Genomic DNA, 54028 nt, shown 5'->3' on the forward strand with positions numbered 1-54028 from the left:
CGTCGTTGGTGATCGTGGGGACGCCCCACTTCTTCTCCAGCACGACGTTGCGACCCTTGGGGCCGAGCGTGACCTTGACCGCGTCGGCCAGCTGGTTCATGCCGCGCTCCAGGCCGCGCCGTGCCTCCTCGTCGAAGGCAATGATCTTCGGCATGGTGTCTGGGTCCTCCCAGGGGGATGGCAGTTCGATGGCCTGGCCACAACGACGCCCGCGACGGACGGCTCCGACCCGGCCCCCGTGCGAACGGAAGGATGACCAGGAAGCCTCGTCGTTTCAGCCCTTGGCACTCCCATGGGGAGAGTGCCAAGTCCTGTTTAGCACTCGGCATGGGTGAGTGCAAGCTCGCCCCCCGTGTCCCATCGGCGTGGCGGCAGGCCGCCGAGGCCTCCCCGCCTGCGGCGACATCCACGGGAAATCGGTGTGGCCCCAGGCGGAATCGGTGTCGAACAACGCCATCCTGACCAGCCGCGCACAACTCCCCGCCCGGCTACGCGCACACGACGCCGACCGACCACCACCGGGCTCGGTTCGGCCCGCGACCGGCCCACCACCGGTTCGGGCTGGTCCACCGCTGGGTTCGGCCGGGCCATCGCCCGGTGCGCCCGGGCCCCACCGGCCCGTTCCGCGGGAGGCCCCGCCACCGCTGCGCGAGAGCCCCGGGCGCTGCCGCTCCGTGGGCCCGGGTGTCACCGTTCTGCGGGCGCCCGGGAGCCGCGGTTTCGCGCGGGTCCGGGCGCCGACGCTTCGTCGGGGAGAGCGGGAGGCTAGTCGTCGCCGAGGCCGGCGGCCTCGAACGCGGAGAGCGAGGGCGGGATCGTGGCGGTGGGGCCACCTGTGGAGACCAGGGGGTCGAGGGTCTTCAGCCCGTCGCCGGTGTTGTAGATCACCGTCTCGACGTCCGGGTCGAGGAGGCCCTCGTTCAGCAGGCGGCGCAGGCAGGCGACGGTGACGCCGCCGGCGGTCTCCCCGAAGATCCCCTCGGTGCGGGCCAGGAGGCGGATGCCGTCCACGATCTCGTCGTCGGTGACGTCGGTGATGGCGCCGCCGGTGCGGCGGGCGACGTCGAGGGCGTAGGGGCCGTCCGCCGGGTTGCCGATCGACAGCGACTTGGCGATCGTCGACGGCTTCACCGGGGCGACCGTGTCGGCGCCGCGGGCGTAGGCGGCGGCGACGGGGTTGCAGCCGGCGGCCTGGGCGCCGAAGACCTTGTACGGGGTGGGCTCGACGAGCCCGAGGCGGCCGAGCTCGCCGAACGCCTTGTCGACCTTGGTCAGCAGGGAGCCGGAGGCGATCGGCACCACGACCTGGCCGGGGATGCGCCAGCCGAGCTGCTCGGCGACCTCGTAGCCGAGGGTCTTCGAGCCCTCCGCGTAGAACGGCCGGACGTTGACGTTGACGAACGCCCACTCGTACTCGCCGGCCAGCTCGCTGCACAGCCGGTTGACGTCGTCGTAGTTGCCCTTGATCGCGACGAGGGTGCCGCCGTACACGGCCGTCGACACGGTCTTGCCGGCTTCCAGGTCGTGCGGGACGAGCACGACCGAGCGCAGGCCGGCGGACGCGGCGTGGGCGGCGACGGACTGGGCGAGGTTCCCGGTGGACGCGCAGGCGACGGTGTGGAAGCCGAGCTCGCGGGCGGCGGTGAGGGCCACCGAGACGACCCGGTCCTTGAACGAGTGGGTCGGGTTCGCGCTGTCGTCCTTGACCCACAGGGTGCGCATGCCGAGCTCGGCGGCGAGGCGCTGGGCGGGTCGCAGCGGGGTCCAGCCGGCGTCGAGGGAGACGCGCCGTTCGGCGACGTGCCCGGCGGGCAGCAGGCCGACGTACCGCCACAGGTTGGACGGCCCGGCCTCGATCGACGCCCGGGTGACCTTGCGCAGCCGGTCCTCGTCGTAGGCGATCTCGAGCGGCGCGAAACACTCGACACAGACGTGGGTGGCCGACAGCGGGTAGGTGGCACCGCAGTGACGACAGGACAGCGAGACGGCGGGGTTGGCGGCGTCCGGGCTCGGGAGAGTGGCGCGCTCGGGCGCGAGAGTCATGCGGAACTCCTCATCTTTCCCGGGAGCCGGCTGCGTCCCGGGTCGGAATTAGCACCTGCCGCGCATGGATGCGACGGTGGTTGCCGGGGCTTCGCTGGGCCGTTCCCTCTGCCCCTCTGGATGAGCCAGATGAAGTTGTCTGTCCGTACTGTAGACCGCGTGCGGACAGGCGTGCACCGGAGTTCCGGCGGTTTGCCGTGTGCCACAGGTGCTTCGATGACACGTCCTGAGGTGGGCCGCGGTCGGGTCGAGGGGCCGTGTGCCCGCGTCACCTGGGCCGCTTGCCGCCGGCCGCGATCTCGCCGGACCGACACCAGGGAGCCCGAAGCGTGAGCGTTCGTGTGGTCTACACCGATCTCGACGGAACGATGGTCGGCCCGCGGGGCTGCTTCTTCCGGGCCGAGGGCGGCGACACCACCCTTGACCCCGCCCGCGCACTCGTCGACCTGCACGACGCGGACATCGCGCTGGTGCTGGTCTCCGGGCGGACGAGGCCGCAGCTCGTGGAGGCCGCCGGGATCTTCGGCGCCGACGGGTTCATCGGCGAGCTGGGCGCGATCATCGGATGGAACACCGGGCTCGACACCGAGATCCTGCGCGGCGCGATGCCCGACTCGTTCGAGCGGGTGCCGGAGAGCCTGCTCGACGAGCTGATCAAGCTGCACCCCGGCCGCCTGGAGCTGCACACCCCCTGGCACACCGGCCGCGAGGTGGACGTCATGCTGCGTGGCCGGATCGACGTCGCCGAGGTGGACGGCTGGCTGGCCGAGTCCGGTTTCGGCTGGCTGAGCATGCGCGACAACGGGCTCATCTCACCGGCGCACATGCCCGATCTAGGCGTGCACCCGCACGTCTACCACCTGGTGCCGGACGGCGTCAGCAAGGGCGACGCCGTCGCGCACGACCTCAAGCGGCGCGGGGTGGACCCGGCCGAGGCGATCGCCATCGGCGACTCCGCCAGTGATCTCGCGATGGCCCGTTCGGTGGGGCGGATGCACCTGGTGGCCAACGCGGTGCGCCACCCGGACATCGCCGCGCTGCTCCCGGCCTACGACAACGTGGTGGTCGAGGACGGCCCGCTCGGTGCAGGTTGGGCCACCGCGGTGCGCGCCGCGCTCGGCGCCGGCTGACCGCGGGCCCCGTCGCGGCGGCCCTGCCGGGCGGCATTCCGGCGGCGCGCACCCGCGGTGCTTGCGGGTGGCGCCCCGACAGGGCACTCGATGGCCTACGCTCCGCTGTGTGCGTCACATGCCGGGCATCGGGGAGTTCACGGCGCCCGGGAGCGAGTACCCGGCCCAGGCCGATCTGCTGATCGCGTCGAACCGGGGGCCGGTGTCGTTCGTCGTCGGCGACGACGGCCTGCTGCATCCCCGGCGCGGCGGCGGCGGTCTGGTCAGCGGCCTGGCCCAGGTCGTCCAGGACACGCCCGAGGACGGCCGGGAGATCGTCTGGGTCTGCGCGGCCCTCAGTGACGCCGACCGGCGGGCCGCCCGCTCCGCTCCGGGCGGCCGCATCGACCGCAGCGGCTACGACACCGGCGGCGCCTCGGTGCGGATGCTGGACCTCGACCGCGTGCTGTTCGACCGCGCCTACAACGCGGTCGCCAACCGGACGCTCTGGTTCGTCCTGCACCTGTTGCATGCGCCGGCGACGGAGCCGAGCTTCGGCGCGTCCTTCCGCAAGGACTGGGCCGCCTACGAGGCGTACAACGCGGCGTTCGCGGACGCGCTGGCCGAGCTGGCGGCGCCGGGGGCGTGCGTGCTCGTCCAGGACTACCACCTGACGCTGGTCCCCGCCCGGCTGCGCCAGATGCGGCCGGACCTGCGGATAGCCCATTTCAGCCATACGCCGTGGTCCCCGCCGGAGTACTTCCGGATGCTGCCCGACGACGTGTCCGCGGCGATCCTGCACGGCATGCTCGGGGCGGACCGGCTCGGCTTCCTCGCCCCGGCGTGGGCGGCGGCCTTCCGCGACTGCTGCGCCGAGATCCTCGGCGCCGAGGTGGTGGGCGACACCGTCACCGCCGGCGGGCGCACCGTGCGCACCAGCCTGTACCCCCTTGGAGTGGACGCCGCCGAGCTGCGGGACCGCGCCGCCCGCCCCGACGTCCGTGCCCGCGCGGCCGAGCTGCGCGAGCTGGCGGGGGGCTGCCGCCTGGTGGTCCGGGTCGACCGCACCGAGCTGTCCAAGAACATCGTCCGCGGCCTGGACGCCTACCGCGAGCTGCTCCGCTCGCACCCGGAGTGGCACGGTCGGGTCATGCACCTGGTGTGCGCCTACCCGTCCCGCCACGACCTGCCCGAGTACCGCGAGTACACGGCGGCCGTCCAGCGCCTCGCCGCCGAGATCGAGGACGAGTTCGGGACGGACACCTGGCTGCCGGTGCACCTGGAGATCAACGACGACTTCCCGCGCTCGCTGGCCGCCATGACGCTCGCGGACGTCCTCGTGGTGAACCCGATCCGGGACGGGATGAACCTCGTCGCCAAGGAGGGGATGGTGGTCTCGGCCGACGGCGGGGTCCTCGTCCTCTCCCGGGAGGCGGGGGCGTGCTCGCAGATGGGCGCCGACGCGGTCGTGGTGAACCCGTTCGACGTGACGGCCACCGCGGAGGCGATGCACACCGCGCTGGTCATGCCGGCGGCTGAGCGGCGCGAGCGGGCCCGGCGGCTGGCCGCCGTCGCCGGTGAGCTGCCGCCGCGGGCCTGGTTCCGGGCGCAGCTGGACGAGATCCGCGGCCACGCGCCGGCGGAACCGGACCGCGCCGGCTGATCCGGTTCCCCGGGCCGGGCCGGCCCCCGAGCCCGGTTCCCGGGTCAGGCCCCGAGCGGCCGTCCCGGGTCATGCCTCGAGTCGACGTCGCGGGTCAGGCGCCGAGGCGGTCGGCGAGTACCTCCAGCAGGGTGACCATGCCGGTCGGGCCGCTGACGACCAGATCCGCCCGCTCGCGCAGCACGTCGGGCACCTCCGGGCTGTCGCTGCACACGGTGATCGCGCCCAGGCCGCCGGCCCGCAGCTCGTCGACCGCCTCGAAGGCGGGGAGATCCCCGTAGTCGTCGCCGGCGACGAGGACGGACCGGGCCGCCCGCTCGGCGACGAGCCCGCGCAGGGCACGGCCCTTGTCGTGACCGGGCGGGCGCAGCTCCAGGACCCGCTTGCCCGGCGCCGCCTCGAGCCCGTGCTCCTCGGCGAGCCTGGTCAGCGCCGGGGTGAGCGCCGCCAGCGCGGCGTCGGGGTCGGCGGTCCGCCGCACGTGGACGACCAGCGCGTGCCGCTTGTCCTCGACCGACGTCCCGGCCGGGGCGTCGTGCAGTGCGTCTGGCAGGGCCGAGCGCAGCGCCTCCACCCCGGGCAGTGGTTCCGGGGCGGTGGTCTGCCGGGTCTCGGCGTCCCACCGCTGCAGCCCGTACTGGCCGAGGACGAGCAGGTGCCCGAGATCGGTGAACCGCTCCACCCCGGTGAGCTCGAGGACGGCGTCCACCGGCCGGCCGGTGATGATCGCGACGGTGCCGACGCGGCGGGAGATCCGCCCCAGCGCGGCCATCGCGCCGGGCGCGGGCACCGCGTCGGAGGGCCGGGAGACGATCGGGGCGAGGGTGCCGTCGTAGTCGAGGGCGACGAGCGCCTTGTCCGGCGTCGTCAGCAGGGCGGCCAGGCCGGCGCCGCCGGCCAGGGTGCGCGGGGCGGGGGCAGGCTCGGCGGTGGCGTGGGCACCCGCGGGAGCGGGCGGCGAGGGCGCGGAGGAGTCGGTCACGATCCCTTCCCGGTCACGTCGTTTGTGAGGGATGGTGGCTGCTGGTGGGCCGTTGTCAGGGCTGGTCGTCGGTCGGGAAGTCACGGGTGACGACCAGGATCAGGGTGTCGGTCTCGATGATCCTCGTTTCTGCGCGGGGCACCATGCGCTCGACGCCGGGAACCGTCTCGAGCAGGGTGCGCGCGGCGTCGGCGTCCTCGGGATCGTAGAAGACGGTCGAAACCGGCACGTTGTACTGGCCCAGGTAGTTGCCGACCCGTTCGACCCGGAAGCCGGCCGCCTCCACCCGGTTGGCGGCGCTGTCCGCGAGACCCGCGATCCGGGAGTTGTTCAGCACGACGACGGGCGCGAAGACCTTCGGCGCCCCGGTGGCCGGGGCCGCGGGTGGCTGCGCCGGGGCGGATTGCGGCGTCGGCGACGGCCGCGGGCCGGGTGTCGGGCTGGGCGACCGGCTCGGGGTCGCCCGCTCCGACGGCGTCGGGCTGGAGGAGTCCTCGGGGCGGTCTGCGCCCTGCGCCGGCTCGCCCGAGGGGGCGGCGGGCTCGCCGGTCACCGCCGGGGCGGCGCCGTCGTCGGAGTCGCCGGACCCGTTGAACAGGTTCACCAGCAGAATTCCGGCCAGTACGGCCAGCACGGCCACCAGGGCGGCACCTGCCATGCGCAGGCGGTCACCACCCGGGTGTCGGGAGAAGTCGTGGGAGCCTCTGGGCACGGGCTCTCCTCAGGCGTCGTCGGAACCGTCGTCGCCGGGCTCACCGGCGTCGTCCACATGACCGGCGCGGGCGCGCCGGCGTTGCTCGCGCAGCCGCCGCAGTCGGCGGACGAGCATCGGGTCGGCGGCCAGCGCGGCCGGCGAGTCGATCAGAACGTTCAGGATCTGGTAGTAACGGGTTGACGACAGGCCGAACTCCGCCCGGATGGCGGCCTCCTTGGCGCCGGGATAGCGCCACCACTGGCTTTCGAAGGCGAGGACCCGGGCTTCCCGTTCCGTCAGCCCGTTGGCGCCGCGCCCGTTCTCGCCGGAGCCACCCTCGCCGCCGCCGGTCGCGCTCCCGCCTGCCGCCGCCTGGCTGGGCCCGGAGTTTTCCGGCCCTGAACCGGTTGGCCTGGAACCTGCGGGCCCTGGATCCGCGGGTCTGGATCCGGTGGGCCCGTGACCTACGGGTCCGGCGCTGGTGGGCCTGGAGTTCGCAGGCCCGGAACCCGCGGGCCTGGTGCCGGCGGGGCCGGAGCCGCCTGGGCCGGTGTGGCCGCCGGGGCCCGTGTCCGCGGAGCCGCTCCGCCCCGGGCGCGGCGACGAGGCCGGGCCCGGGACACTTCGGCGCCGGGCCTCGGCATGGGCGGCGTCCACGCTGGGACCTCCTTGTGGGCAGCCTCGCTACGGAGGCGCTCAAGCGGGCGTACGCGCACCACGGTCGCGTGGTCGCCGCCCACTATTTCACCCTGTGCGTCCGACATCCCCGTTCGTTCCCGGGACACACCCTGGCGCGTCGGTCACGCTGCCCCCGCACGGACCCGTCCGGTGGCACGGAGCCCGTCCGGTGGCGCCCGGGCCGGGCGGCCCGGGCGCGCCCTGCCCTACCGTTGAACTGTGCAACCGCCTGAGGACGGGCCCGGTGCCGCCCGGGGCGCCGACGACGGCCGCCGGTTCGCCCGGACGCCGGAGGACTTCGCGTGCCTGGTGTGCGGCGCCACCGTGCGCGGCGACGGGTACACGAACCACTGCCCGGCCTGCCTCTGGTCGCGGCATGTCGACGTCAACCCCGGCGACCGCGCGGCGCCGTGCCGCGGGCTGATGCGTCCTGTCGGGGTGGAGATGCGTGCGCGCGAGACCGTCCTGACTCACCGCTGCGAGAGCTGCGGGCACCTGCGGCGCAACCGGACCTCGCCCGCCGACGCCGAGTCCGCGCTGTTCGCGCTGGCCGCCCGGGTCGCGGACGAGGTGAGCCTGCGGGGCCCGGGCGACGCCGGCCTCAGGGGTGGGGCGGCCGTCAGGGGTACAGGCCGCGGGTCCGGTGCGCCTCGGCGACGCGGGCGACCCCGATGATGTGGGCGGCCGTCCGCAGGCTCACCCGCCGTTCGCGGGCCAGCGCCGACACCTCCTGGTAGGACCGCTGCATGAGAGCGCGCAGCCGGTCGTTGACCTGGTCCTCGGTCCAGAAGTACGCCTGGATGTCCTGCACCCACTCGAAGTAGGAGACGGCGACCCCGCCGCCGTTGGCGAGGATGTCGGGGACGATCACCGTCCCCTTGCCCGTCAGGACGTGGTCCGCCTCGGCGGTTACCGGCCCGTTCGCGCCCTCGACGATCAGCGGTGCCCGGACGCGGTCCGCGTTGCCGATGTTGATGACCCCCTCCAAGGCGGCGGGGACGAGCATGTCGACGTTCAGCTCGAGCAGCTCGGTGTTGGTGATCGTGTCGGTGCCCGGGTAGCCGACGACGGTGTCGGCCCCGCGGGCCAGGTGGCGGATCAGCGCGGACGGGTTCAGCCCCGCCCGGTTGTGGATGCCGCCCTTCACGTCCGACACCGCGACCAGCCGGCAGCCGGCGTCGTGCAGGTACTGGGCGGCCAGGGCGCCCACCTTGCCGAACCCCTGGACGGCGACCGTGGTCTCCCGAGGGTCCCGGCCGAGCTCGCGCAGCGCGGCGAACGCGGCGAGCTGGACCCCGCGGCTGGTCGCCCCGGCACGCCCGGCGGACCCCCCGATGGACAGCGGCTTGCCCGTGACGACTCCCGGGGCGGTGTGGCCGGTGTGCGTCGAGTAGGTGTCCATGATCCAGGCCATGGTCTGCTCGTCGGTGCCGACGTCCGGGGCCGGGATGTCCTTGTCCGGCCCGATCAGGGGGACGAGCTCGGCGGCGTACCGGCGGGTCATCCGCTCCCGCTCCTGCCGGGAGAGCAGCCCGGGCTCGACCGCGATGCCGCCCTTCGCGCCGCCGTAGGGGATCCCCATCAGCGCGCACTTCCACGTCATCCACATGGCCAGCGCCTTGACCTCGTCCAGGTCGCAGGCCGGGTGGTAGCGCAGCCCGCCCTTGGCCGGCCCGCGGGCGAGGTTGTGCTGAACGCGGTAGCCGGACAGGACGAGCAGCTGCCCGTCGTCCCGCAGCAGCGGGACGGAGACGGTGATCGACCGCCGCGGCGTGCGCAGCAGGTCGTGCATGCCGTCGTCGAGACCCAGGTGCTGGGCCGCGTCGGCGAGCTGCACGCACGCCGTGTCCCAGGCGGAGCCGGTCCCGAGGATCACAGAACACCTCCGCGGCGCGTCCGGCCACCCGTAACGCGCGGAGCGCGCCGTCGGGCTCCGCGCTCACGGGCGCAAATGCGCACCGTGGAGTGACTCCTGCTGTCGGTAGCAGGTACGTGGGCTCGAGGCACGTAACCGCTCGTGTGACGCTAGGTTGCGCAGCGTACTCGCATGGCTACGACTGTCCCACGTCGGTACCGCGCTCGCCGCCGCGACCGGTACCTTCCGGGGATCGTGAACAGCGCGGGAGTAGCAGGTCCGGCAGGACGGGCGCGCGGCCCGGCACGCTGGTACGCGGCCCTGCGAGGACGGCCGCTGGTCGTCCGGTGGGTCGTCAGCCGGGCCCTGCTGCTCACCCTGGCGCTGGCCGGCCAGGTGTTCGGCGCGCAGCAGAGCGTTCTCGGTGATGTCGATCTCTACCGGGAGTGGGGCCACACGCTCGTCGGTGACGGGACGGTGCCCGGGGACGAGAAATGGCAGTACCCGCCGGGCGCGGCGGTCGTCCTGGCGCTGCCCGCGGTGCCGCGCGAGCTGGCCGGCGTCCCGTATGAGGTGTCCTTCTACCTGCTGATGCTCGTCGTGGACGCGGTGCTCACCCGGGCGCTGGCCCGCCGCTCACCCGCGGCAGCCCGGTACTGGCTGCTGGCCACGCTCGCCCTCGGCCCGGTGATGCTGACCCGGTTCGACCTGGTGCCGGCGGCCGCGGCGCTGGCCGCGGTCCTCGCCCTGGACGGCTCCGCGCCCGGTGGCACCCATGGCTCCGGTGACGCTGAGCCTCCTGATGGCGCTGGTCGGCCGGGGCACTCCCGGCGCCTCCGCCCGTTCAGTTTTTTCGGTGCGCTTGGTTCACTCGGTCGTTTCGGTGGCTGGGTGGCGCTGGGCGTGGCGGTGAAGGTGTGGCCCGGGTTGCTCCTGGTGGCCCTGGGACGACGCGGGCTGACGCGCCCGGGCTCGCCGGTGCTGGGCCGGGTGGCGCGGATCGTGGCGGGTGCGGGTGTGACGGCGGCCGTCCTGGCCGCCGTCCTCGTGCTCGCCGGTTGGTGGCGGGGCGCGCTGGGGTTCCTGAACGCGCAGAGCGCCCGCGGCCTGCAGATCGAGGCGGTTCCGGCCACCCCGTTCGTCGTGGCGCGGATGCTCGGGATCGGCTCCGCCCCGGAGTACTCCTACGGGTCACTCCAGTTCGACGGCGGGCTCGCCAGGGCGGTGGCGACGGCCTGTTCGCTCGCCGAGGTGATCGTGATCGCCGCCGCGGTCCTGTGGTGGTGGGCGCGGCGGTCCCCTGGTCGGGCCGTGGACGCCTCCCCCCGGCCGGGCGGGGACGGTTCGATGGACGCGGAGGGCACATCGTCGGTTGCCGGGCGTGGCCTCGCGCTGGTCCTGCTGATTGTGATCACCTCGCGGGTGCTCAGCCCGCAGTACCTGGTCTGGCTGCTCGTCCTCGCCGCCGCCGCCGTCCGCCCGTCCACCGCCGGCGCCGAGCGTGTGCGGGCCGAGTCATCGGACCACTCCGAGAGCACAGGCGGCCGGCTCGGGTGGTCCGGGTGGCGTGGGTGGCGTGGGCGGAAGGTCGACGCGGCGGGGCTGCTCGCCGTCTGCGCCGTGCTGTCGCAGGTCGTCTACCCGTGGCGCTACAACGACGTCGTGCAGGGGCGGGTCGTCGGCGGGCTGCTGCTGGTCGCGCGCAACGCCGTGCTCGTCACCGCGGCCTGGTACGCGCTTCGGGCCGCGGCGCGGGAATCGTCCGGCGACGGACAGTCGTCCGGCGACGGACCGCCGGCACAGTCGCCGCCGACACCACTGCCGCCGACACCACCACCAGGGCAGCGCCGAGCAGCGGGTCGGCCCGGCCGAGCAGTCGCCAGGTGGCGGCGAGCGGCGACAGCGTCGCGAGGCACAGCCAAACCGACGTGACGGCGATCAGCCCGACGGCCGCGCGGGTCTGCCGTCCGGGCGGGGATGGGGCGAGTGCGACCAGCGCGGCCAGGAACGGCACGCTCAGAGCGAGATACCACGGGTAGACCACGGGGGAGCCGAGCACCAGGGCCATCCCCCCGAAACCCACGACAACCAGGTCGTCCCGGCGGCCGGGCTCCGGCCCGGTCGGCCTGACGGCGTCGGGCGTGAGCGGCCGGGTGGCCTGTGCCGCCGGTCGCGCCGTCGCTCGCGCCGGCCAGGTCCGCAGCGCGAGCCAGGCTACGGTCAGGCCGACAACGGCCAGCACGAGGGCGCGGGTGGCGCCGAGCACGGCGTCGGAGTCTCCGGGCCACTCGAGGCCGACGATCCGCGGCGCCAGGTCGACGAGGGTCGCGAAGACCGAGGCGGGCGCGATGCCGGTCTCGAGCTTGCCCGAGGTGGCCAACGCGCCTATCCAGGTCGGCCCGAATCCGCCTGCGGCCATCCCGGCCAGCAGCGCCAGGGCCGCCGCCACGGTGTCCGCGGCGAGCGCCGTCCCGATCGTCGCCGCGCGCCGGCCGGGCCGCCCGGTGGCCGCGGCCGGTCCGGAGTGCCAGGCATCGCGGACGTGGACGAAGACCAGCCAGCCGGCGCCGAGGAACGCGGTGGCCTTCACGCTGCCCGCCAGACACGCGAAGGCCACCGCGGTGGCGCCGAGAGCCCAGCTGGGAGCGCGACCGGTCCCGCGGCCACGGTCGATCACCAGCGCCGCGACGAGCAGCGCTGCGGCGAGGGCGTCCAGGTGCGCGCCGCCGACCAGATGAATGATCACAAACGGGTTCGCAGCCAGCAGCGCGAGCACGATCGCCACCGTTCGACCAGAACGGCACCGACCAGAACGGCCACCCTGGTCCGCTCGGCGCGGGCCGCCGGGCAGCCTCAGGGCCAGGGCGACCAGGAGCACGGTCGAGATCAGGGCGACCACCCGCAGCGCGGCGACCGTCCCGGCCGCGCCGGTCCCGAGCAGGTCACCGAGCGCCGCGCACGCGCGTTCGACACCCACCCCCAACCCCCCGTAGGGGGCGTGTGTGTCGCGCCACCGCGGATCGACCGCGGCGATGAACAGACCCCCGCCTGCCTCCCGCGAGAGCAGGCTGTTGATGCCGTGCGTCGCCGGGTCGAGACCGTGCCGGGCGAGCTCGCCCTGGGCGGCGTAGGCGTAGACGTCCCGGCTGAACAGCGGCGGTCCCACCGCGAACGGGACGGCCCACGCGAGCGCGGCGGCGCCGGCCGCCCGCGGCGAGATCGTCCCGCGGCGCGCGCGTGCCAGCAGGAGCAGCCAGCTCAGGCAGAGCCCGATCACGGCCAGCCCGGCTGTGGCGGCAAGCACGCCCCTGGCCGTGTCCGCGGGCTGTCCGGATGGGAGAATTCCCCACCAGGACGACGGGTCGGCCACTTCAGGATCTCGCGGCCCGAGCCGAGCCTCACTGATCATGGCGAGCGCGGCGGCGATCGCGCCGGCCAGGATCAGCCGCCACGCGGGCCGGTCGCCGGCCCCTCGGTCGACGCGGCCGTGCGGCTCGGGATGGGATGGTCCCACGAGCTCGGCGGGGCCGTCCGCCCGAACGGCCGCGCCCCGACGGGCGGCCCGTGGGTCGCCCTGGGTGGTCACGGCGCCGGACGGACCGGCGGCGGAAGGTGGGGAGGTGGCGGGTGGGTCTGCTCGCGACGCCCGAACCACCGGTCGGAACCACCGTGGACGCCCCGGCCGCGTCGGGGATCCCCCGGCCGGGCGGAACCGGGCGTCGCCACGACTCACTCGCACAGACCTCCTGCCTCGCCGTGGGACCCCGTCGCCGTAACAGGCTGGTCGAGGGGGCCGTGACCCTGGGTACGGCGGTGCGGCGGCGCCCCTGGCTGCTGACCGCCGTCCTGTGCCTGATCTGCGTGTGCCTCGATGTGACCGGCCCCGACACCCCTGCCCAGGAGTATCGGGTGTGGCTGTTCGAGCACGGCGGCGCGGTGCTGTGGGACGACGGCTGGTACGGCGGCCATACGATACCGGGCTACAGCGTCCTGTTCCCCCCACTGGGCGCCCTCCTGGGTGTGCAGGCGGTGGGGGCGCTCGCGTGCGTCGCGTCGACCGTCGCCGTCACCAGGCTGTTGCGCGGGCCGGGGGTGCGCCACGGTCAGGACCTGCCGCTGCTGTGGTTCGCGGTGGCCACCGTGGCCAATCTGGTGGTCGGCCGGATGCCCTTCGCGCTCGGGATGGCCTTCGGCGCGGTCGCGCTGGTCGGGGCACGCGAGCGCCGGGTGTGGCTGGTGTGGGCCGGGGCGGTGCTGGCCTCGCTGGCCTCGCCGTTGGCCGCCGGGTTCGTGCTCATGGTGGGGCTGGCGCTGGCGCTGACCGGGTCGCTGCCCCGCCGCGTGATCCTCGCCTTCGGCGGGGCCGGAGCCGGGATCATCGTCGCCCTCGCCTTCCCGGAGGAGGGCTACCAGCCCTTCCCGGCTGTGACCTTCCTGTCGTTGCTCGCCCTGATCGGTGGCGGGCTGCTCCTTGTTCCGAAGGAGCACCGGGCGGTCCGCAACGGGCTGTTGCTGTGGGCGGGCGCGGCGATCGTGTTCTTCTTCGTGCCCACCCAGGTCGGGGGGAACATCACCCGTCCGGCGACGCTTCTCGCCGGTCCCGCCGCCGCGGTGTTCCTGGCCACCCGGCCGCGGGCGCTCGCGCTGGTCGCCATCCCGTTGATCGGATGGCAGATCGGGCCCATCCACGGCGCGTTCGTGACTCATGGTGATCCGTCCGCCGCTCCTGGGTACTACACCGACCTGCTGGGCTACCTTGACAACGGCGGGCCGGTACCGGCCGGGCGGGTCGAGATCCCCTTCACCCAGGCGCACTGGGAGGCCCGGTACGTCGCCCCGAAGCTGCCCATGGCCCGGGGCTGGCTTCGCCAGCTCGACAGCAAGTACAACGCCCTGTTCTACGACGGGACGCTCACCGCCGAGACCTACCACGAGTGGCTGCTGGCCCGCGGCGTCACGTATGTCGCGCTGCCCAACGTCGACCTCGACCCGTCCGCGGTCGCCGAGGCCAAGCTGCTCCGGTCCGGCCTGCCCTACCTGGAGCTGGCCTGGCAGAACGCCGACTGGAAGGTCTGGCTGGTCCGGGATTCGTCCGGCCTCGTGCGGGGCCCGGCGACCCTCACCGAGCTGGGCGTCAGCTCCGTCGCGGTGTCGTTCGCCAGCCCGGGGGTCGCCACGGTCCTGGTGCACTACACGCCGTACTGGCAACTGACTGAGGGTGACGCCTGCGTGTTCCGGGCCGCTGGGGGCTGGACGGGCATCCTCACCCAGTCGGCCGGCGCCGTGCGCCTGTCCGCCCGGCTCTCCGTGGACGGCCTGACCCGGGCCAGCGCCCTTGACTGCCCGGCCGACCACCGCCTGCACTGACGCAGCGGGCCCAGCCAGGCGAGCGGTCAGCCGGGTGGGCGGTCGGGTGGGCGGTCAGTCGGGTGGGCGCGGTGTCATCCGCACGATGCGCAGGCCGGCTGTGGCCAGCACCTGGGGCATGTTGCGCACCACGTCGCGGTCGCGGTCCTGGTCCGCCGGGGAGAGCTGCTCCCAGTCGACGAGGGACGGGTGACGCGGATCGGAGCCGCCCCGCTCCACCGGCCCGTACCGCACCCCGCGGCTCTCCCGCTCGCGCCGCCAGCGGGCATGCTCCGCCTGGGCCAGCTCCTCCAGCTCCTCCGGCGTGAAGACGAACTCCGGGTCGTGCTCCCCGGCCGGCATCAGCATCCAGTTCCGCCGGCGCAGGACGTCGCTGTACCCGATCGCCTGCGCCAGGTTGGCGGCCCGCAGATCGTCGTCCAGCTCGTCCCAGGGGCGCAGGCTCCGCCGCGAACGCAGGACCGCGCCGCCGGTCATCTCCTTGAACAGGTACTTCTCGTGGATGATCCGCGCGAAGCGCTCGATGAGGTCGTTCGCCCCGGGATCGAGGGGCAGCGCCTCGTCGTTGACCGCGAAGAACCGCAACCCGCCCTGGACGTCGTCCAGCAGCGCACCGCCGCCACGCCGCCCCGGGCCGGGCGGCGGCGGGACGGGCGCGTCGGGGCCGTCCGGGTCGGGTGCCTCGCGCGGGCCGAAGACGTCCTCGAAGCTGCGCTGCCGGCCGGTGCGCACGACGACCCGGGTGCCATGCTCGCCGAGGCTGGCGGCGCCCAGCGTGCGCGCCACCTCCAGCCCGCGCAGCAGCGCCTCCTCCTCGTCGCCGTGGCAGACGTAGACGAACTCCGGCGGGACGGTCCGGGTGCCCTCGACCGGGTCGTCGAGCTCGAGGACCGCCACGGGCAGCTCCCCGGACGGACTGTCGTTGGCCAACAGCTCGACCCGGGCCAGCGCCGGCTCCCGCGAGCGCATGGCCGCGGCCTCGACGGTCGCGTTCCGCCCCGACAGGACGATCCGCAGCGGTGGCGAGCCGGGCGAGCTGTAGTCGCGCCAGCGCCGCGCCAGCTCCATCACCACGGCCTGGCCCAGGTCGGACATCCCGAGAACGACGACCGGCGCCGGGCGCGCCCGCAGGTCGGGAAACTCGTCCGGCCGGGCCCAGGCAGGCGCGTTGCCGTTCAGCATGGCGTGCGCGCCGAGCACCTCCACCGCGAAGAAGTCGAGGCGGAAGCCAGGGTCGTTCTCCAGGCCGATGCGGCGGGCCCGCAGGTGCGGCAGCAGCGAGAGGTCGCCCACCTGGGCCAGGCAGCGCAGCGGATGGTCCAGCCGGGCGGAGGAGATCCGGCGGCTGCCGGCCCGGCTGGTCCGCACGACGCCACGGGCGGTGAGCGCGACGGCGAGGTTGGAGGCGGTGTCGTCCAGGCAGCTGTAGACGACGTCGGCCCGCATGATCCCCGCGCTGGCCAGGACGAGCCGCTCCACCGGGTCACCGATGACCCGCAGCAGGTTCGGGGGCCGCTCCGCGTCGGGATACTCCCGCTCGGCGTCCTCGGCGACGAGCACGACCCGGCTGTTCCCGACGAGCTTGTCCACGAGCGCGGAGGCGGTCGGCCCGGTGCCGCAGACGATGACGTGCCGGTGCGCGTGCCGGGCGCGGAACCGTTCGAACCGGTGCGCGAACAGGGTGCTGGCGGCGTCGGCGACACCGACGGCCGTCGCCAGCGGGGCGAGGAAACGGGCGATCTCCAGCGCTGGGGGGAACTGCCCGCCGTTCTCGAACATCGTGCCGTCGGCGAGGAAGAGCGTCGAGGCGAAGAAGATCACGTTCGCCCAGGTGAACGTCTCGGGCTCCGCGGAGAAGTGCTGGTACGAGCCGATGAGGCTCAGCACGAGGGCGATCAGCCCGAGCACGAGGAACGTGCCGAGCAGGTGGCGGCGCAGCCATCGGCCGATCCGCCCCATCCGGCCGAACAGCAGCGTCGCGTAGAGCCGCGCCGCCCGCGCCACCACCCCCCCCAGCAGGTGGCGCGGGTCCAGTACCCGGGCGAGCCGGCCTAACCGGCCCGGTCTGCCGGACGGACCGGGAGGACCCGGACCGCCCGACGGACCTCGGGAACCGCCGGCGGTCACTCCGGGCGGTGAGCCGTCATCGCGCCGACGGCTCCGAGACCAGGTCGGCGACGACGATGGTCGTGTCGTCGCGGGCGCCGGCCAGCAGTGCCGCCTCGACCAGGGCGTCCGCGGCCCGCTCCGGTGGTTCCGGGCCGAGCTCGGTCATCAGCCCCAGCAGCTGCTCCGGGGTCATCACCTTCGTGATGCCGTCACTGGCGAGGATCACCCGGTCACCGGCCCGCACCGCCTCGCGCAGGATGTCGGCCTCGATCCGGTCGGCCAGGCCGATGGCGTTGAGCAGCGGGCCGTTCTTGATGGCGTGCGGCGTCGTGACCTGGCGCGGTCGGCCCTTCTGCGGCTGCAGCCAGACGGAGCTGTCGCCGACGTGGGCGATGAACAGCGTCTCGCCCGTCGACTGCTGGCGGCCGAGGATGACCACGTCGAGGGTGCAGGCCATACCTCGCCAGGACGGCTCCTGCCGGGGCTTCTCCCGCACGACCTGGTTCGCCCGGGCGACCGCCTGGCGCAGCCCGTCGGCCGGGTCCTCGGCGTACTGGGGACGGAACCCGGCCACCGTCGTGACCGTCAGCGTCGAGGCGATCTGGCCGGCGGCCTCCCCGCCCACGCCGTCGGCGACGGCGAGCAGGCCGTCGGACACGACGTAGGCGTCCTCGTTGGGGCCGCCGCGCTTGCCGCGCCGGGTGCGGCCGGCCGCGGCCAGCCGCAGGGCGGGAGCCGTGGTCTGGGCCGGCTCGGCCGCGACCAGGCCGGGCGCGGAGGGGTCGGGGGTGGGCACGGTCGGCGCGGTCATCGCAGGTGAGGCCGCCGCGGGCGGCGCGCCCCAGACCGTCTCGCCACCCACCGGGGCCGCCCCGTACCCGTCGGCGCCGGGCCCGGTCGGCGCGGTCGAGCCGATCCGCATCGTCTCGCCGGCCGTCGGGTCGGGGTAGGAGGCCGGTCCGGAGTACCCCGACGACCCCTGGTGCGGGAAGCCACCGGCGAGCGGGTCGTGGTCGTCGACCGCGAGCCGGTAGGCGGCGTCGTCCGTCTCGCCATGGTGCGGGCGCCCGCTGGGGGGCGGAGTCCACCCGGTGGCGTCCGGGTCTCGGCTGTCGTTCATGTAGGTGTCCCTGCCGCCTGAGTCGAGTCCACTCACGTCGATACCCCCCGTGCCGTGGGCACCGGCGTGGGGCCCGCCGGGCTGTGCGGCTCCGGCGAAGTACGCCCCCGCATGGGACGGATCCGCCGGCGCCGCGCCGGTATCGGCGCGTGACGTGTACGCGCCACCGATATTGTGACCTCCGGTCCCGCCGCTTTCCGTAGCGGACGCGACCGTGTCGGTGTCGTTCGCTGTACTTCCCGCCGTGCCGGGAGGCCCGTGGCCGGGATCGCGCAGACTGTCGATGCGGGTGGCGTCGGCGTCGCCCCACCCGCTGTCGTCCCAGGCGGAACCGTCACTCCAGGCGGAGCCGGTGTCCGGGCCAGGATCGGCCGCGCTGCCGGTGCCGCGACTCGTGCCGTCCGCGGCCTGCGCCACCTCCACCGCGGCGGGAGCGCTCGCGGGCGCGGTGAAGCCGGGCACGACGCCGTCTGGTGACTGCGGGTCCGGCGCGCGCGTGTCCGGCGCGGCCGGAGCCGACGGCTCCGGGGCGTCGCGCAGCGGGATGCTGCCGGGCCGCGAGCGTCTCGTCTCCAGCGAGCGCTTGCGCCCGGATCCGTAGCCGGTGCGTGGTGCGCGACTGGACAGGACGACGAAAACCACCGCGCCCACCAGAAGCACCACGATGAGCATGATCGGTACCAGTGAGCTACCCATGGCCTCCGTCCCCGCCACGACAACCCGATCACGCTATAGGACGTGTCGGCAGCCGTCTCCATACATAACCAAAGGCAACAACTCGGCGAAGACCGGGCCGGTGTCAGGACTGCGACAGAAAGCTGCTGATTCCACCGGTGCCGCGTCAGGGGCCTGCCGGTCACCGGCAGCAGGTGTCGGGTTCCCGTCCGTATCACCCAAAGGTCAGTATCGCCGGAAGTGCGGCGTCACCGGAAGGGCCTGTCGATCCCGAAAACGGGTCGGGATGTGGCGCCGAGCGGGCGCGGCGGATGAGGTCGCGTCGGCGGGCGGGTACGGGGAGGTCGCCTGGCGCGCGGCGGATCAGGTCGCGTCGGCGCGCGGGCGGGCGAGGGTGAAGGTGTCGAAGGGCACGGGCACGGCGTCCGCCGAGTCGTAGACGGTGACCTGGATGCGGGTCGTCCCGCCCGGCTCGCCCGGATCGACCGTGAGCGCGGCGAACGCGTACGGATGCTCGGGGAAGCGGGCCGCCAGCCACGGGGCCGGCTCGACCGCACGGATCGAGGAGCGCTGCCGCTGCCCGGGCTCCCGTTCCCGCACCCCGACGACCACCCGGCAGGCCGGCGGGTCGAACAGCTGCCCGGCCGACGGCGTGGACGAGCCGCCGGTGCCGATCAGCATGTGCACCGTCCCGGCGGACGTGTCGAGCGTGGCAGTACCGCCCCCGCCGCCCCCCGCGACGGACACCGAGCCCGGGACCGGCCGCGGGGTCAGCGTCGCGCTGCCGTCCACAACCCCCCGTAGCGGGTGTGTGCGCTCGTAGTGGTGTTCGTGCCCGGAGATCACCAGGTCGACGCCGTACTGGTCGAACAACGGCAGCCAGGCCTCGCGCAGGCCGAGGTCCGCGCCGTTGTGGAACTCCGCTGTGGAGACTGCTGCCTGGTGCAGGACCACGATGATCCAGTCGACCGCCTGGTCCGCCCGGGCCTCGGCCAACTGCCGCTCGAGCCAGGCGGTCTGCCGACCCGAGCTGTAGCCGTGCAGGTAGACGCGGCCGGCGTCCTGGTAGCAGACGTCGTCGCCGCTGAGCACGACGAACCGTACGCCACCCACTGTGAAGGCGTACCAGAGGCCGGCCAGGTACGGCTCCTCGCCGTTGTCCGGCGGCTGGAAGTAGGTCTGGTAGGCGGCGAGGCCCAGCGCTCCGTTTCCCCGCTCGGTCTCGTGATTGCCGACACTCGGCATCCACGGGCGGCGCGCGGCCGAGGTGCTGATCATCGCGAACCAGTCCGCCCAGGCCCGCGGCGGGACGTCGCTGACGTTCGAATAGGCCAGATCGCCGTCGACCAGGGTGAACAGCGGGTCCACCCGCTCGACGCCGGCGACGAGCGCGCTGGAGGCCGGCGTGCCGAACGGGTTGTCGGACGCGTCGGTGCCGTGATCGCCGAAGCAGGCGAAGGTGAAGGCGGCCCGGCCGCGGGGGGCCGTCCGGAACGACGCCCGGCCCACCTCGCGGACGACCCCGGCCGCCGTGGTCTGGTACGTGATCTCGTAGGTGTACTCGGTGTCCGGCGCCAGCTCGTCCAGCAGCGCGTGGTGCGCGTAGATCTCCCACCCGGTAACCGCGTCCGTGTACGACCTGGTGCCGGCCCCGACCTCGCGGACTGCCTCGGCGGTGCCCGTGACCACCCGGGCCAGCGGCCGGACGACGGGCTCCCTGGTGATCCAGGAGACCACCATCGACGTCGCCGGATCCGCGCCGAAGGCGAGGTGCACCCCGTGCTCGGCGTGCGACGGCCCTCCGCCGGGCCGCGGCGGGGCGTCGCGTGGTGCGGCGTCTAGTGGTGCGGCGTCTCGTGGTGCGGAGGCCGGCGACTCGGAGGATCGTGACCGGGAACGTCGTGGACCGCGAAGGCTGTGAGGCATGACTTCCGGTGGCTACGGCTGGCTACGGGGCTGGCTGCGAATGGCTACGGCTGGTTGCTGATGGCCGCTCACGCCGAAGGGCGGCTGCGCTGGCGCGCAACCGCCCTTCGGATGGGTCTGGCCCGGGTGGGCGACGGCCCGCTCCAAGGCGGAACCGGCCGTCACCTCACGCGCTGGGCGTCCTGCGGCCCGATGTCACTCGCTGGACTTGGCGAGGTCGATCGGCGGGGAGTCCGGCACCGAGTTCGGCTTCGGCTCGCCGCGGAAGACGAACTTCGCCTCCTCGCCCTCACCCTCGACGTCGCCGACCACGATCTCGCCGGGACGCAGCGTCCCGTACAGGATCTTCTCGGACAGGATGTCCTCGATCTCCCGCTGGATCGTCCGGCGCAGTGGCCGGGCGCCGAGCACCGGGTCGTAGCCACGCTTGGCGAGCAGCGCCTTGGCGGCCGGCGTGAGCTCCAGCGCCATGTCCTTGTTCTTCAGCTGGCTGTCGACCCGGGCGAGCATGAGATCCACGATCTGGATGATCTCGTTCTCGGAGAGCTGGTGGAAGACGATGATGTCGTCGATCCGGTTGAGGAACTCAGGCCGGAAGTGCTGCTTGAGCTCGTCCTGGACCTTCGCCTTCATCCGCTCGTAGTCGACCGCGCCCTGGCCGGTGGCGAACCCGATGCCGGGGCCCTTGGAGATGTCCCGGGTGCCCAGGTTCGACGTCATGATCAGGACGGTGTTCTTGAAGTCGACCAGCCGGCCCTGGGAGTCGGTCAGGCGACCGTCCTCCAGGATCTGCAGGAGCGTGTTGAAGACGTCCGGGTGGGCCTTCTCGACCTCGTCGAAGAGGACCACGGAGAACGGCTTGCGCCGCACCCGCTCGGTGAGCTGGCCACCCTCCTCGTACCCGACGTAGCCGGGCGGGGAGCCCACCAGCCGCGAGACGGTGTGCTTCTCCATGTACTCGGACATGTCGAGCTGGATGAGCGAGTCCTCGTCGCCGAAGAGGAACTCCGCCAGCGTCTTCGACAGCTCCGTCTTACCGACACCGGACGGGCCGGCGAAGATGAACGAGCCGCCGGGGCGCTTCGGGTCCTTCAGGCCGGCGCGGGTGCGCCGGATCGCCTGGGAGACGGCCTTGATGGCCTGCTCTTGGCCGATGACCCGGCGGTGGAGCTCGTCCTCCATGCGGAGTAGACGCGCGGTCTCCTCCTCGGTGAGCTTGAAGACCGGGATGCCGGTCCAGATCGCGAGGACCTCCGCGATTTCCTCGTCGCCGACCTCGGCGACGACGTCCATGTCGCCGGCCTTCCACTCCTTCTCCCGCTTGGCCTTCTCGGCCAGCAGGGTCTTCTCCTTGTCGCGCAGCGACGCGGCCTTCTCGAAGTCCTGCGCGTCGATCGCGGACTCCTTGTCCCGGCGGACGTTCGCGATGCGCTCGTCGAACTCCCGCAGGTCCGGCGGAGCGGTCATCCGGCGGATGCGCATCCGGGAGCCGGCCTCGTCGATCAGGTCGATGGCCTTGTCCGGCAGGAACCGGTCGGAGATGTAGCGGTCGGCCAGGGAGGCCGCGGCGACCAGGGCGGCGTCGGTGATCGAGACGCGGTGGTGCGCCTCGTACCGGTCGCGCAGACCCTTGAGGATCTCGATGGTGTGCGCCACCGACGGCTCCGCGACCTGGATCGGCTGGAACCGCCGCTCGAGAGCGGCGTCCTTCTCCAGGTGCTTGCGGTACTCGTCCAGTGTGGTCGCGCCGATCGTCTGCAGCTCCCCGCGCGCCAGCATCGGCTTGAGGATGGAGGCGGCGTCGATCGCGCCCTCGGCGGCACCCGCACCGACGAGCGTGTGGAGCTCGTCGATGAACAGGATGATGTCGCCGCGGGTGCGGATCTCCTTGAGGACCTTCTTCAGCCGCTCCTCGAAGTCACCGCGGTAGCGGGACCCGGCGACGAGCGCGCCGAGGTCGAGGGTGTAGAGCTGCTTGTCCTTCAGGGTCTCGGGGACCTCGCCCTTGACGATCGCCTGCGCGAGCCCCTCGACGACGGCGGTCTTGCCGACGCCGGGCTCGCCGATCAGGACGGGGTTGTTCTTCGTCCGGCGCGACAGCACCTGCATGACGCGCTCGATCTCCTTCTCGCGCCCGATGACCGGGTCGAGCTTGGACTCACGAGCGGCCGCGGTGAGGTTGCGGCCGAACTGGTCGAGGACCAGCGAGGTCGACGGCGTTCCCTCGGCCGGGGCGCCGGCGGTCGCCGGGTCGCCCTTGCCCTGGTAGCCGGACAGGAGCTGGATGACCTGCTGACGGACCCGGTTGAGGTCCGCGCCGAGCTTGACCAGCACCTGGGCGGCGACGCCCTCGCCCTCGCGGATCAGGCCGAGCAGGATGTGCTCGGTGCCGATGTAGTTGTGGCCGAGCTGGAGAGCCTCACGCAGGGACAGCTCGAGGACCTTCTTGGCCCGGGGCGTGAACGGGATGTGCCCGCTCGGCGCCTGCTGACCCTGCCCGATGATCTCCTCGACCTGTGACCGCACACCCTCGAGCGAGATCCCGAGCGACTCGAGGGCCTTAGCGGCGACGCCCTCGCCCTCGTGGATCAGGCCGAGCAGGATGTGCTCGGTCCCGATGTAGTTGTGGTTGAGCATCCTGGCCTCTTCTTGGGCCAGGACGACGACCCGACGTGCCCGGTCGGTGAACCTCTCGAACATGTGCGCTCCTTCGAGCTGCGACCGACCACACGACAGCCGGTATCCGCATGCTAGCTCCGCCGAGGCATGTCCTCACGCATCGAACAGAAACCTACCCGCCGGAACCGTCCCCCTCGTCGGGGACGGCGTCGCGGCCGGATTGCCGGCCGACCAGCGGAGACGTTCATCGCAACCGTGGCCGACCAGGCGTGATTCCGTCACGTGGTTCCGCCAAGAGCGGAACGACATGGTGACCCCGACAGTTCGTGGCCGGGGCTCGACGGGCAGATGATCAGAACTTGTAACCGGAGCCGCGATGCTCCGGGAACGGTGGCGGGAACGGGTGTCTGGGGCCCTGGCCACCGGCTGGACCCGAATCCAGCACTACCGACGGTAACCGATACTCAGGTGGCCCTTCGGTGTGATTCAGGCCACGTTGAGATCACGTCTGACCAGGTCGGGTGCGCCCAGGCCCAGATCCGACCAGAGCGCATCCCACCGGAGCGCGCCCGGTCAGACCACGTCCGGCCAGACCACGCCCGGCCTCGTTCGAGCCTGCCCCGTGGATGTCGGCTCACACCGCCAGACCGCCGGGACCCTGGGTGTCGATCCACTCCCGGAGCCGGTTCTCGCGCTCCTCGGCGGCCACGAACGGACACGCCGTGCAGAACTCGGCGGTGACCCGGTGCGCCAGGCAGCACGAGCCGCGCCGCATGCCCGTGTACGGCCGGCCGCGATGGACGAACTGCTGCCAGGTCGGTCTCGCCCGCAGCGGCGGTGACGCGCTCGCGAAGAAGGCGTCCGCCTCCAGGCGGCCGGCGTGGGGATCACCACTCACCCGTTCGGTGAGAAGAAAGGCACGGCCGCACTGCGCGGCGACGGCGCCCCACAGCGCCGCGTGGCCGAGACGGGCCCGCGGGCGCAGGTCGGCGAGCACGGGCTCGAGGTGGCCGACGATCTGGCTCACCAGCCGCGCGCGCAGCGTCTCGACGTCGGCCACGGCCTCCACGACCTCGATCGGGTCGTCCGCTGTGATGCCCTCGGGGTAGCCGACGCTGTCCGGGTAACTGGCGCTGTCCGGGGGGCCGACGCTGTCCGGGTAGCGGTCGTAGGTGCCGGCCGGGAGCACCTGTTCGGTGACGGGGCCGCCGGCCTGGGTGATCAGTTCTGATGCGATCCGCGCCGGCACCGGCGCCGTCAGGACGGGATCCGAGTGCATGATCGTCATCCGCCGCGTTCGGAACGCGGTGGCGTCGAACCAGCCGCCTTCGCGACAGCGCACCGAGATCCCGGCCGGGTCGAGGTCGGGGATCCGGCGGGTGAGGACGAACGCGGTGACGGCCGGCCCGACGACGGTCGCCGCATACCAGGCGGTGAGGTAGCTGACGGCGACCTCGGCGCTGGCCTGGTGATGATCGCGGATGACGCCGAGCGCCGCGTCCAGCCCCGCGGGGCTGCGCAGGTCGGTGGCGTCGATCCAGCCGTCGGCCGGCTCGGGCGACCCGGCGATCGCGTGGCGGTGGTCGAGGGCCGGGGCCACCGCTCGCAGGGTGGAGCCGAAATCCGCCAGGCCGACGGGCCGGGTCGCGCAGTTCTGGGCCGGAATCATCTGCGTGGTCCGGCAGTCGATCGCGCCGCCACCGTCCCGCTGGGCGGGTGGGCCGGGCACGGCGTCGGGGACAGGGTCCTCGTCGGGAGGACTGCCACCGGGAAGGCCGCCGCTGGCCCTGGGTGCGACCGGGGAGGCGTTGCGGAAGACATGGTGTTAGGTAAGCCTAACTTGACCGTCTCCGTCAACTCGGCGTCGCCCACCCGCCGCCGCGCCGAGAACATCGCGGCTGGTCCCGGGCTCGCCGGTCGGCAAGATGGATTCGTCACAGTCCGCCGAAGGTTTGGCGCGTGTGATGTCCGGGTTCACCCGGAAACGTCCACTACCCAGCCGCGTCCGCCCTGGTGGACCCGGCCCGACCGCCGACGGCTCGGCGGACGGGCCCGCCGGGTGCCACCTTCTATCTTCTTTGCCTGCCCCGCGCGCAGGACCACTGAACCGACCGCGGACGGATTCGCCGTGGCCGACCTACGCGACTGGGCAACTCGGCGACCTGTGACCGATCTGACCTGTGACCCAACTGACCTGTGACGCGCCTGACCCGAGACTGACCCGACCCAGGGCCATGTCCACGAGATCAGCAAGTGAGGTTGACCTTATACCCTGCGCCCTCGGCGGTCCGGCATCACAGTGGGAGGCCGGGGTGGCGCCGACGCGACCTGCGCCACGGTTCCCTGATCCGGAGTTGGCCGAGTCAGCCGGCGCGGCCGGGGCGGGGGCGGTCGGGACGCACCCGGGGCATGGCGACGGTGGGTGGCAGCCCCGGCGGCAGGGGAGCGGCCATCGAGACCGGGCCGACGGAGTCCGGGCTGGTGGCGACGCTCGCCCCGGGGGCGACGGAGGCGCCGGCTATGACCGGCGCGCTGGGCGCACCCGCGACCGGCCCGGCTGGTAGGCCTGCCACCGGCCCTCCGGGCCGACCCGCGACCGGGCTGGTGGAGACGCTCGCGGCCGGGCCGGCGGCGAGCGTCGCGCGCGGAGCGGTCTCGCTCCGGGCGAGAGGAACCCGACTCAGGGCCACCTCGGCGTCGGGGCCGAGGGCCGGGCGCGGACCGCCTCCCGCCCCGAGACCTACCGTGAGGCCTGCAGCGGGACCTGCCATGGGACCTGCCGTGGGGCTCGTGCCCGGCGGCCGTCCACCCGCGGGGCGGTGATCCACCCGAGGCGCCGGCTCCAGCTCCCGGGGACCGGGCCGCCGCTCGGCCTCGGCCATCCGGCGCGCGATCCGGACGGCCAGCGTGGAGAAGTCGCGGTAGGCGCGCTGTGTGGTCTGCAGGTGGCTTCCGACGATGCCGTCCGACGGGCGCAGCGCGAAGACCGGCCGCCGGGCGAGCTGCGCGAGCGGCATGAGGCTGCGGTAGTGCTGCACCTGGGCCAGGCAGTGCTGATCGACGGCGATGTCGACCGGCACCCGGGGAGCGACGCCGAGGACCTCCTGGGCGTAGACCGTCGGCATGCGGGAGATCCAGCGGCTGTGCGCGCGTGACGGCCGGTCGGAGCGCCCGTGCGGTGTCAGCATGACGTAACCGAGGGGGCGCATACCGCCACCTGGCAGGCCTGTGACGTCACGCGGGGCCCGGGCCAGCCGGTCGGCCCAGCCGTCGCGCCACGCCCGCAGGGCCGGGCCGAGGTTGCGCAGGCCCTGCATGCTGAACAGGTCCGGGGCGAGCGGGACGACGACATGGTCGCTGGCCACCAGGGCGGCCCGGTTGATCACGCCGAGATTCGGGCCGACGTCGATCACCACGATCTCGACGTCGTGCAGGTCGGCCACCGCGCGCACCAGCCGGCCCAGCGCGCTCATGACGCGGAAGGCCCGGGGGTTGCCGGGCCCCTCGAGGCAACGTGGCCAGGCCTGCGAGAGCTCGTCCTCGAAGCCGGAGAGCTCCAGGTCGCCGGGGAGCAGGACGAGGTTGTCGCCGACCAGCTGGCCGGGCGCGGGCGCGATGTCGCCGGTGCCCTCGATCAGCGGGCGCAGCATCCCGTGGATGGTTCGCGCCGGTGCGGCGGACCGCCGGGCCTCGGGGTGCCACAGGCGTTCGAGCGTGTCCTCGTCCAGGAAGGAGGCGGTCAGGTTCGCCTGTGGGTCGAGATCAGCCGCGAGGACGCGCCGGCCGAGGTCGGCGTACATGTTCGCCAGGTGGTAGACGAGGGACGTCTTGCCCACGCCGCCCTTGTTGTTGAAGAACGCGACCACTGCGGCGGACATGCGCCTCCCCGTCGTCGACCGGAGGATCCCGCGGCCCCGGTCGTTCATAGTGGCACGGACGAGACATTCTTCCCGCAGTCGGCGCGCTCGCGGTGCCGATTCGGCAAGTCCGCGGGACGAGACGGCGCGGCCACCGAGACTTGGCAGCCATGACGACCTCACCGCGAGTGCTCTACCACGTCGTGTGCGCGGCGCTGCCCGCGCTGGCCGCCGCGGACTTCGCCACCGAGGCCCGCCGGGACGGCTGGGACGTGTGCGTCGTGACGACGCCGCGGGCCGCCGCCTGGCTGGACCTGCCTGCCCTCGCCGCGGCCACGGGACATCCCGTGCGCACCGACTACAAGTTTCCGGGCCAGCCCGACGTCCTCCCGCCGCCGGCCGCCTTCGTGGTGGTCCCGGCGACCTTCAACACGATCAACAAGTGGGCGGCCGGCATCGCGGACACCCTCGTGCTGGGGCTGCTCACCGAGGCGCTCGGCCTCGGTCTCCCGGTCGTCGCGGCGCCCTGCCTGGCGGAGCCGCAGGCGGCCCATCCGGCCTTCGCGGCGTCGTGCCGCACGCTGCGCGGCGCCGGCGTGCGGCTGCTCGACCGCTGGACGGCGCGCGATCCCGGCCTGGCCGCCGGCGGCTGGGAGACGGCCGACACCCGCCGGGTGCTCGCCGAGCTCCGGTCCGCCGCGGGCTGACGCCAGCCGTCAGCGGTCGTCGAAGAGGGCCCTGTGGACGGTTTTCGCCAGGGCCTCCTGGCCGGCCCGGGTCGGATGGGCGCTGAGACTCCGGCTCGCGCCGAAAAGGCCGATCGGATTCACCCAGGAGTCCTTGGTGCACATTTCATGCCCGCGCAGGGACCGATCGGTCGATACGTACTCGACACCGGCGTCGGACGCCGCTCTGCGGATAGTCCGGTTGAGCGCGTTGTTCAGGCTGGCGAGCTGGCGGCGCTCACTCTTGTCGAGCCATCGGCAGGTGTTGTCGCTCTGGGACCGCGGAACGACGGTGGGATACCCGACGACCACGATCCGGGAGTGCGGCGCCGCGGCCTTCACCTCTTTGTAGGTGGCGACCAGGACGTCGGGAAGCACGTCCTCGACGTAGTCCCGCCGGCGGCGGTCGTCGCCGTCCCAGAAGCACTTCCATGCGACACAGCTGAACATGACCTGGCTGAACCCGGCGTCGTTGCCGCCGATGGTCAGCGTCACCACGTCCGGTGGGGTCGGCAGGGCGCGCAGCTGTTCGAGCTGGGGCGGAGAGCCCCGCTGAGGCTTGGTCATGGCCTCTGTCGTCGCGCCCCCGCACGCCGCGTGCAGGACGTTGGTGGCCGGCGGGTCGAGGGTGGCGAGCAGCCGTGGCCACGCCCCGGCGCTGCGGCGGCAGCTCGCGAAGGCCGCTTCGAACGGGGGCGTTCCCTCACCGGAGGAGTACGAGTCGCCCAGCGCGGCCACGGTCAGCGTTCCCGGGGCCGCGGTCGCCGCCCCGGCCGTCCCCATCGGCGTCCCGAGGAGAACGAACAGTGCGGCCGAGACGAACAGTACCGTCCAGGTGAACGGCGCTGTTCGGTTGAACGTCGCTGTTCGGTTGAACAGTGCCGTCCGGTCGTGCCGGCCGTGCGGGCCGTGCGGGCCGCCGAATCGTGAGGTCGCCCCCGTGCTGTGCCGCATGAGGGAAAGGCTAACCCGGGCACGCCGGTGCCGGACGGTTTCCTGCCCGGAACGGGGATGTAGCTGGCGGCGCGTCACCGGATTACCGCGGAGTCCGGCTGTTCCGTCCGGCGGCGCCCGGATGGTTGTCGGAAATCCGATAGAGACGGCGCGGACCGGGTCTTCCCGGACTTCGCCTCAGCGCGGTTCGGTGTTCTTCTCGAAGACAAGCCGCAGCCCGATCAGGGTCAGGTGCGGCTCGTGATTGTCGAGGGTCTCGCTCTCCTTGATCACCAGCGGGGCCAGGCCGCCGGTGGCGATCGTGGTGGCCGGTGTGCCCAGCTCGGCCCGGATGCGGCGGACCAGCGCGTCCACCTGGCCGACGACGCCGTAGATCATCCCGGACTGCAGTGCCTCGACGGTGCTCTTGCCGATCACCGAACGGGGGGTGGTCAGCTCGACGTTGCGCAGCTGCGCGGCACGGGAGGCCAACGCGTCCAGCGCGACCTCGATGCCCGGCGCGAACGCCCCGCCGAGGAACTCGCCCCGCGCGGACACCACGTCGATGTTCGTGGCCGTGCCGAAGTCGACCACGATCGCCGGGCCGCCGTAGAGGTGGTGGGCGGCCAGCGTGTTCATGATCCGGTCGGCGCCGGCCTCCTTCGGGTTGTCGATGAGGATCGGCACCCCGGTGCGGGTGCCGGGCTCGACGACGACGGTCGGCATCGCCGGGAACGTCCGGCTGACCATCCGGCGGATCTCCCGGAGGGCGGCCGGCACGGTGGAACACACCGAGACACCGCCGATCGGGTGGTCGCCGAGGAGGCCGCGGTAGAGCCAGCCCAGCTCGTCGGCGGTCGCTCTCGGGTCGGTGCGGACCCGCCACGAGTTGGCGAGCTGATCGCCGTCGAAAACACCCAGCACGGTGTTCGTGTTGCCTACGTCGATCGTCAGCAGCATGTTTCGGCCGTCCAGGGTCTGTCCGCTCGGGGGGTGGGGTGCGCGCGGTGCGCGGGCGTCAGCGGGGAGCCGGCACCGCGAGGTCGAAGCCGAGGTCCAGCGCGGGCGCCGAGTGGGTGAGCCCGCCGACGGCGAGGAAGTCGACCCCGGTGGCGGCCACCGCGGCGGCCACGTCGAGGGTGAGCCCGCCGCTCGCCTCCAACAGGACCCCGGCCGGCCGGGCGACGGCGACCGACGCGCGCAGCTCGTCCAGGGACATGTTGTCACAGAGGATCAGGTCGGCTCCGGCGCCGACCGCCTCGACGACCTGCTCGACGGTGTCGCACTCGACCTCGACGGGCAGGTCCGGGTACCGGGCGCGCACCGCGGTGAACGCCGCCGCCACGCCGCCGGCCGCGATCACGTGGTTGTCCTTGACCAGCGCGGCGTCGGCCAGCGACATCCGGTGGTTGCGCCCGCCGCCGCAGCGCACCGCGTACTTCTCCAGCGCGCGCAGCCCGGGCAGGGTCTTGCGGGTGTCGCGGACGGCCGCGCCGGTGCCGGCGACCGCGTCGGCCCACAGCCGGGTCACACTGGCTACCCCGGAGAGGTGGCAGAGCAGGTTGAGCGCGGTCCGCTCGGCGGTGAGAAGCCCACGGACGGGACCACGCACCCGGAGCACCTCCGTGCCCGGAACGACCCGGTCCCCGTCGGCGAGCGTCGGCGTCACGGTGACCGCGGCGCCGAGCAGCACCTCGAACACGGCCGCGGCGACCGGCACGCCCGCCACCACGCCGTCCGCCCGGGAGACCACGGAACCGGTACTGATCAGCGCCGCGTCCACGGTCGCCGCGGACGTCGCGTCGACCGCCCAGGCCGGCTCGCCCACCTGCGGGGCCGCCTCACCACCTGGCGGGGCTGCCTCGTCCGCCGGCCGGGGTGCCCCGCTGACCTGCGGGGACGTGGCCACGGGAAGATCCTCGGCGAGGGCCCGACCGATCACGTCGAGGACTGCCGCCGCCTCCAGCCCCGCGGACTTCAGCCCCGCGAGGACGGCGGCCGAAAGCTGGTCGGGGCCGAGCGGCGGCCCCGGCCGCCCGCCACTCACGCCGACCGCGCCTGGGACGCCGTCGACCGGCCCGACGGGGCTGACGGGGCCTGCGACCGGGCCGACGGGCCCTGCGCCGCGCGTGCCCCGTTCGACCGTTCCTCGGCCGGCGGTGCCTCGTAGGTCACGATCAGCTTCCCCTCCTGATCCAGCCTGGTCAGCACATGCCCGCGCCAGTGCTCGTCGTCGCGGGCGCCGAAGTCCTCGCGCCAGTGGCAGCCGCGGGTCTCGGTGCGCAGCTCCGCCGCCGCGACCAGTGCGGTCGCCACCGTGCGTAGGTTCGTCATCTCCCAGGCCGCCGGCCCGGCCTGCACGGTCGCCCCGCTGACCCGCAGGTCACCGAGGCCGGCGAGCATCTTGGACGTCGCCCGCAGGCTCTCGGCGCTGCGCAGGACGCCCGCCCCGTCGGTCATCACCCGGGCCAGGGCACCGCGCTCGGTCGGATCGGTCAGGCCCGATCCCCGCGCGCCCGTCGGCTCCCCGGTGGACGGCGTGCCGCCAGGTCCGTCCACCGGGCGGACCCCGGGCAGCCCGGCGATGTGCTCGGCGATCCGCGCCGCGAACACCAGCCCCTCCAGCAGGCTGTTGGACGCCAGCCGGTTCGCCCCGTGCACTCCCGTGCAGGCGACCTCCCCGCACGCGTACAGCCCGGGGACGCTCGTGCGCCCCCACACGTCGGTGCGGACCCCGCCACTGGCGTAGTGCGCCGCCGGGGCCACCGGGATCGGCGTGGTCACCGGGTCGATGCCTGCGGCCCGGCACCGGGCGGTGATGGTCGGGAACCGGCGCAGGAGCGTCTCGGTGCCCAGGTGGCGGGCATCGAGGAACAGGTGGCGCACCCCCTGCTCGGCCATCACCCGCGACATCCGCTTCGCGACGACGTCCCGGGGCGCCAGGTCGGCCAGCGGGTGGACGCCGGCCATCACCCGCTGGCCGGCCGCGTCCACCAGCAGCGCGCCCTCGCCGCGCATAGCCTCGCTGACCAGCGGCTGCTGGCCCGACTCGTGCTCAGGCAGCCACAGTGCCGTCGGATGGAACTGGACGAACTCCAGGTCGGTCACGACCGCCCCGGCACGCAGGGCGAGCGCCACCCCGTCGCCGGTGGAGACCGCCGGATTGGTCGTCGACGCGAAGATCTGCCCCATGCCACCGGTGGCCAGGACGATCGCGCGTGCCGTCACGGCGCCGACGCCGTCCCGGCTGCCCTCGCCGAGCACGTGCAGCGTGGCTCCGACCGCCCGCCCGCCTCGGTCCGTGAGCAGGTCGAGGACGAGCGCGTGCTCGAGCACCTCGATGGACGGGTCGGCGCGCACGGCGGCGATCAGGGCGCGCTCCACCTCCAGCCCGGTGGCGTCGCCACCGGCGTGCGCGATGCGATCGCGCAGGTGGCCGCCCTCGCGGGTGAGTGAGAGCGCCCCGTCGGGCTCCCGGTCGAACCGGGCGCCGAGCGCCGCGAGCTCCCGCACCCGGGCGGGACCCTCGGTGACCAGGATGTCGACCGCCACCGGGTCGCACAGGCCGACCCCGGCCACGAGGGTGTCGCGGTGGTGCTCGGCCGGGGAGTCCCCGACGCCCAGGGCCGCGGCGATGCCGCCCTGGGCCCAGCGGGTCGATCCGGCGTCCAGCAGGGCCTTGGTGACCAGCAGGACGCGGCTGTCCGGGCTCGCCGCGCGCGCGTGCAGCACGGTGGTGAGCCCGGCGATTCCGGACCCGATGACCACGATGTCGGCGTGCCTGGTCCAGCCCGGACGGGGCGCGCCGAGTCGGTGCGGAAGAACAGGCACCTCGCTACGCCCCCCCGCCCAGGCCGTGAGCGCCGGCCGGGTCCAGGACGTCGCCCCGCAGGCTGGACGGATCGCCCGGCAGCGCCGCCGCCGGATCACCGCCCTGCCCGATGATCCGGTTCTCCGCGTCGACGAACAGGACCTTCGGGACGTGCCGGCGTGCCTCGGCGTCATCCATGATCCCGTAGGAGATGATGATGACGAGGTCGCCGGGGTGGACCAGCCGGGCGGCCGCCCCGTTGATCCCGATGATTCCGCTGCCGGCCGGGCCGCTGATCGCGTAGGTCTCCAGCCGGGCGCCGTTGTTGATGTCGACGATCGTCACCTGCTCGCCGGGCAGCAGGTCGGCGGCCGCCATCAGGTCGGCGTCGATCGTCACCGAGCCCACGTAGTGCAGGTCGGCCTGGGTGACCGTCGCCCGGTGGATCTTCGAGTTGAGCATGGTCCGGAACACCGGTCAGACCTCCTTGCCCTTGCCGGCGTCGTTGCGAGCCTCGTTGTGGTCTTTGCTGCGGGCTTCGTCGTCGACGGGGCCCGGCCCGGCCCCCGTCAGGACGAGTTCGACGTTGTCGATCAGCCGGGTGTTCCCGACCCGGGCGGCGACCAGCAGCAGCGCCGGCCCGACCTCGACCGGCCCGAGATCGGACGGGTCGGCCAGCGTCAGGTAGTCGACGCCCACACCCGGCTCGGCGGCCAGCACCGACCGGGCCGCGGACAGTACGGCCGCCGCGCCCGCTCCAGCCTGCCCGGTGCCGGCGGACAGTGCCCGGGAGAGCGCCAGCGCGCTGCGCCGCTGCTCCGGCCCAAGGTAGGCGTTTCGGCTCGACAGGGCGAGACCGTCGGTGTCCCGCACCGTCGGTACTCCGACGATCTCCACCGGGAACGCCAGGTCGGCGACCATCCGGCGGATGCAGACGAGCTGCTGGGCGTCCTTGCGGCCGAAGAAGGCCACATCAGGGCGCACGAGGTGCAGCATCGTGCCGACCAGGGTGAGCATCCCGTCGAAGTGGCCCGGCCGGGACGCCCCCTCGAGGACGTCGCCGAGCGGGCCGGCACTCAGGGTGACCAGCGGTGCGGGATCATGGACCTGGGTCGGGGCGTAGACGGCGTCGACACCCTCGCGCGCGCAGAGATCGAGGTCTGCCTCGAAGGTGCGGGGGTAGCGGTCGAGATCCTCACCCGGCCCGAACTGCAGCGGGTTTACGAAGATTGTGACCACCACCTGGTCGGCCCGGCGCCGGGCCGCTCTGATCAGCTCGGCGTGCCCGCGGTGCAGGGCGCCCATCGTCATCACGACGGCGCGCACCCCCCGCGCGGGGCCGTTCCCGACGGGGGACGCGGCGGGTTCGCTCAGCAGGGCGGCGAGCTCGGCGCGGGTGCGGGCGACGGTGGGCCGGCCCGTTCGGACCGGTGATCCGGAGGCGGTGGTCCCGCCCCCCGGTCCGGCTGACGCCGATGGCGAGGTCGGTGCGGCCGGCGAGGGCAGCGAGGTCGGTGCGGCCGGCCCGGAAATCGGGCGGGCGGGCGATTGGGCAGGCATGTGAACAGGCATCTGTCCGTTCCAGTCCTCGGATGGGGTACCGGACGTCGCCGGACACTGTAACCCGCATGCAACCTCCCCCGGCCCGGTCTGTGACCGGGCCGTCTTTCGCCGCGCAAGCCTGGCCGGGACGGCATCGGGCCGGCTCGCGCCGCGGCCGGAGACCCGAGAAGACACACCGCCCCCGGCCGCTACGGCGCGACCGGGGGCGGTGACTGGACGGAATCGGTGACTGGACCTGCGCGGTCAGTCCTGGCGGTGACGGGGGAAGTCGCCCATGCCGGAGAACGGGCCGTGGCCGGCGGGTGCGGGGGGCACGGCGGGCGCGGGGGCCTGCGCCGGGAGCTGCGGCCGGCGGTCACCCGCCGGCACCGGGACGGCCGTCCCCCGGTCGTCGTCGGCGGCGGCGACGGCGGCGGGCCGGCGGCGCCACGCCCGCTCGCCGATCAGCGTCAGGACGGCGGGCATCAGGATCACCCTGATCACGGTCGCGTCCAGCAGGATCGCCGCGCCGAGCCCCACGCCGAGCTGCTTCATGCTCACCTGCGACAGGGTGGCGAAGATGCTGAACACCGCCACCATGATCACGGCCGCGCTGGTCACCACCCCCGCGCTACGCCGGACCCCGACCAGCACCGCGTCGCGCATCGGCAGGCCCGAGTCGTAGGCCTCCCGGACCCGGCTGAGCACGAACACCTGGTAGTCCATGGACAGGCCGAACAGGATCACGAAGAGCATCAGCGGCAGCCAGTTGGTGATGGCCCCGGTCGAGGTGTAGCCGAGCAGGCCGTCCGCCCAGTGATGCTGGAACACCACCACGAGCAGGCCGTACGCCGCGGCCACCGACAGCAGGTTCAGCGCGACGGCCGCCGCGGCGACGATGGCGCTGCGGAACGCGGCCAGCAGCAGCAGGAAGGCCAGGACCAGCACGAACCCGATCACCAGCGGGGTGCGCCCGTTGAGCTGGGCGTTGAAGTCGGCCGAACCGGCAGTCCACCCGGTGACGTCCGCCGACATCCCGGAGACCGGGTCGATCGTGCTGGGGATGATCTCCCCGCGCAGCGTGTCGAGCACCCGCAGCGAAGCGTCGTCGGTGCCCTCGCCGGCGATCGGGATCGAGATCTTGGCGACCTGGCCGTCCGCGCTGATCTCGGTGGTGATCGGTTCGTACATCATTCCGCTGGCCAGCGCCCGCTCGCGCAGCGCGTCGATGGCTCCCACCGCCTGCGGCGCCCGCACGTCGGCGGCCGAGACCACGACGACCGCGGCCGTCTGCTCGCCCGGGAAGGCCGCCTGGACCCGATCGTAGGTCTGCATGATCGGAAGATCGTCGGGGATGTCGTCCATGCCCGGTTCGACGGTCCGCAGCCCCAGGGCGGGCACTGCCAGCAGGATCAGCAGCCCGCCGGTGACCACCGCGACGATGCCGGGGCGGCGCAGCAGCCGTCCCGTCAGGCCGGGCCGGGTCAGATCGACGCCAGCGGTGCCGGCGACGCTCGTGGTGCTCGTGGTGCTCGTGGTCTTCCTGTCCGCGCCCGGGGCGCTGGCGGCGGCGGCGCGGGCGTCGGCGCGGCGGTGCCAGGGCAGCCGCAGGAGCTCGACCCGGTCACCCAGCCAGGACAGCACCGCCGGCAGCACCGTGAGCGAGCCGAGCACCGCGATCAGCACCACGATGACCGTGCCGCCGGCGATCCCGCTGAACACGCTCAGCCCGGTCAGCAGCAGGCCCGCCATCGAGACGGCGACCGTCAGCCCGGACACCAGAACGGCGTGACCCGAAGTGTCCGCGGCGATCTCCAGCGCGCGTTGCGGGCTGTGCCCGGCGGCCCGCTCCTCGCGCTCGCGGCGGATGTAGAACAGGGCGTAGTCGACGCCGACCGCCAGGCCGATGAGCAGCATGACCGAGGTCGCGGTCTCGTCCGTGGGCAGCAGCCGGCTGGTGAAGGCGACGACACCCAGCGCCCCGACGAACGCGGTCAGCGCGAGCACGACCGGCACCAGCGCGGCGACGACCGCGCCGAAGACGGCCAGCAGAATGCCGAGGGTGAGCGGGATGGCGAGCAGCTCGGCCCGCTTGAAGTCCTTGCCGATCGTGTCGCCGAGCGCCTTGTCGGCACTCGCCTCGCCGACCTCCTCGACGAGCAGCCCCGGATGCTCGTCGGCCGCGGCCGCGACGGCGGCCAGCACCGGGTCGATCCGGTCGGTGGCGGTGTCCTCGTCACCGCGCATCTCGAAGGTCACCATGACCGAACGACGGTCGTTGGACACCAGCCCGGGGTTCGCCTCCACCCCGGGCAGCGCGATCGGCGCCCGCAGGTTGGTCACCTCACCGGTGCCGTCGAGCCGCGCGGCGACGTCCGCGAGGGCGGCCCGCAGCTCGGGGTCGGCGAGCAGCTCCTCGGGGCTGGCAGCCTGCGCCGGCCGCTGGATCAGCACGTTCTCGTTGGCGGGGGAGGTGAACCCGTGCGCGTCCAGGGTGCTCTGGGCCCGCCCGTCCTCACCGACGCTGTAGTCGTCGTCACCGAGGGTGCTGGTCCCGATCAGGCTCCCCAGCAGAGTGACGAGCACGACGCCGAGGATCCAGCCGCCGATGGCGAGGCGGCGGTGCCGCACGCTCCACCGGGCCGCGCGGGCGGCCAGGTGGGTGGCGTGCGTGGGGCTGTCGGGGGACGCGCCGGTCGGCGCGGCCCGGTGAGCATGGCGTGGGCCGCGGTCGGCCGGCCCGTCCGAGGCGCCGGACCCCGACGGGGCGGGTGAGCGGCGCGGCGTCGATGCTGTCGGAGGTCTCGTGCGCATGGAACGACGATCTCGTTCCGACCGTTCCTGGTCACTGCGGAGAGCTACCAGGTTTGAGGTGCCGAAATCCTCCGGCACCCGGTGGGGTTCGCTCGCGACCCCAGGTGGGGCTAACCCCCGGCCGGCGGGGTGGTCACGCGGTGGACAGGTAATCCTTGAACGAGATCCCGGTCAGCCGCTCGTAGGCCTCGACATAGCGGGCGCGCGTCGACTCGACGATGTCGTCGGGCAGCTCCGGTGCCGGCGGGTTGCGGTCCCACCCCGTGCTGACCAGGTAGTCGCGGATGAACTGCTTGTCATAGGACGGCTGCGTGCCGCCCGGCGTCCAGGCGTCCGCCGGCCAGAACCGGGACGAGTCCGGGGTGAGTACCTCGTCGGCGAGCCGCAGCACGCCGTCCGCGTCGTGGCCGAACTCGAACTTGGTGTCGGCGAGCAGGATCCCGCGCTCGGCGGCCAGATCACTGGCCCGCCCGAAGATCTGCAGGGTGAGCCGCTCAAGCTCGGCCGCCAGCTCCGCGCCGACCCGGCCGGCCGCGTCGTCCCGGCTGATGTTCTCGTCGTGCTCCCCGATCGGTGCCTTCGTCGACGGCGTGTAGATCGGGTTCGGCAGCCTGCTGCCATCCTCCAGGCCGGCGGGGAGCGGATGGCCGCTGACGGTGCCGGAGCTCCGGTAGTCCTTCAGGCCGCTGCCGGTCAGGTAACCGCGGGCGACGCACTCGATCTGGACCATGTCGAGCCGGCGGCACAGCATCGAGCGCCCGCGCAGCTGCTCGGCGTAGGGCGCGAGTTCCGCCGGGTACTCGTCCACACTCGAACTGATCACATGGCTCGGGACGAGATCACCAAGCTGGTCGAACCACCACAGGCTGAGCCCGGTGAGCACCGCGCCCTTGTCGGGGATCTCCGTGGGCAGCACGACGTCGAAGGCCGAGATCCGGTCGCTCGCCACGAGCAGCACCGCGTCATCCCCGACCGCGAACAGCTCACGCACCTTCCCCGAGCCGAGATGCGTCAGCCCGGCGAACTCCTCATGTGTCAGCGGCATGGTCCGACCGTACCGGTAGCCTCCTGCCCGGGACGCCCGCTCAACGTGCCTCTTCGTGATGCCCCCGCTCGGTTGCCCGGCGGCGGACCCGGGCCGGGGCGACCGGCCCGGGGTCCTGGTCGGGATGCGGATGCCGGCAGCCGCCGGCAGCATGTCGCCTTGTGGCGAGCGCCGGGGGCACCGCGGGCGGTTCAACGGCCGACGGCGTCTTCCGCGCCGCGGCCCGGGCCATCCTCTTCCCGCCAACCGGTCATCCCCGGCACGCCGTCTACGGGACGGTGCTGGCCGCCGGCCTGATCGCCGCCCAGGACCCTGATCAGGACTCGGCCGCCGAGATCATCGCCGCGGTCGCCACGACAATGGTCGTCTTCTGGCTGGCACACGGCTACGCCCACGCCATCGGCCACCGCGTCCGGCACGACACCGGTGACGGCATCGGGCGCGTAGCCGACGCCGACGCCGACGCCGACGCCGACTCCGGCGCCGGCTGGTCTGGCGCCCGGCGCGCGCTGGTCGAGAACTGGCCGATGGTCCGGGCCTCGTTCCTGCCGCTCGCCGTGCTGGCAGTCGCCCGTGCGGCCGGCGCGAGCGTCAGTGACGCGCAGGAGGCGGCACTGTGGACCTCGCTGCTGCTGCTCTGCGCGTGGGGCCTGTTCTCCGGGCGCGCGGGAGGCCTACGCCGCTGGCGACTCGCCGGCTACACCGCGGGAATCGCCCTACTCGGCATCATTCTGATCGGCCTGGAGGTCGCCATCCACTGACCGTTGCCCAGAAGTAGCCGGCAACCGGCCAGGCGTGGCCGGTATTCGGGCATCCGCGAAGGTGCGGTGTGGGGGGCGGGTGGCTGGGATCCGGGTCGGTCCGGGCTGGTCCGGACCGATTCTGGCGCTCGGCTACTCGCCTTTTCGTTTCTTTCTCGCCGTTTCGGGTGGCTTTTCCGGTGGAACCCTGCCTGAAAGAGCGAGAAGGATGCCAAAGGGCGAGCAGGCTACCGGGGTGTGCGGCGTCGACCCGTGATCTCCGATCTCCGGGCCCCCGATCCCTGATCCCGGAGGCCCGATCCCGGAGGTCCGGAGGCTGGGCCCCTGGCCCCCAGGTCCAGAGGCTGCCGGCCCCGGGTTCCGAGGCTCCCCGGCCCCCGAGCACAGAGGTCGCCGGGCCCCAGGGGTCGCCGGGGTGTACGAGGCCCGGGGTCGAGACCTCCGGGGCTGCCCCCGGCCCTTCGTCTCGCCGGCGCCTGCCCGGGATCCCTACCTCTGAAACCGGAAGACAAAAATATTGGGAAATCGTATTCGTGCTTATATCTTTAGTGCGCCTGACGGTTGGCTATCGAAGAATTTTCAGCCAGATCATCGATCGAGGGCTGGATATCGGCGCACGGCTGGATTTGCTCCTGGCACCGTGGAAGTCATGAGTCGCCACGACCCCGCGCTTGCTCGGGCCCTGGCGGTCGCGTGCCGCCAGAAGGGTGCGCTCACGCGCGTACAGGCGCGTTGTGCCGGCCTTACCGACCATCGCCTACATCAGCTGGTCCAGAACGAGGACTGGCTCAATCCCGTCCAGGGCGGATATGTCGTCCCCACCTGCGACACTTATCTTGGGCGCTGTCAGGCGGCGCTGCTCGTCCTGCCGTGCGCCACCCTCTGCGGCCTGACGGCAGCGCGCCTGCACGAGTTCCCAACCCTGCCGCCGTGCTCGGACGACGAGCCGATCCACCTGCTCCTGCCACCCGGTTCCTCGCGGCGGCGGAACAAGGGCGTCGTGCTGTGGTATGACGCGATGTCCGCCGAACAGCAGGAGCAGGTGCACGGCCTGCGGGCGACGAGTGCGGCCCGCACGCTCGTCGACCTGCTGGCGTCGGGATCACGTGACACCGCGGCCAGCCTGCTCGACCATGCGGCCGAGGGCGGCCTCGTCGCGCCCGAGGAGCTCGACGAGCTGCGCGGCGCCCTTGACACCCAGCCCGAGGCGACTCGGCCGGACCCCGTCCGGCCCGACACCTGACCTCGGCTTTCACCCGTTGCCCCCGACCCGACCCGACCGGCCTGGGCCAGGCCGGACCGGGTAGGGCCAGGCCCTTCCGTCCGGTCCGGCCCCGGTACGTCCGCTTCGCCTAGCTCAGCGCGGCCAGTCGGTCGAAGACGGGGGTGAGCCGCTCGACATAGCGTTCCGGTCGGCTGACCTCGTCCAGGCGAGCCTCGTCGAGCGGCAGGCCGCGGTCGCCCGCGTGCTTGCGCAGCGTCTCGCGGAAGGGGACGCCCGTCTGCCAGGTTTCCATCGCCGCCGCCTGGGTGACGGCGTAGGCGTCCTCGCGCGACAGCCCGGTTTCCACCAGCTCCAACAGCACCGCCGAGGTGTAGACGAGCCCGCCGGTGGCGTCGAGGTTCGCCCGCATCCGTTCCCGGTCGACGACGAGGCCGTCGACGAGCCGGGTGGTGAGGTGCAGCAGGTAGTCCACGCCGCAGGCGGCGTCCGGCAGGGCGATCCGTTCGGTGGAGGAGTGCGAGATGTCCCGCTCGTGCCACAGCGGGACACCTTCGAGGACGGGCACGTACTGGGCCCGGACGATCCGGGCGATCCCCGCGATGCGCTCCGACATGATCGGGTTCTTCTTGTGCGGCATCGCGGACGAGCCTTTCTGGCCCGACCCGAACGGCTCGGACAGCTCCCGGACCTCTGTGCGCTGCCCGTGCCGCACCTCGAGGGCGACCGCCTCGCAGACCGTCGCCAGGCCGGCGAGGGCCGCGACCCAGGAGGCGATCCCGTCCCGCAGGACGACCTGTGTCGCGACCGGCGCCGGGGTGAGGCCGAGCTTGTCCGCGACGTAGCCCTCCACGTCGGTGTCGATGTTCGAGTATGTGCCGACCGCTCCCGAGATCTTCGCGACGCCGACGTCCGCCCGCGCCGCGCGCAGCCGGTCACGGCAGCGGGCCATCCCGAAGGCCAGGTCGGCGACGCGGTGGCCGAACACCGTCGGCTCGCCGTGGATGCCGTGCGTGCGGCCGACCCGCAGGGTCCCGCGGTGCGCCAGCCCGAGGTCGCGCAGCGCGGCGACCAGCCGGTCGGCACGGGCGAGCAGCAGGTCGGTGGCCTCGACGAGCTGGCAGGCGAGCGCGGTGTCGAGCAGGTCCGACGAGGTCATGCCGAAGTGCACGTAGGCCGCGGCGGAACGCGGCTCGGTCTGGTCGGCCCAGGCGGTCAGGAAGGCGATCACGTCGTGCTGGGTGACGGCCTCGATCTCGGCGACGGCCTCCGGCGTCGGGGCCGCCGCGGCACGCACCGGGCCCACCGCGGCGGCCGGGACGCGCCCGGCCGCCGCGTGCGCCTCCAGGACCAGGACCTCGACCTTGCACCACAGCTCGTACTTGTTCGCCTCGGACCACACCCGACCCATGTCGGGCAGCGTGTAGCGACCGATCATGCGCGTGCCGCCGCGGTCGCCGCCGCCGCGACGTCAGCGAGAGAGTCGGCCGCTGCCTGCTCGAACTCGTCCTTGAACGTCGCGAGCTTCAGGCCGAGATCCGGGTCGCCCAGCGCCAGGATCTGGATCGCGAGGATCGCGGCGTTCGTCGAGTTGTTCAGCCCGACGGTGGCCACCGGCACGCCGGGCGGCATCTGCGCGATGGCGAGCATGGAGTCCATGCCGTCCAGCGCGCCACCGGAGATCGGCACGCCGATGACCGGCAGGGTCGTCAGGGCCGCGACGGCGCCCGGCAGCGCGGCGGCGAGCCCGGCGCCGGCGATCACCACCTGGATCTCCCGCGCGCGCAGCTTCCCGACGTACTCCGCGAGCGTGCGCGGGGCGCGGTGCGCCGAGAGGGAGACCTCCTCGTAGGCGACCCCGAAGCGCTCCAGGGTGGCGCCGGCCTTGCTCATGGTCTGGGTGTCCGACGGGGAGCCGTAGACGATCGCCACCCGCGGATCCGTCGAGCCGCCCCTTGCCCCGTTGCCCTGTGACGACTTGCCCTGCGACACGCTCACTCCTTCTTGTCCTGCTGGTCCTGCGACTGGTGAAGGTCGCCCACCCCGGAACCGGCGCGGTGGACGTCCACCGCGCCGCGCATCCGGGACGGGTCCCCGATGTCGGTGCGGTAGTGGGCACCGTCCAGCGAGATGCGGCTGATGGCCTCGTATGCCGATCCTCGCGCGGACTCGAGGTTCGAGCCGATGGCCGTGACGGACAGCACCCTGCCACCCGACGCGACCACCTGCCCCTGTTCGTCCCGGCGGGTCCCGGCGTGGAGCACGTCCACCCCCGCCAGCGCGCCGGCCGCGGCCAGACCACGGATGGGATCACCGAGCCGCGGGTTCGCCGGGTAGCCGGCGGCGGCGACGACCACGGTGATCGCGGCCCCCGACCGCCACACCGGCGGCCGCCGCCCGGAGAGCACGTCGGTCAGCGGCGTGTTGAGCAGTGCCAGGATCGCCTGTACCTCGGGGTCACCGAACCGAACGTTGAACTCGACCACACGAATGCCACGGGACGTCAGCGCCAGCCCGGCGTACAACAGACCGGTGAACGGGGTTCCCCGGCGGGCCATCTCGTCCACTGTCGGCCGGATCACCGTGCGGACCACCTCGGCGGTCAGGTTCCGCGGCGCCCACGGCAGCGGGGTGTAGGCCCCCATCCCGCCGGTGTTCGGGCCGGTGTCGCCGTCGCCGACCCGCTTGTGGTCCTGAGCGGGCAGCAGCGGCACCACCGAGCCGGACTCGGTGACGATCGCGAACAGCGAGACCTCGGGCCCGTCGAGGTACTCCTCGAGCACCACCCGGTCGTCCGGGCCACGCAGGCTCGCCCGGACGGCGTCGACGGCCGCGTCCCGGTCGGTGGTCACGGTGACGCCCTTGCCCGCGGCGAGACCGTCGTACTTCACGACGTACGGCGGGCCGAAACTATCCAGATCGGCCAGCGCCGAGGAGATCTCGGTGTGGTCCCGCGAATCGGCCGTGGGGACGCCCGCCGCTCGCATGATCTCCTTCGCGAACGCCTTGCTGCCCTCCAGTCGCGCGGCCGCGGCGGACGGGCCGAACGCCCGCAGCCCACGGGCCCTGATCTCGTCGGCCGCGCCGGCGACCAGCGGGACCTCGGGGCCGATCACCGTCAGATCGGCGCGCACCGACTCGGCGAGGGCGGCGACAGCATCCGGATCGTCGACCCGCAGCGGACGCGGCTCGGCCAACTCCGCCGTCCCCGCGTTGCCCGGGGCGCACACGAGCGAGCCGACATTGGGATCCCGGGCCAGCGCGCGGCACAACGCGTGCTCACGCCCGCCGGAACCGACGACGAGGACCTTCACAGCTCGGGGGAGGCCGGGGTGGCGGCCGCGGAAGTCACGGGGTCCAGGTTAGCGTGCACGTTGATCATCCTTTGCCTTGTGGCCCTGTCGGCGATGCCGTCCCGAGTGTCCCGGGGATCGACTGGTGCCAGCAATGTCCGCTTGCTCATCAGCAAGAAGAGACCACGACAGGACCCGTGCCGCCTCCACCGGCCACCGCCGTGTCGCATGGTCCGGGCCCCCGCCCGGCGCCCGGCTCGGGCCGCGGGGCTCCGGGGGGCGCGCGTCGGCGCTGTCGACGTCCTTTTATCCGTTTCGATGAAGCGCGGCGACTGAATGAGTGCATGGACTCACTCGATCACCACACTTCTCTGTGCGCGCCGGAAACGGCGCCGGTGGTGGAGATGGAATTAGATGTGGCTAATAGATTAAGAAGGCGGAAGGGCTACAGGCCCACGCCGGCCTGCCAGAGCATGTGAGCCATTCCGTGCACCAGGTGAAGTGCGCAACGGCGGGCGTCCACCTCGGCCATGCCCTCGACTATCGACGGGGCGTCGACGGGCCACACCTGCACCTCACGGCCGAGCACCGTCAGCGGCGCGGGGGCGTCGCGGCCCTCGAAGGTGCGTCCGTCCGGTTCGACGAACAGGTGCAGGGAGCGTCCCGGGGCCGGGAAACTCTCGCAGCGCCAGTAGAGGAGCGGCCAGGCATGCAGCCGCTCGCGGCGAAGGAGCCGGCGGCGTGCCGGTGTGGTCCCCGACCGACGTCCGTGCCGGCCGGTGGGCGGCGGACTGGCGGTGTCGGGGTCCGCGTCGTCCTCGCCACGGCGACGGTCCTGTCTGGAGTCGTCATCCCCGGCCCGTGCGGCGGCGCGGTCCATGGTTGACGTCCGGAGTCGTGGCGTGCCGTTCCAGTCGGGGACATCGTCGTGGGACCGTTCGGCGCGGCGGCCGTTCGTGCGGACGATGACCGGTGGGGTGAGGCGCTCGGCCGCGCAGAAGCCCAGGAAGTCGTCGATCTGGGCCTGGACGTGCTCGGCGATCGCCGCCGCCCGCTCGAGGCGCTGGGCCTCGGCGCGCTTCGAGCTGCGGATGGCGTGACTGCCGCGCAGGAGAACGTCGGTCAGGGTCTCCGGCAGCGCCTCGCCGGTGGGGGAGAAACCGACCGGCCACGTCGAGGGGTCGATGCCGTGGCGTAGCGGATGGTCAGGATGGACGGTGGGTGACCAGCGTGCCGGGCCTGGCTGGCGTGGCGCCGTCGCCGGCTCGAGTTCGGTCGAGGGTCGCGCGGTGGCGAGTGTCTCGTTCGTGATCTCGGAGCCGGCGCCGTCGGCGCCGTCGGCGTGCTCGTCGTCCCAGGAGGCCTGCGACGGGTATCCCGCCATCGCCACCACCCCCGGTCGTCGCCTACTGTGACCGGCCAAGCGTCGACCGTAACGCTCCGTAGTGCAACTCCGGCCCGACCCGATCACCGCGCGAGACTGTTCACCGCACGGGGGACCGGTCACGGCTCGGGTCTGGGCACGGCACGGGTGAGACTCTCGCCCGCGCGCCGGGCTGGCCGGGACCGGGCACGGCAGGGTGGACGGCTGTGGGGGCCGTGCCCGGGTCAGATCAGTTCGTTGATCACCAGGGTCTGGGCGCGGCCGGGGCCCACCCCGACCGCCGACACCGGGGCGCCCGCCATCTCCTCGAGTGTCGCCACATACGCCTGGGCGGCCTCGGGGAGATCGGCGAACCGGGTGACACCCGAGATGTCCTCGTGCCACCCAGGCAGCTCGACGTAGATCGGTTTCGCGTGGTGGAACTCCGTCTGCGTCATCGGCATCTCATCGGTGCGCTGACCGTTGATCTCGTAGCCCACGCAGACCGGCACCGTGTCGAAGCCGGAAAGTACGTCGAGTTTGGTGAGGAAAAGGTCGGTGAGGCCGTTCACCCGGACTGCGTAGCGGGCGATGACCGCGTCGAACCAGCCGGTGCGCCGGGCCCGGCCGGTGGTGACCCCGAATTCTCCGCCGATGCGGCGCAGCTCCTCGCCGACCTTGTCGTCGAGCTCGGTCGGGAACGGGCCGGCGCCGACCCGGGTCGTGTACGCCTTGATGATCCCGATCACCCGGTTGATGCGGGTGGGGCCGATGCCGGCGCCGGTCGCGGCGTAGCCGGCGGTCGGGTTCGAGGAGGTCACAAACGGATACGTGCCGTGGTCGACGTCCAGGAGGGTGCCCTGGGAGCCCTCGAGGAGGACGACCTTGCCCTCGCGCAGGGCGGTGTCGAGGAGCAGGCCGGTGTCGGCGATGTGCGGGGTCAGCCGCTCGGCGTAGGCGGCGTACTCCTCGACGACCTCGTCGACCTCGATGCGCCGCCGGTTGTAGACCTTGGTCAGGACCTGGTTCTTCTCCCGCAGCGCCAGCTCCAGCTTCTGCCGGAAGATGCCGGGGTCGAGCAGGTCCTGCACCCGGATGCCGGTGCGGGCGACCTTGTCCCCGTACGCAGGGCCGATGCCCCGGCCTGTCGTGCCGATCCGGGCCTTGCCCAGGTACCGCTCGGTGACCCTGTCCAGGGCGCGGTGGTGCGGCATGATCAGATGGGCGTCCGCGCTGATGAGCAGACGGGAGACGTCGACCCCGCGGGCCTGTAGGCCGTCCATCTCCGAGAGCAGCACACCGGGGTCGATCACGACGCCGTTACCGATCACCGGAACGCAGTCGGTGCGGAGCACACCGGACGGAATCAGGTGCAGGGCGTAACTCTCCGCACCGATCACCACCGTGTGTCCGGCGTTGTTGCCACCCTGGTAGCGGACGACGTAGTCGACGGCGCCGCCCAGGAGGTCGGTCGCCTTTCCTTTTCCCTCGTCGCCCCACTGGGCGCCGATGAGGACTAGTGCGGGCACCGGGCGAGGTTACTAGGGATATGGGCCCGTCGTGGTCCGTCCGCCAGACCCTGCGGGCCGGCGGCGGCGTTCCGTGGCCGGATGGCGGCTATGCGAGACCGAGTTCCGCGGCCGCGGCCGGGTCGCTGTCCGTGAGGAACTGCCGGCACCGGGCCGCCTCCTCGCCATCGTTGATCTCCGCCGCGGCGCGGGAGAGCGCGGCCAGCGCCCGCAGGAAGCCGCGGTTCGGCTCGTGGGACCACGGGACCGGCCCGTGCCCCTTCCAGCCGGACCGGCGGAGCTGGTCCAGGCCCCGGTGGTACCCGGTCCGTGCGTAGGCGTACGCCTCCACCGGGCGCCCGGCGCGCAGCGCGTCCTCGGCGAGGACCGCCCAGCCGAGGCTGATGGCCGGGAACCGGGCGGCGACCGTGTCCGGCGTGTCGCCGGCCCGTAGCGCGTCCGCGGCCGCCGCGTCGGAGGGCAGCAGCGTGGGCGGCGGGCCCGACAGGAGGTTCTGGTTCGCGGGCGGTGTCGTCATGACCTCATCCTGCCCGACGCCGGAGCCGTTCCGGGGCCGAGCCGCCCGCGGACGGCCACTGAACGGCCACGGACGGCCGCGGGCCCCGCCGGCATCGCGTCGGCGCCCCGTCGGCGTCGTGCCGCCGCCGGCCCTACTTCTCCTGTGTCAGTCGATTTCTTCCGTAGTCTGTCTGTTGGTTTTTAGATTTCTGCTTGACGGCAATCGAGGGCCGGGCGGACCACGACACGGGCGCGGAGGCGAGATCGGGACCAGCCCGGGACCACAGCGCCCTCGTGGAACCTCGTGCCAACGAGGCATAGCCCGACCTGCCAGACGGTCATGAGGACCCGGCGCCCGTCATCCGGAGGTACGCGTGGCCGCCGCAGGTCCGGCGCCGTCCGCGGTCCTGGCGGGTGGCGACGGCGATGTCAGGGGCTCGGGCACCGCGGTCCCGCCCGGCCTGGCCCCACGCCCGGCCTGGTCTCGCTGCGGGTGGGCGGGCGCGCACGACGCCCGGCCCGGCGACATCCAGGCCCCGAGGCGCCTTGACATAGACGCCGCGCGACGTCCCGACGTGGCACCGCAGGCCGTCAGCGCCGGGCCGTGGCAGCCGCCAGCCGCTGACGGCGCTGTCAGCCGCTGGGAGCGGATGCGGGTGCCCCGGCCGCCGGTCGTGCCGCCAGCCGGCTGACGGCGCTGTCAGCCACCCTTGGGGGTGCTGCCGACGGTGTGAGGGCGCTGCCGGCCGTCTCAGGGCGTGCGACAGCTGTCGACGCTGTCAGCTGTCGGCAACGTCCGCTGGCGCCGCCGACGTCGGCCGTCGACGGTGGTGTCAGGTGAAGCCGGCGGTGCCGGGGTGCCTGGCGGCGCTGGTGGTGTCAGCCGCTGACGGTGGCGTTCCACAGGTTCTGGCCGACCACGCCGGGCTGACCGTCACTCACTCGGGTGAGGTACGAGTAGAGCGCGGCGATGCCCTGCGATTCCGGGCCGAACTTGCCGTCGACGGTCAGGACGAACCGGCGGTCGCGCATCTCTGCCTGCCATATGAAGGCGTCCGCGCGCACGTCGTCGCCCATACCGACGTTCAGCGCCTCGCCGCCGAACTGGCCGCCGACCTCAGCCCGAGCGCGCTCGAGCGTCATAGGCGGCTCGGCCGGCGTCAGGGCCTGGGCGATCACGTCGCCGCCGGCACCGGACGACGCCGGCGCCGGGCCGTTCCTCGTGAGGCCGAGCTTGCTGGTGCAGCCGGGCCATGGTGACCAGCCGCGGCTGTTGTACAGCTTGTACGCGGCCTCGTCCTGCATCGCGGGAGGAGCCTGGTCGGGTCGGCCGGGGTAGCCCAGGCCCGTCCAGGTGCGCTGGTCGAACTGGTAGGCACCGTAGAAGCCGTTGCCGGTGTTGATGGCGTAGTTGCCGCCCGACTCGCACTTGCGGAGCTTCGCGAAGTCGTCGGCAGTCGCCGCTCCCGCGGGAGCGGCGGTCACCGCGAGCCCGGTGCCGACCAGCGCCGTCACGGCGCCGGTGGTGCGCAGGACCCGAGTCGCGGTGGACGGTCCCTGGGTCGCTCGGTGCCTTCCGCCACGGCCATTGGAACGGGCGGGAACACGATCATGCGATCGCATCAGAGTCCTTCCCGTCGCCTACGGGGTGAGCTGTCGGGTTCGGGCTGGAAGTTGCCCGGTCGGCGCCGCTGGCCCGGAGCCCGTCCTCGCGGATCGGTGTGCTCCCGGCCGCACGTTTCGCCGGCTTAACCCCTAGGACGCCGGGGGGGCGTCCGGATGGTGGGTCCCCCGCTCCTGCCCGATGTTGTCCGTGCTCGTTCCGGCCATGGGGACGGGGGCAGGACTCGGCGTCCGTCCGCATGACCTCGCCCGGGGAGGCGAGTGGGCGGAACTGTAGCGAGATCTAGCTAGACGGCGCAAATTCGGGCGGCTAGTGGGGGATGCGAAAGGACCACATCGGAGCTACCCGAATGGGCTGATTGACGAGTGACGTAGCCGATTGTGACGAGACGCACTGATCCGGATGACGTTACCGCCAGGCCGCGGACGGCCGTCCGCCGGGGTGGGTCGGGCCGCGTGCCGTCGCGTCTGGACGGCTCCTCGAAAGTATTTTTGTCGTTCGTTTGTAGTTTTTTCCTAGATAATTACGTTTTGTATATCTAACATGACTATATGTAGGTTGATGGGGTTGTGGGCCCGGGGGCACGGGGCGCGGCGGAGGGAGGACCTGCACGGGCGACGGGATCGGGCTGGCCGTCCGCGGCGGGCGTGTCCCGGCCTGTGTGGGACACGCCCGCCCGCCGGGATCACCGGCGTGGACGGCTCCTCCTGCGGCCTGGGCCGGAGGAGATCATGCGGCGGGCTCGACCTAGCAGAGTCGGCGGCGGATCACGCGCCGCGGCGACTTGGCTGTCGGAGGGTTCGTCCGATCATCGGGTGGATCACGGATGAGAACACGGCCCCCGGCATCGGGACTTCGACGCCGGCTTGCCGCCTGAGTCCGTACCGCCTCCCGTGCCGCGCGGATCGTTGGGGCGATCCGCGCACCGGCCCCCGCCCGCACGGCGGGGTCTGCCCCGTGCGGGCGGGTCATACGGTCCTGGCGCCGGCGGGTCTTCGCCGCGGACGAACCGGGGCGACGCAGAGTGCCGAGCTCGTGCTGGTGGGGGAATCGCGGTTGCGACAGCACGTGGTCGGCCGCGGGCGGGATGTCCGGAGACACACCGGCTGGGCGGAGTTGGAACACGGATGATTCGCCGGCGCCCGGTTCGAGGGCCTGAGTCCATGGAGGGATGGCTCACCGCGACGGGCGCGGGTGGGATGCCTCGTCCGGGGGAAGGACGCCTTGCGAAGGGGGCTCGACCGGTGCGTGGGGGCCACCGCGACCGGACGGCGGCGTGGGGGCGGCCGTCAGGAGGGTGCGGTGGGTCGGTTCAGGCCAGCGGGGGAGCGGGCGCCGCGTGCGGCGGTGGCCGTCAGACGGCCCGGCTGGTGACCGAGTGCGCCGGTCGGCAGACGTCAGCCGAAGGTGGCCGCCCAGGTCTGCGGACCCAGGACGCCGTCCACCACGAGGCCGCGTGCGGCCTGGAAGTCACGCGCCGCGGCCGCGGACCGTGGTCCGTAGCTGCCGTCGACCGTGAGGGGGTAGCCGAGGGAGGTCATCTTGGCCTGCCAGGAGCGGACTTCGTCGCTGACCTGGTTGACCATCGACGCGGTGTATGTCCGCGTCAGGTTCGGGACGCCCGCGGCTGCGGGCTGGGCGACCAGCGAGGTGCGCTCGGCCGCTCTGGACGCCTGGACCCCGGCGCCTGATGACGACGCGCCGGGCAGGAGCTGCTCGGAGCCCATTCCGCTCCCGCAGACCGGCCACTGGCCGAACCCGGAACGGAGTGCGAGTTGCAGTGCCGCTGCGTCCTGCACGGCGGGCGGAGCCGTGTGTGGCAGCCCCGAGTAGCCGAGGCTGCGCCAGGTGCCTGGCGAGAACTGGTAAGCGCCATAGTAGCCGTTACCGGTGTTCGTCGTGTAGTTACCGCCGGACTCGCATTGCCGTAGACCTTCCCAGGTCGTGGCGGCGTTGGCCGGCTGGCTCAGGGCGAGTGTTCCGCCGACCGCCGCGGCGATGACGGGGACGGAGACGAGAGTGCGGGCCCGGCTGCGGGTACTGCTGCGGCGTTGTCGGCCACTGGTACGTGCGTCGGACATGCGTGAGTTTTCCTTCCCCACGCCTGCGAGGTGAGCTGTCGGGTTCGGGCAGGGAAAAAGCCCGGCCGCCAAGTCAGGAACTCCGGAAATCCTGTGCCTTCGGCAACGGAGGACAAGCTTCCTCCTCGTGCCGTCGGCGTTAGCGGCTTCACCCCAAGGTCCCCAGAATCGGCGACCGGGTATTGGTTCCCCCGCTCCTGCCATCGGGTTTCTGTTTCCAACGGATGGGGGCAGGGATTCGGCGTGCCACCCGTCGGGTGCCCGGCCTGTCTCCGGGCACGGCGAAGACCATAACCACGCCGTCAGGTCGAATGACAAGCACTGAATGCCTCGGGTGAAAAAGAGCACACCGTCCGGTGGCTGCTTGAGGTTTGATCACGGTGCTGGTATCGCGCGCGCATGCGCGCTCATTAACTTGGCGACCGCGTCGTGGAGGGTGGTTCGTACCGACAGATCACACTGGTGAAAGATCGTTACCATTGGGCGTGCTGTCGGCAATCAAGCCGAATATGCGAGAAGGCTACCCGCGGCCGGCCAGGCCGTCATCAAGCAGCTAGAAAATTCATATCGTCGTGCTGATACCAGCCCGCATGCCGTGATGTGTGAGAAACGCAACTGTAACTATGAGTTAACTTGTTGGGGTGTTTCTGTGACTGCTTGCGGGGTGGTGGCGTCCCTCGGGGTCGGGTCGGTACGTCCCATTCGTCCCTCGGATCGATCTTGGCTGAGGTGGGTCCGTGTGTGTCTCTCGCCCGTGATCGGGCGATCGCGTGGGCTGTCTGGTGCCTCTCTGCGTGCCCCGAAGTAGCCCCGTTCGGGCGGGAATCCGAGCTGTCCCGCGGGCCCACGGGCGGGGCGGCTCGCGGTTCGGCCACGGCGTGCGTCTCGGGGCGGGCCGGAAGAGGTATCACCGGGGCGCACGAACGGGTGCGCTCGGGTCACCGCGGCAGCAGCGTTCGGCGCGCGGCCGCATGTGTCGGCATGTGTCGGGTAGGACGCATCGGGGCCGCTGAGACACATAGGAGCCCACGCGAACGCTGCGTCCGGTGTGGACTCCGATGGGTCGTGCGCGTGGTCTCGGCAGGCTTTACCCGATCCGCAACCCATGAGGGGCCTGTGGTGGGCTGTGGGCTTCGGAGTGTCCTGGGTTGGTATGGGCGCCGATGTCGCGCCGACCGCCCGCACGATCTTCATGAGGCCTCGCCGGGCGGGTGACGCCTCGCGTCCACATCGAGGGTGCGCTTCCGCATGGATAGGAGCGGGTGCACACTCTGTTCCGAGTTGGCGCCGTGTGCTCCGCTGGGCACCGCGCGCCCACGATAGCTTTGTGTGCCTATTTGGGCACTATGCGTCCCGGGTGTCATTGGGTGTCCGGATGGCACTGAGCGTCCCGGATGGCACTGGGCGTCCCGGGCGGCATCGGGCGGCACCGGGTGTCGGGCGGCACCGGGCGAGGGGCCCCGTCCCGGGTAAACGGTGCGTGTCCCGACAGGTACCTCATTGTTCCCGGGGAATGTGGTCCCCCGGGCGTGCGGCGCTCAGGGGGTTCCGGTGCCGCCCTCCGCGGCCGCGGACGCTCGGCCGACCGAAGAGCAATGAGGAGACACGGCGTCGAGACATAGGGAGAGCGGAGCCATGGGGAGAACAGTGCCATGTGCGGCCGAGGGCCACAGCCCGGGACACATGGACTCCGCGGGGCATAGATGTACTCCCGGGGACAGGCGTCCCCGGGAGGGAGAGGAACGGATCAGGTGACCGTCGGGCCGTGAACCGGACGAGGCTGGTCAGACCCCGATCGACCGGCCGGCGGACCGCAGGTCGTCACAGGCCTGGGCGACCCGGGCGGCCATGGCGGTTTCGGCGGCCTTGCCGTAGGTGCGCGGGTCGTAGGCCTTCTTGACCCCGACCTCACCGTCCACCTTGAGGACACCGTCGTAGTTGCGGAGCATGTGGTCGACGATCGGCCGGGTGAACGCGTACTGGGTGTCGGTGTCCACGTTCATCTTGATGACGCCGTAGTCGAGCGTTTCGCGGATCTCGGAGAGGTCCGACCCACTGCCGCCGTGGAAGACCAGGTTGAACGGCTTCGCGTCGGCGGCCAGGCCGAGCTTCTCGGCCACGTGCTGCTGACCCTCGCGCAGGATCGAGGGTCGGAGCTTGACGTTCCCCGGCTTGTAGACGCCGTGCACGTTGCCGAACGTCGCGGCCAGCATGTAGCTGCCCTTTTCTCCGGTGCCGAGAACCTCGGCGGTGCGGAACATGTCGCCGGGGGTGGTGTAGAGCTTCTCGTCGATGGCGCCTACGACGCCGTCCTCCTCACCACCGACGACACCGATTTCGACTTCCAGCACGATGCGCGCCGCGCGACAGTCGGCGAGCAGCTCGTCGGCAATCTTGAGGTTCTCCTCGAGCTCGACCGCCGAACCGTCCCACATGTGGGACTGGAAAAGCGGGTCGCGGCCCTGCGCCACACGCTCCTTCGAGATGGCGATCAGCGGGCGGATGTAGGTGTCCAGCTTGTCGGCGGGGCAGTGGTCCGTGTGCAGCGCGATGTTCACCGGGTATGCCTTGGCGACGTGGTGCGCGTATTCGGCGAGCGCTTCCGCGCCCAGCACCATGTTCTTGATGGTCGTTCCCGAGAGGAACTCGGCGCCGCCGGTCGACACCTGGACGATTCCGTCGCTGCCGGCTTCCGCGAAACCCCGGAGCGCGGCATTGAGGGTCTGCGACGAGGTCACGTTGATGGCGGGGTAGGCGTAGGCGTTCGACTTCGCCCGGCTGAGCATCTCGGCGTAGACGTCTGGGCTGGCGATGGGCATCGGTGGAACTCCTCGAAAGGTGTAGGGGCGCCGCGGCCGGCTGGCGGCACACACCGCCCGCGGGCCTTGGCGCCGGCCGCGCCGCCGAACCCGCCACCGGATCCCTGGATCCCCATGAGTCCGGTCGCGCCCGACGCGTGCCGACGGCAGGTGTAGGCCGAAGGGTATGCCGTCGCGCGCCTCGGACGGGTGTGGTTCCACGCGACATCGCCGGAAGGCGGCTGGATGTCTCCTCCCCGCCCGCCGCGCCCGGCAGACTGGCCGAGTGGACATCGAGAGCCTCTCCGGGATGACCCTCTACGTCATCCTCTTCGCGGTGATATTTGCGGAGAGCGGGATCCTGGTCGGCTTCTGGCTTCCAGGGGACACCATCCTGTTCGCGGCCGGTCTGGTCGCCGCGGATCCGGCCGCGGACGTGTCAATCGTCGTGGTCGCGGTCGGTGTCGCGGTGGTGGCCAGCGCCGGCGCCGTGGTGGGCTATGCCACCGGCAGCCACCTGGGCCGGCCCTACCTGGAACGCCGACACGCGCGGGCACTCGGCCGAACCGAGGAGTTCTACCGCCGGTTCGGCGCGGTGACCCTGATCGCGGCCAGGTTCGTCCCCTGGGCGCGGACGTTCGCTCCGGTGCTGGCGGGCGCGGTGGCGATGCCGCGGCACCGGTTCGGTGTGGCCGTGGTCATCGGCGCCGTCGTCTGGGGGACGGGCCTGACCCTGCTGGGCTACGAGGCCGCCTCGATCCCGGGCCTGCGGGACGCGGCGCTGTGGATCGCGCTGGTGGTCATCGTCGTGTCCGTCCTGGCGGGGGCGGTCGGTGAGCTGCTCCGCCGGCGGGTAGCGCGGCCGCGGGGCCTGGCGGCTCCAGCGGGACCAGCGGGACCAGTGGGACCAGCCCGCACTGAGCGGGTCCCAGGAGATCCCGGCGACGGGACCACCTCGGACTGACCCCTTATATGCCTGGTCGGTGGGTTCGTCCTGGCCCGGCCGGACCCCTACGGCTACAGATCGCTAGTCTCTTCGGGTGAGCGAGCGGCCGGCAAGCCGATCACACAGAGGGTCCGAATGCACTCAGAGCGTCCTGAACGTGACCGGGCTGCGCCGTCCGGTCCGGGCTTGCGTGTACGGCCGGGCTCGCATGCGCGACCGGGCTCGCGTGCGCGGCCGGCCCTGCGTGCGCGGAGTTCGCGCGCCGCGGACCCGGCCGGCCCCGCGGGCCCGGTCCAGGACGTGGTCCGTGGCCGGCGGCACCGAAGACGTCCCACGCCCGGGCGGC

General features: G+C 72.8%; 38 protein-coding genes and 2 riboswitches. Of the genes, 9 read left to right on the forward strand and 29 right to left on the reverse strand.

The genetic code is table 11. From position 1 onward, the window contains the following. Nucleotides 1–765: 765 nt before the first annotated feature. Nucleotides 766–2043 (reverse strand): threonine synthase, encoded by a 1278-nt coding sequence (gene thrC / locus FMEAI12_RS01505; RefSeq protein WP_012157620.1) that lies wholly within the window; start codon nt 2041–2043, stop codon nt 766–768. 7 nt (nt 2044–2050) lie between these two features. Further along, nucleotides 2051–2170: riboswitch (SAM riboswitch) on the reverse strand. A 202-nt stretch (nt 2171–2372) separates the two neighbouring features. Between thrC and FMEAI12_RS01510 the strand changes: the two genes are divergently transcribed. Together FMEAI12_RS01510 and FMEAI12_RS01515 are read left to right on the forward strand one after the other, a co-directional pair. Beyond that, nucleotides 2373–3173: an HAD hydrolase family protein gene (locus tag FMEAI12_RS01510; protein WP_112104717.1), complete on the forward strand. Its 801-nt coding sequence runs from the start codon at nt 2373–2375 to the stop codon at nt 3171–3173. Nucleotides 3174–3291: 118 nt separating this feature from the next. Further along, nucleotides 3292–4815 (forward strand): trehalose-6-phosphate synthase, encoded by a 1524-nt coding sequence (locus tag FMEAI12_RS01515; protein WP_112104718.1) that lies wholly within the window; start codon nt 3292–3294, stop codon nt 4813–4815. A 94-nt stretch (nt 4816–4909) separates the two neighbouring features. Here FMEAI12_RS01515 and otsB read toward each other — a convergent pair whose 3' ends face one another. From otsB to FMEAI12_RS39645, 3 genes are read right to left on the reverse strand one after another with little or no spacing between them, the layout of a single operon-like run. Then, on the reverse strand, nt 4910–5797 hold the full coding sequence (otsB, locus tag FMEAI12_RS01520; protein WP_071060784.1) for a trehalose-phosphatase: 888 nt from the start codon (nt 5795–5797) through the stop codon (nt 4910–4912). 55 nt (nt 5798–5852) lie between these two features. Continuing rightward, the gene (locus FMEAI12_RS01525) at nt 5853–6509 is read right to left on the reverse strand and encodes a LytR C-terminal domain-containing protein (protein WP_112104719.1); all 657 of its coding nucleotides are present in this window, start codon (nt 6507–6509) and stop codon (nt 5853–5855) included. 9 nt (nt 6510–6518) lie between these two features. Further along, nucleotides 6519–7148 (reverse strand): DUF3263 domain-containing protein, encoded by a 630-nt coding sequence (locus tag FMEAI12_RS39645; RefSeq protein WP_071060788.1) that lies wholly within the window; start codon nt 7146–7148, stop codon nt 6519–6521. Between the two features lie 240 nt (nt 7149–7388). On the opposite strand from FMEAI12_RS39645, the gene FMEAI12_RS01535 reads away from it, so the two are divergent. Continuing rightward, complete coding sequence (locus FMEAI12_RS01535) at nt 7389–7844, forward strand: RNHCP domain-containing protein (RefSeq protein ID WP_012157626.1); 456 nt, start codon at nt 7389–7391, stop codon at nt 7842–7844. Here the strand turns inward: FMEAI12_RS01535 and FMEAI12_RS01540 are convergent. Continuing rightward, the gene (locus FMEAI12_RS01540) at nt 7789–9045 is read right to left on the reverse strand and encodes a Glu/Leu/Phe/Val dehydrogenase (RefSeq protein ID WP_071060792.1); all 1257 of its coding nucleotides are present in this window, start codon (nt 9043–9045) and stop codon (nt 7789–7791) included. The two genes, FMEAI12_RS01535 and FMEAI12_RS01540, sit on opposite strands and share 56 nt — an antisense overlap. A 1696-nt stretch (nt 9046–10741) precedes the next feature. Continuing rightward, nucleotides 10742–12610, reverse strand: coding sequence for a polyprenol phosphomannose-dependent alpha 1,6 mannosyltransferase MptB (gene mptB / locus FMEAI12_RS36950; RefSeq protein WP_200835138.1), 1869 nt, complete (start codon nt 12608–12610; stop codon nt 10742–10744). A 41-nt stretch (nt 12611–12651) separates the two neighbouring features. On the opposite strand from mptB, the gene FMEAI12_RS01555 reads away from it, so the two are divergent. Continuing rightward, nucleotides 12652–14391: a hypothetical protein gene (locus tag FMEAI12_RS01555; RefSeq protein ID WP_112104722.1), complete on the forward strand. Its 1740-nt coding sequence runs from the start codon at nt 12652–12654 to the stop codon at nt 14389–14391. A gap of 54 nt (nt 14392–14445) precedes the next feature. Here FMEAI12_RS01555 and FMEAI12_RS01560 read toward each other — a convergent pair whose 3' ends face one another. From FMEAI12_RS01560 to FMEAI12_RS01585, 6 genes are all read right to left on the reverse strand, one after another. Beyond that, the gene (locus FMEAI12_RS01560) at nt 14446–16395 is read right to left on the reverse strand and encodes an NAD-binding protein (RefSeq protein WP_112104734.1); all 1950 of its coding nucleotides are present in this window, start codon (nt 16393–16395) and stop codon (nt 14446–14448) included. Nucleotides 16396–16534: 139 nt separating this feature from the next. Next, a complete protein-coding gene (locus tag FMEAI12_RS01565; RefSeq protein ID WP_112104735.1) occupies nt 16535–18316 on the reverse strand; it encodes a PP2C family serine/threonine-protein phosphatase in 1782 nt (593 codons plus the stop codon). A gap of 342 nt (nt 18317–18658) precedes the next feature. Continuing rightward, nucleotides 18659–20071 carry a metallophosphoesterase family protein gene (locus tag FMEAI12_RS01570; RefSeq protein ID WP_071060801.1) on the reverse strand — a complete coding sequence of 471 codons (1413 nt, stop codon included), beginning with the start codon at nt 20069–20071 and terminating at the stop codon, nt 18659–18661. A 345-nt stretch (nt 20072–20416) separates the two neighbouring features. Further along, nucleotides 20417–22921, reverse strand: a complete 2505-nt coding sequence (locus tag FMEAI12_RS01575; protein WP_012157634.1) for an ATP-dependent Clp protease ATP-binding subunit — start codon at nt 22919–22921, stop codon at nt 20417–20419. A gap of 553 nt (nt 22922–23474) precedes the next feature. After that, entirely contained in the window at nt 23475–24569 is a 1095-nt protein-coding gene (locus tag FMEAI12_RS01580; RefSeq protein WP_235013586.1) for a Fe-S oxidoreductase, read from the reverse strand. Nucleotides 24570–25203: 634 nt separating this feature from the next. Next, the gene (locus FMEAI12_RS01585) at nt 25204–26718 is read right to left on the reverse strand and encodes a ParA family protein (protein WP_235013587.1); all 1515 of its coding nucleotides are present in this window, start codon (nt 26716–26718) and stop codon (nt 25204–25206) included. A 149-nt stretch (nt 26719–26867) separates the two neighbouring features. Between FMEAI12_RS01585 and FMEAI12_RS01590 the strand changes: the two genes are divergently transcribed. Then, nucleotides 26868–27404, forward strand: a complete 537-nt coding sequence (locus FMEAI12_RS01590; protein WP_071060805.1) for a flavoprotein — start codon at nt 26868–26870, stop codon at nt 27402–27404. A gap of 9 nt (nt 27405–27413) precedes the next feature. Here the strand turns inward: FMEAI12_RS01590 and FMEAI12_RS01595 are convergent, their stop codons facing one another. The 8 genes from FMEAI12_RS01595 to FMEAI12_RS01630 all read right to left on the reverse strand — a co-directional run bounded on the left by FMEAI12_RS01595 (nt 27414) and on the right by FMEAI12_RS01630 (nt 37567). After that, nucleotides 27414–28376: an SGNH/GDSL hydrolase family protein gene (locus tag FMEAI12_RS01595; protein WP_112104725.1), complete on the reverse strand. Its 963-nt coding sequence runs from the start codon at nt 28374–28376 to the stop codon at nt 27414–27416. Nucleotides 28377–28553: 177 nt separating this feature from the next. After that, on the reverse strand, nt 28554–29315 hold the full coding sequence (locus FMEAI12_RS01600; protein ID WP_012157640.1) for a type III pantothenate kinase: 762 nt from the start codon (nt 29313–29315) through the stop codon (nt 28554–28556). Nucleotides 29316–29373: 58 nt separating this feature from the next. Beyond that, complete coding sequence (gene nadC / locus FMEAI12_RS01605) at nt 29374–30402, reverse strand: carboxylating nicotinate-nucleotide diphosphorylase (protein WP_112104726.1); 1029 nt, start codon at nt 30400–30402, stop codon at nt 29374–29376. Next, on the reverse strand, nt 30399–32186 hold the full coding sequence (locus tag FMEAI12_RS01610; RefSeq protein ID WP_112104737.1) for an L-aspartate oxidase: 1788 nt from the start codon (nt 32184–32186) through the stop codon (nt 30399–30401). Before FMEAI12_RS01610 ends, nadC begins: the two co-directional genes overlap by 4 nt. A 4-nt stretch (nt 32187–32190) precedes the next feature. Beyond that, nucleotides 32191–32640 carry an aspartate 1-decarboxylase gene (gene panD / locus FMEAI12_RS01615; RefSeq protein WP_112104727.1) on the reverse strand — a complete coding sequence of 150 codons (450 nt, stop codon included), beginning with the start codon at nt 32638–32640 and terminating at the stop codon, nt 32191–32193. Between the two features lie 3 nt (nt 32641–32643). Then, a complete protein-coding gene (gene panC / locus FMEAI12_RS01620; protein WP_112104728.1) occupies nt 32644–33726 on the reverse strand; it encodes a pantoate--beta-alanine ligase in 1083 nt (360 codons plus the stop codon). Between the two features lie 246 nt (nt 33727–33972). Next, the gene (locus FMEAI12_RS01625) at nt 33973–36522 is read right to left on the reverse strand and encodes an MMPL family transporter (protein WP_235013588.1); all 2550 of its coding nucleotides are present in this window, start codon (nt 36520–36522) and stop codon (nt 33973–33975) included. Between the two features lie 133 nt (nt 36523–36655). Continuing rightward, nucleotides 36656–37567: a phosphoribosylaminoimidazolesuccinocarboxamide synthase gene (locus FMEAI12_RS01630; protein ID WP_112104730.1), complete on the reverse strand. Its 912-nt coding sequence runs from the start codon at nt 37565–37567 to the stop codon at nt 36656–36658. A 161-nt stretch (nt 37568–37728) separates the two neighbouring features. Between FMEAI12_RS01630 and FMEAI12_RS01635 the strand changes: the two genes are divergently transcribed. Next, complete coding sequence (locus tag FMEAI12_RS01635; protein ID WP_112104731.1) at nt 37729–38328, forward strand: hypothetical protein; 600 nt, start codon at nt 37729–37731, stop codon at nt 38326–38328. A gap of 649 nt (nt 38329–38977) precedes the next feature. Beyond that, nucleotides 38978–39571 carry a hypothetical protein gene (locus FMEAI12_RS01640; RefSeq protein WP_071060819.1) on the forward strand — a complete coding sequence of 198 codons (594 nt, stop codon included), beginning with the start codon at nt 38978–38980 and terminating at the stop codon, nt 39569–39571. A gap of 109 nt (nt 39572–39680) precedes the next feature. Here FMEAI12_RS01640 and purB read toward each other — a convergent pair whose 3' ends face one another. The 6 genes from purB to FMEAI12_RS01670 form a co-directional block, all read right to left on the reverse strand. Beyond that, nucleotides 39681–40988 (reverse strand): adenylosuccinate lyase, encoded by a 1308-nt coding sequence (gene purB / locus FMEAI12_RS01645; protein ID WP_112104732.1) that lies wholly within the window; start codon nt 40986–40988, stop codon nt 39681–39683. After that, nucleotides 40985–41548: a 5-(carboxyamino)imidazole ribonucleotide mutase gene (purE, locus tag FMEAI12_RS01650; protein WP_071060823.1), complete on the reverse strand. Its 564-nt coding sequence runs from the start codon at nt 41546–41548 to the stop codon at nt 40985–40987. Before purE ends, purB begins: the two co-directional genes overlap by 4 nt. Further along, nucleotides 41545–42864 carry a phosphoribosylamine--glycine ligase gene (gene purD, locus FMEAI12_RS01655; protein WP_012157652.1) on the reverse strand — a complete coding sequence of 440 codons (1320 nt, stop codon included), beginning with the start codon at nt 42862–42864 and terminating at the stop codon, nt 41545–41547. The genes purE and purD overlap by 4 nt, the downstream gene beginning before the upstream one ends. Before the next feature lie 424 nt (nt 42865–43288). Further along, entirely contained in the window at nt 43289–44227 is a 939-nt protein-coding gene (locus FMEAI12_RS01660) for a hypothetical protein (RefSeq protein WP_112104738.1), read from the reverse strand. A 224-nt stretch (nt 44228–44451) separates the two neighbouring features. Further along, complete coding sequence (locus FMEAI12_RS01665; protein ID WP_012157655.1) at nt 44452–45735, reverse strand: adenylosuccinate synthase; 1284 nt, start codon at nt 45733–45735, stop codon at nt 44452–44454. 88 nt (nt 45736–45823) lie between these two features. Further along, nucleotides 45824–46252, reverse strand: a complete 429-nt coding sequence (locus tag FMEAI12_RS01670; protein WP_071060827.1) for a DUF3151 domain-containing protein — start codon at nt 46250–46252, stop codon at nt 45824–45826. 355 nt (nt 46253–46607) lie between these two features. Between FMEAI12_RS01670 and FMEAI12_RS36085 the strand changes: the two genes are divergently transcribed. Continuing rightward, the gene (locus tag FMEAI12_RS36085) at nt 46608–46925 is read left to right on the forward strand and encodes a hypothetical protein (protein ID WP_146776602.1); all 318 of its coding nucleotides are present in this window, start codon (nt 46608–46610) and stop codon (nt 46923–46925) included. 187 nt (nt 46926–47112) lie between these two features. Here FMEAI12_RS36085 and FMEAI12_RS01675 read toward each other — a convergent pair whose 3' ends face one another. From FMEAI12_RS01675 to fbaA, 3 genes are all read right to left on the reverse strand, one after another. Then, complete coding sequence (locus FMEAI12_RS01675) at nt 47113–47856, reverse strand: transglycosylase family protein (protein ID WP_112104733.1); 744 nt, start codon at nt 47854–47856, stop codon at nt 47113–47115. A 1398-nt stretch (nt 47857–49254) separates the two neighbouring features. Next, nucleotides 49255–49938: a transglycosylase family protein gene (locus tag FMEAI12_RS01680; RefSeq protein ID WP_112104739.1), complete on the reverse strand. Its 684-nt coding sequence runs from the start codon at nt 49936–49938 to the stop codon at nt 49255–49257. Between the two features lie 6 nt (nt 49939–49944). After that, a riboswitch (cyclic di-AMP (ydaO/yuaA leader) is annotated at nt 49945–50192 on the reverse strand. 1530 nt (nt 50193–51722) lie between these two features. Then, nucleotides 51723–52757, reverse strand: a complete 1035-nt coding sequence (fbaA, locus tag FMEAI12_RS01685) for a class II fructose-bisphosphate aldolase (RefSeq protein WP_012157661.1) — start codon at nt 52755–52757, stop codon at nt 51723–51725. 265 nt (nt 52758–53022) lie between these two features. Here fbaA and FMEAI12_RS01690 point away from each other — a divergent pair, with 265 nt between their 5' ends. Next, the gene (locus tag FMEAI12_RS01690) at nt 53023–53700 is read left to right on the forward strand and encodes a DedA family protein (protein ID WP_235013589.1); all 678 of its coding nucleotides are present in this window, start codon (nt 53023–53025) and stop codon (nt 53698–53700) included. Nucleotides 53701–54028: the final 328 nt, after the last annotated feature.

The organism is Parafrankia sp. Ea1.12 (assembly GCF_900465275.1).
GTDB classification, from domain to species: Bacteria; Actinomycetota; Actinomycetes; order Frankiales; family Frankiaceae; genus Parafrankia; species Parafrankia soli.

Excerpts from the sequence above, each read along its gene's own strand:
- FMEAI12_RS01630 (WP_112104730.1), bottom strand. The coding sequence starts at position 37,567 with ATGCCGCTGACACATGAGGAGTTCGCCGGGCTGACGCATCTCGGCTCG.
- panC (WP_112104728.1), bottom strand. The coding sequence starts at position 33,726 with ATGCCTGCCCAATCGCCCGCCCGCCCGATTTCCGGGCCGGCCGCACCG.
- FMEAI12_RS01625 (WP_235013588.1), bottom strand. The coding sequence starts at position 36,522 with ATGCGCACGAGACCTCCGACAGCATCGACGCCGCGCCGCTCACCCGCC.
- FMEAI12_RS01565 (WP_112104735.1), bottom strand. The coding sequence starts at position 18,316 with ATGGGTAGCTCACTGGTACCGATCATGCTCATCGTGGTGCTTCTGGTG.
- FMEAI12_RS01680 (WP_112104739.1), bottom strand. The coding sequence starts at position 49,938 with ATGTCCGACGCACGTACCAGTGGCCGACAACGCCGCAGCAGTACCCGC.
- purB (WP_112104732.1), bottom strand. The coding sequence starts at position 40,988 with ATGATCGGTCGCTACACGCTGCCCGACATGGGTCGGGTGTGGTCCGAG.
- FMEAI12_RS01670 (WP_071060827.1), bottom strand. The coding sequence starts at position 46,252 with ATGACGACACCGCCCGCGAACCAGAACCTCCTGTCGGGCCCGCCGCCC.
- FMEAI12_RS01675 (WP_112104733.1), bottom strand. The coding sequence starts at position 47,856 with ATGCGATCGCATGATCGTGTTCCCGCCCGTTCCAATGGCCGTGGCGGA.
- FMEAI12_RS01640 (WP_071060819.1), top strand. The coding sequence starts at position 38,978 with ATGAGTCGCCACGACCCCGCGCTTGCTCGGGCCCTGGCGGTCGCGTGC.
- fbaA (WP_012157661.1), bottom strand. The coding sequence starts at position 52,757 with ATGCCCATCGCCAGCCCAGACGTCTACGCCGAGATGCTCAGCCGGGCG.
- FMEAI12_RS01660 (WP_112104738.1), bottom strand. The coding sequence starts at position 44,227 with ATGGCGGGATACCCGTCGCAGGCCTCCTGGGACGACGAGCACGCCGAC.
- FMEAI12_RS01515 (WP_112104718.1), top strand. The coding sequence starts at position 3,292 with ATGCCGGGCATCGGGGAGTTCACGGCGCCCGGGAGCGAGTACCCGGCC.
- FMEAI12_RS01575 (WP_012157634.1), bottom strand. The coding sequence starts at position 22,921 with ATGTTCGAGAGGTTCACCGACCGGGCACGTCGGGTCGTCGTCCTGGCC.
- FMEAI12_RS01585 (WP_235013587.1), bottom strand. The coding sequence starts at position 26,718 with ATGTCCGCCGCAGTGGTCGCGTTCTTCAACAACAAGGGCGGCGTGGGC.
- thrC (WP_012157620.1), bottom strand. The coding sequence starts at position 2,043 with ATGACTCTCGCGCCCGAGCGCGCCACTCTCCCGAGCCCGGACGCCGCC.
- FMEAI12_RS01595 (WP_112104725.1), bottom strand. The coding sequence starts at position 28,376 with ATGCGGCACAGCACGGGGGCGACCTCACGATTCGGCGGCCCGCACGGC.
- FMEAI12_RS01590 (WP_071060805.1), top strand. The coding sequence starts at position 26,868 with ATGACGACCTCACCGCGAGTGCTCTACCACGTCGTGTGCGCGGCGCTG.
- FMEAI12_RS01600 (WP_012157640.1), bottom strand. The coding sequence starts at position 29,315 with ATGCTGCTGACGATCGACGTAGGCAACACGAACACCGTGCTGGGTGTT.